This window comes from Zongyangia hominis (genome assembly GCF_014385095.1).
In the GTDB taxonomy this organism is placed as follows: Bacteria; Bacillota; Clostridia; order Oscillospirales; family Ruminococcaceae; genus Zongyangia; species Zongyangia hominis.
The window spans coordinates 1-56,063 of the sequence record NZ_JACRTC010000005.1 but is presented as its reverse complement, the minus strand read 5'-3'; the positions used below and the strand labels follow the sequence as shown (position 1 = coordinate 56,063).

The window sequence follows — 56,063 nt, the reverse complement described above, 5'->3', positions numbered from 1 at the left end:
CGTCCATGGCTGGGACTTCTGGGACACCTCCATCGACAAGGCGCTCCAGTACCTGTTCCCCAACGGCTAAATTAATGAAAACCAGAGAAACGGGAATCCGTGGGATTCCCGTTTCTTTCTATCCCCTGCGAGAGGAGAAACGACTATGAGCGCACCATTAGCGGACCGCATGCGTCCCCAGACCCTGGACGAGGTGGTGGGACAGCGCCATCTCATCGGCAAAGGCGCGGTGCTCCGGCGCATCGTGGAGTCGGGCCAGATTCCCAACATGATCTTCTACGGCCCCTCCGGCATCGGCAAGACCACGGTGGCCCGCATCATTGCCCAAAGCGCGGGAAAGCAGCTATTTAAGCTCAACGGCACCACCGCCTCCACCGCCGACATCAAGGATATTGTGGCCCAAACTAACACCTTGGGAGGACTGGGGGGCATCCTGCTCTACCTCGACGAGATCCAGTATCTCAATAAAAAACAGCAGCAGACCCTGCTGGAATTTATCGAAAACGGGTCCATCACCCTCATATCCTCCACCACCGAGAACCCCTATTTCTACGTCTACAACGCCATCCTCTCCCGTTCCACCGTCTTTGAATTTCAGCCCGTCACCCCCGAAGACGTGGCGGCGGCGGTCAAGCGCGCCTTCACGTTTTTGGAAGGGGAACGAGGGGTCAAGCTGGACATCGAGGAGGGGGTCATCGAGCACATCTGCCTCTCCTGCGGCGGCGACGTGAGAAAGTCCCTCAACGCGGTGGAGCTGTGCGTCCTCTCGGCCGGGGAGGGCCCGGAGGGGAGTGTCAGGGTGACGCTCGACGACGCCAAGGCCATCTCCCAGCGCAGCGCCATGCGCTACGACCGGGACGCGGACGAGCACTACGACATCCTCTCCGCCTTTCAAAAGTCCATCCGGGGCTCCGACCCCGACGCAGCGGTCCACTACCTGGCAAGGCTCCTCACCGCCGGGGACCTGCTCTCCCCCTGCCGCCGGATGCTGGTCACCGCGGCCGAGGACATCGGCCTTGCATACCCCCAGGCTATTGCTATCGTCAAGGCCTGCGTGGACGCGGCCCTTCAGCTCGGCCTGCCCGAGGCCCGCATCCCGCTGACCGAGGCAGTCATTTTACTGGCCACCGCGCCCAAATCGAACTCCGCCATCATGGCCATCGACGCGGCCATGTCCGACATAAAAAAGGGAGGCGTGGGGGAAATCCCCGCCTATCTCAAGGACGGCCACTACGCCGGCGCCCAGAAGATGGGCCGGGCGAAAGGCTACGTCTATCCCCATGTAAAAAAGAACCACTGGTATGACCAGCAGTACCTGCCCGATCCCATCAAGGACAAAAAATACTACGCCTTCGGCGACAACAAGACCGAGCAGGCCGCCTTCCAGTATTGGCAGGCGGTCAAGGGCGGGGAACGCAAGGAATGAGCCCTGGGCCGCGCCCTAAAAAATTCACCAATTTACCAAAAAAGGTTGATTTTCTTTTCACAAGTTTTGCCTAGGAACCAAACAAGTTTTGATGTATAATGGGTTTACGAACAAAGGTTGTCCCAACAAATGCAAAAGGAGTGTAGCATCATGGCCATTTACAGAATGATTCTCAACGAGACCTCTCATTTTGGACCCGGCGCCATCTCGGTTCTCCCGGGGGAGATCAAATCCCGGGGCTTCAAAAAGGCTTTCGTCTGCTCGGACAAGGACCTGCTCAAATTCGGTGTGACCCAGAAGGTCACCGCCCTGCTGGGCAAGGAAAACTTCCCCTACGAGATTTACAGCGAAATTAAGCAAAACCCCACCGTCGCCAACGTACAGGGCGGTGTGGAAGCGTTTAAAAAGAGCGGCGCCGACTTCATCATCGCCATCGGCGGCGGCTCCTCCATGGACACCGCCAAGGCGGTCGGCATCATCATCAATAACCCGGAATTCGCCGACGTCAAGAGCCTGGCGGGCGAATCCCCCACCAAAAATAAAGCGGTCCCCATCATCGCCATCCCGACCACGGCCGGAACCGCGGCGGAAGTGACCATGAACTACGTCATCACCGACGAAGAAAAACAGGTCAAATTCCCCTGTGTCGACCCCCACGATATCCCCGTCGTCGCCATTGTGGACGCCGAGATGATGTCCTCCATGCCCAAGAGCCTGACGGCCAACACCGGTATGGACGCCCTGACCCACGCCATTGAGGGCTACACCGCCAACGGCGCCTGGGAAATGACCGACATGCTCAACCTCAAAGCCATAGAGCTCATCGCCAGAAGCCTGCGTAAAGCGGTGGAAAACGAGACCGACGCCCGCTTTGACATGTCCATCGGCCAGTACCTGACCGGCATGGGCTTCTCCAACTGCGGACTGGGCATCGTCCATTCCATGGCCCATCAGCTCGGCGGCGTCTACGACACCCCCCACGGCATCGCCAACGCCGTCATCCTGCCCTATGTCATGAAGTATAACGCCCCCTACACCGGTGAAAAATTCCGGGAGATCGCCCGGGTCATGGGCGTCAAGGGCGTCGATGAGATGAGCGAAGACGAGTATCGTCAGGCCGCTGTGGACGCTGTCATCCAGCTGTCCAAGGATGTGGGCATCCCCCAGACCCTCAGCGAAATCGGCGTCAAAGAGGAGGACATCCCCCGTCTGTCCGAGGCCGCGTTTGTCGACGGCTGCACCGGCGGCAACCCCCGTCCCACCTCGGTGGCGGAAATCGCGGAAATCTACAAAACCGCCCTTTAATCTCTACAATGAGTATAAAAAGAGCCTTTAACAACAGTTAAAGGCTCTTTTTTCGCGGAATTCTCCCCTTGTCTGCCGGGGAGCGCCGTGTTAAAATTTAAAAAAAGGGGGTAGTATGATTATGCCAATGGTTCTCACTGCCCGGCAGCTCGCGGCGGGCGGTTTTTCCATGTCTGAGGGGGAAGGGGCCCCGGTGGTCTGCCGGCTGCGCCCGGAGGAACTTTTCCAGTTTGGGCCCATGCTGGGTATCCCTGACCGTGTCATCGAGGAGAGCGGCCGGGGCGGCCCCTCCAAGCTGGAAAGCCACGACGGCTTTGACTTTTTAATGCTCAACGTCCCCGACCATCAGGACCTGTCCGCCCCCTGCCGTCAAAGCAGTATCTATTTCCGCAAGGGGCTCTTGGTCTTTACCGGCGGCGAGGACCCCCTCCTCGACGGCATCCTCTCCGAGGAGGAGGGGCGGGAAAGACCTATCCCCACCCTGCTGCTGACCTATTTCGACCGGCTTACCGGCGGCGATTTTTCCGCGCTGGAGGGGTTGGAGGAGGAAATTGAAGACCTGGAAGACGCCCTCATCACGAAAAAGAAGGACAACTGCATCCGGGAGATCATCGAACTGAGGAAGAAGCTGCGGGTGCTCCATCGCTATTACGAGCAGCTCTCCAGCCTGTTGGAGGCCATGGAGGAAAACTCAAACGGCCTGCTCGACAAAAAGGCCCTCCGCTTTGTCCATCTCCTAGCCGGACGGGCGGACCGGCTGTGCGGCAATGTCCGCAGCCTGCGGGATTATGTGACCCAGGTCCGGGAGGCTTACCAGGCCCAGGTGGACATCAGCCTCAACAGCCTCATGAAGCTCTTCACCGTAGTCACCACCATCTTCCTCCCCTTGAGCCTCATCGCCGGGTGGTACGGCATGAACTTCCCCATGCCGGAGTACCGCTGGGCGCTGGGCTATCCCGTCGTCATATGTGTAAGCGTCGCGGTGGTTGTGGTGTGCATCCTGCTCTTTAAAAAGAAAAAATGGCTCTGAGCCAAAGGAGGCTTTCCCCAGTGGCAAACAACAAGACCAATGTCATGCGCATTCTCGATAAGGCCCATATTTCCCACAAGGAATACACCTACGACCACAGCGACGGAAAGATCGACGGCGTCGCCGTGGCGCAGAAAATGGGCCAGCCCCTGGAACAGGTTTTCAAAACACTGGTCACAAAAGGGACGGGCCGGGACTATTATGTATTTGTGATCCCCGTGGCCAAGGAGCTGGATCTCAAGGCCGCCGCCCGGGCGGTGGGCCAAAAAGCGGTGGAGATGATTCCGGTCAGCGACCTTCTCAAAGTCACCGGTTATATCCGGGGCGGCTGCTCTCCCATCGGGATGAAGCGGGCCTATCCCACCGTCCTCGACAGCGCCTGCGAGGCCCTCCCCACCCTCATTGTCAGCGGTGGGAAAATTGGGTATCAAATCGAGCTCTCCCCCCGCGATCTCATGGCCCTCACCGGCGCCAAAACGGCCCCGATCACGGCACCAGGGACAGATTGATGTTCCTAAGCTGATTGGAGGTGCGGAACTCCGTCAGGAGAATCCGGAGGATTTCCTGTTGCCTGTCGGTCAACCCATCGATGAGGAGCATATCCCGGTCCTCCAGCCCCAGAATATAGTCGGAAGATACGCCGTATAGGATGGAAAGCTGCATCAGAACATCCAGCGACGGGGTTTTCACGTTGTTTTCGTAGCCGCTGATGGTCGTTTTAGAGAGATTGAGACGTCTGGCGACTTGGGCTTGTGTCAGGTTTTTGCTTTCTCTCAGTGCGCGCAGACGATAGCCGAAGTCAAAAATCATGATACACATCCCCTTTAAGAAAGTGTATACGAAATCTGTCGACTCTCAGCGGATTTTTCAAAGTTTTTGTCGCTTAAAAGTTGACCGCATTTTTCCAATATGATAAGATATAGTTAGTCTGGTACATATCCACCCCCCGGGATGGATATGCTGTCTGTGCTATCCCGCGCAAAGGCGGCCGTCATGGGGCGGGTGCAAAGGGGACATGACAGAGGAATCCGTTTGAGAATGGGGGAAATTTTTCATGAAGGATATCTTAGATATTTTGGCGGACCAATGCGGCTGTTTTATCTCTGCGCTAAAATATTCCGAGAACCTGCCACGGACAATTGCAGAACTGCGCGCGCTGGATTTGTCCCGTTACTCCCTGACCCAGTGTAACGAAGCGCTGTCCTATCTGTTTAATGAAAACTTTTCGTTTTCCACCCACCAGGAGGTCAAGAATTACCTGGCCGGAAAATAATAGAAAACGCAAAGGGATCAGCGAATGCTGATCCCTTTTTTATTTCGTCGCATTATCGCCGTGTAAAGGCGCACAGATGCAGGTATCGCCCGGCTGCCCTATTCGTTGGGGTGGATGATGATCTTCATGCAGTTGGCCTTGTCGTCCCGGGCCATCTCGTGGGCCTTTTGGGCATCGGCCAGGGGGAAGGACTGGGTAAACATCAGATCAAAGGGCGCCACGTCGCTGGCGGCCAGATGGATGCCATAGGGGTAGGTGTTACGGTACCTAAACAGGCCGTTGACCATCAGCTCCTTGGTGACCAGCTTGCCGATGGGGATGGGGGCCGTGTCGGCGCTGGGACATCCCACCAGCACGATGCTGCCGCCCCGCTTGACGCAGTCGATGAGGGTGCCAAAACCGCTGACAATGCCGGCAGTCTCCATGCCTACGTCGATTTGATCCGCCGCGATCTCATCGGCCAGCTGTTCCTGGATGGGGACTTTTGAGACGTCAAAGACCCGGGCCCCGAACTGCCGCGCCATTTCCAGACGCTGAGGAATGGTGTCGCAGATCATGACCTCCCCAGCGCCGCAGTCCTTGACCGCCGCGATGCAGGAAAGCCCGATGGGCCCCGCGCCCACGATCAGCACCCGGTCGTTGGGTTTGACTCTGGCCTGGCGCACCGCGTGGATGGCCACCGACAGCGGCTCCACCAGGGAGCCCCGCTCAAAGGACATGTCCATGGGTATTTGGAAGCAGAAGTCTTCCCGGATGGTGAGATACTGCCGCAGGCAGCCCCAGACCGGCGGCCCGGACATGAACTGCATCTTTTCGCACAGGTTATATTTTCCCGCCTTGCACGCCGGGCAGAATCCGCAAGCGATGCCCGGTTCCACCGCCACATGGTCGCCCGGCTGAAACTTGGTCACGTTTTTGCCAACAGCTTCCACGATACCGGCGCCCTCGTGGCCCAGGATATGGGGATACTGCACATAGTCGTCGCCAATGTGTCCCTCGGAGAAGAAATGGACGTCCGAGCCGCAAACGCCGACCGCCATCACCTTGACGAGCACCTCGTCGTCGCCGCACTCGGGAATGGGAATTTCCTGAATTTCCATGGTGTTTTGTTTTGTCAATATGGCCGCTTTCATTGTTTTCATAGCGCCGTCCCCTCCCTTTTCTGGTGTGGTTCATTTCCCCTACCATAACATAAAAGCTAACTTTTTTCAACTTTTCCTTTGTTATTTTATAAAAAATCACAAACGCGCAAAAATTGGCCGTCCCTTTTTCCCGGTCTCCGTTTTTCCGACCGCACTAATACCTGCGCCGCTTATCCTAAAGTTACAGCTAATTTCACCCTCTGGCGCTCTCCGTCATTTGTTATTTTGTCCTCTTTTGGCGGACATGCACGAATATTTCTCTTTCGTCATATGCTACTTTATGGCGTTTGCCGCCCAAATTTCCAGCGCCCGGATATTTTGTACCGGCTTTTCGCAGAAAAAGATAGGAAAAGGGGTCTTCTGTTATGTATTCCTTGCTCATTTGTTTCGCTCTTTGTAATCTGCTCTACTTCGCGCTGCACATCACCGGCAACGGGACCTTCCCCAAGCCGCTCTCCGCCAAGGAGGAGCAAGAGTGCCTGGAACGGATGGCACAAGGCGATCCAGAGGCCCGGGACCAACTCATCGAACATAACCTCCGGCTAGTAGCCCACATCATCAAGAACGGTTAAAGCGGAAGGAGGCGTTTTCCCGGTTAAAAACGACCCCAAAGGGGCCGCCGAATTTCAGGTGGATCTCCAGACGCACTTCCTCTTTTGTGCTGCCTTTTTTGACCACAATGTGGTCCAAGATCGTGGTCACCAAAGCCGAGTTGATCCCGTTTTTAAAAGAAAGTTCCTCTTCCAGGGCGGTTTTGATGTTACGAAGCTGTTGAGCAGAGCGCCTCCCCTTTTGCTCCTCCGATCTTAGAAGTTCCAGTCGTTCCTCCAACCCTTTCACCTGTTCATTAAAGCTGTCGTTGCGGCGCTTAAACTCCTCGATGGTGAGCGCCTGCGCCATACTCATCTCCAGCAGGCGGTCCTTTTTTGCGCGGATGGCGGACAAGTCCTCCTCAATCCGCAAGGCATCCCGGCCATAGTCGTGCTCATCGGGAACCGACTGGATGACCTTTACCACCGCGTCCACAATGGCCTGTTGATCCTGGGCCAGCTGATCGAAAATTCGAGCCATGATCTGGTCCAGTTCCGTGGTTCGCAACTGGGGCGCAGGGCAGGCCGCCCGGCCCCGATTGCGGTACACCCGGCACTGCCAGACCTCCTTTTCCCCCTTGGTGCTTTTGAGTACCTGCCTGTGGAAGCTGGCGCCATGCTCCCCGCAGATAATCTTGCCGCTGTATGGGTAACGGTTGTGGAACTCAGCGGCGCTCTGGTGGGACATCATCTGCCGGCTGCGGCGCTTGTAAAGGGCGTGGGCCCGGTCCCAAAGGTCTTCCGACACAATGGCCGGGATGGAAGGATCGGGATACATAACCCACTCGCTCTCGTCCAGGAATATCTTGCGCTTGCTGCGGTAGTCCACCGTCTGGGACTTGTTGGCGCAATACCAGCCCTTGTATTTGGGATTGCAGAGAATGTGCCGGATGGTCAGCACGTTGAAGGCGTTGCCCTTTCGACTGGTAAAGCCCTCATCGTACAAGGTCTGGGAAATGCGGCGGATGCCCATCTGCTGGTTGGCGTAGAGATCGAAGATCCGACGGACCACCCGAGCCTCCTCCTCGTTGATGGTCAGCACACAGTCCTTTTTGTCGTAGCCCCACAGCTGATCGTTGCCCAGCACATGGCCATTTTTGATGGCCTGCCGGAAGCCGAACTTCAGCCGCTCGGAGAGCTTTCTCACCTCGTCTTGGGCCACGCCGGCCATGACCACCAATCGGAATTCGCTGTCGCTGTCCAGGGTGTTGATGTTGTCGTTCTGAAACAGCACCCCCACGTCATGCGCCAATAGCTCCTGGGTATACTGGATGCTGTCCAGGGTAGAACGGGAAAAGCGGGATATTTCTTTCGTGATGATGAAGTCAAAGCGTCCCGCTTTGGCGTCTGCGATCATCCGATTAAAACTATCCCGCTTTTTCGTACTTGTCCCGCTGATCCCCTCGTCGATATATCCCTCGACGTAGGTCCAGTTTAATTTGCTTTGAATCAGTTCGGTGTAATACTGTACTTGATTTTCCAAGCTGTTGCGCTGTTCGTCCTTGTCTGTCGATACTCTGGCGTAGAAGGTCACTCGCAGCGGCAGGTCGAAGATGGACTTCCCGTTTCTCATTTCCTTGCGTATTCTATGTACATTCATGCGTGCTTCCCTCCTTTGTCAAGCACACAGAAGAATCGAAAAATTCCGGTAAGTCTATCATAGAATGCACCACATCCTCCGCGTGAGAATAGGTAGATTTCGATATCAGTCCAAGCAAGTGGACATGGTTTAACAGGACGCTCATCAGCTCTCTCTGTGCGCTCTCCAAATAGCATCACCTCTTTTCCAAGATATGAGGGTATGAAAACAAAAATACCGGACGGCTTGGCCGTCTGGCATTATCTAAATAAACACATGGCGCTCATCTTTCTCATTCCAAATTTTAATTTCATCATCAGTAGGCCAGCTATTGGCTTGTGCTTGACTGTAATCCAAAGGCCACACGCGTCTGTTCGGGTAGGAGGGATGAAATCGCCGCTGATAATCTTTCTGGAAATGCAAAGACTATTTGTCAAGGCCTTTGTATTTCCAGAAAGGAGCGGGCGGTATGGGCGTCTTTGCAGAATATTTGGCGCAAATTGAAAATTCCAAGTGCCGTGACCGCACGGCGGAGGTGCTGGATTGGGTGGGGCTGACATTCCCTGATCTGGAACCGAGAATCGCGTGGAACCAGCCCATGTTTACCGACCATGGCACCTTCATCATCGGGTTTAGCGTTTCCGCCAAGCACCTGGCCGTTTCACCCGAGCGGGCTGGCATGGAGCATTTCAGACAGGAAATTACCCAGGCGGGCTACGGGCAGAGTAAGATGCTGTTTCGCATTCCGTGGGACAAAGAAGTGGACTACCCGCTGCTACATCGTATCATCGTCTGCAACCGTGTCGAAAAGGCCGATTGCAAAACTTTTTGGAGGAATTCCATATGACGTCCACGGAGATATTTCGGCAGATAGAACGCCATTTGATGGAGGATGTCCAGCCCAGCCAGGCGTTGGAAGAGCTCTTTGACCGCCCCCTCCCCCCGGAGTTTGCACCGCTTTGGCGCCTGAAAACCACAGAGCAGTCGCCGGTTCACCACCCGGAGGGGAATGTCTGGAATCACACGATGCTGGTGATAGACCAGGCGGCGAAACGGCGGGGAGAGAGTAAATATCCCGAGGCGCTGATGTGGGCCGCGCTGCTCCATGATATTGGGAAACCTGATACGACGCGCGTCAGACGGGGGAAAATCACCTCCTATAACCACGAAAAGGTGGGCGCGTCGCTGGCGCGGCGGTTTTTATCCGGTTTTTTGACAGACAAGATGCTAATCGAGCGGGTGTGTATGCTCATTCGGTACCATATGCAGATCCTATTTGTGGTAAGAGATTTGCCCTTCGCAGATGTGAAGGGTATGAAGAAGCGCACCGATGTGGAGGAGGTTGCCCTACTGGGTCTCTGTGATCTGATGGGGCGGCTCCACAGCAACCTGGCGACGGAAGAGGGAAAGGTCCAACGCTTTATAGAAAAATGCGGGCGGTGATGCGCTGCCCGGTCATAGGAGGAAACGTATATGCCCAACTGGCTGCAATTTGAAAAATCCCCTTATCTTCTCCAGCACCGGGAAAACCCCGTAGACTGGCGGCCTTGGGGAGAAGAAGCATTCCAAGCGGCTAGACAGGCGGATAAGCCGGTGTTTCTCAGCATCGGTTACTCCACCTGCCACTGGTGCCATGTCATGGCGCATGAATCCTTTGAGGATCAAACCGTGGCGGAGGCCATCAATCAGGATTTTATCCCCATCAAGGTGGACCGAGAGGAGCGCCCGGATGTGGACGCGGTCTATATGGCCGCCTGCACCGCCATGACAGGCTCGGGCGGCTGGCCGCTTACGGTGTTGCTCACTCCGGAACAAAATCCTTTCTGGGCGGGCACATATTTACCGAAGCGGCAGCTATTGTCGTTGCTGTCGCAGGCCGCGCAGTTGTGGCGGGAGGACAAGGAAAGTCTGGTTGCCGCCGGGGCGGAGCTGACCGCCCACCTCAAAAGAACGGAGGAAGCAAGCGGCGGCGTTCCCGACCGTGGACTGGTGCGCCAGGCGGTCAGTCTCTACGCCCAGAGCTTTGATGCACGCTGGGGCGGATTTGGGCGCGCTCCAAAATTCCCCACGCCCCACAATTTAATTTTCCTGCTTCGATATGCCCAACGCACGGGGGATCGCCACGCCCGTGAGATGGCGGAACAGACTTTGGAAGCGATGTACCGGGGCGGCCTGTTCGACCACGTGGGCGGCGGCTTTGCCCGGTACTCTACCGATAAAAAGTGGCTGGCGCCTCATTTTGAAAAGATGCTCTACGACAATGCGCTTCTGGCTCTGGCCTATACCGAAGTTTATCAAGAGACCCGCCGCCCCCTCTATGCGGAAATCGTGCGCCGCACTCTGGACTACGTCCTCCGGGAACTGACCGATCCACAGGGTGGTTTTTACTGCGGGCAGGACGCGGACAGTGAAGGTGTGGAGGGAAAATATTACGTGTTCACTCCCGATGAACTAAAAGATTTGCTCGAGCCACGGGACGCGGATATCTTTTGCCGCTGGTACGGCGTGACCCCGTCAGGAAATTTTGAGGGCAAAACTATCCTCAATCTCATCGCGCAAGAACAGATCGATCAGGAACCGGAACGCATGAAATGTTTGCGTGAGAAGGTGTATGCTTACCGTTTAGGCAGAACCCAACTCCATCGGGACGACAAGGTTCTTACCGCCTGGAACGGTCTGATGATCGCGGCGATGGCCCATGCGGGACTGGCGTTGGACGAACCTCGGTATCTGGACGCCGCCATGCGGGCGGTGGATTTTATAAAAAGGAAACTCACCGATAACAGTGGCCGCCTGCTGGCAAGATGGCGGGAGGAGCAGGCGGCCCACCCCGGAAAGCTGGACGACTATGCCTTCTACTCTTGGGGTCTGCTGAAACTCTATGATGCAACATTCCAAACCCAATATTTAGCGGAGGCCCGGCGTTTGACGGTACGGATGTATGAACAATTCTTCGACGAGAAAAACGGCGGATTTTATCCCTATGCCTCGGAGGGGGAACAGCTCATTACCCGGACGAAAGAAACTTACGACGGTGCTATGCCGTCGGGGAACTCGGTGGCGGCGCTGGTGCTCTCGCGCCTGGCCCGGCTCACCGGAGAAAGCCGCTGGCGTACCGCCGCCGACTTGCAGTTGGCCTATTTGGCGGGCGCTGTCCAAGAATACCCCGCCGGGTATGGCTTTGCCATGCTGGCGTTCTTAGAAGAGTTGTGGCCCTCGGCGGAACTGGTCTGCGCCTCGCAGGAAGTGCCCGCTGAACTGACCGCCTTTCTGCGGGAGGCTTCCCGCCCTGCAATGACGGTGCTGGTAAAAACGCCGGAGACTGCGAAAGCCTTGGGCCAGCTCGTCCCTTTTACGGAATCTTATCCCATTCCGGAAAAGGGCGTCCGATATTATCTCTGTCAAAACGGAGCATGCGCCCAGCCGGTGGACAGCATCGCGCAGGTGAAAGCAATGCTGGAGAAAATTTGACGATTCGCCTTAAAAAATCCGCCGGAGCAAGGAAAGGAAGCAATGAGCGATTGCAGCCCATTGCTTCCTTTCCTTTTATCACCTAAAATCATATGAGGAAGGAAGAAAAATCAGCGTAAGAGCGTGATTTCGCTTCAAATCCCGGAGCCAGGCTTGTCCCCCGGCTTTTCGGCCTTTTTCTCCTTTTGCTATCACCGTTAAAGAAGTATTACGCCAACTACAAGGACCAGGACGATCTGATCTCCATCGGCACCATCGGCCTCATCAAGGCCGTGTCCACCTTCGACTACACTAAGGGGACCCGGTTTGCCACCTATGCGGCGCGCTGTATTGAAAAAGCAATCCCCGCCAATGCGCCACATTTTGCCTTGTATACAAATATTGTGTATTTATTGTGAAAAAAGAGGCCTACACCTTCGTTTTTTGTATTTTCGTGGTATAATAAAAAGGCAAGATTTACAAAACTGACGTTCTGATCAGAAATGGGAGAAAAAAATATGCTGGAACTGAAACATATATCCGTGGACGTTGCGGGGGAAGACGGCGAAAAGGGGATTCTCAAAAACGTCAATCTCACGGTGGACGACGGCAAATTCGTGGTCATCACCGGACCCAACGGCGGCGGTAAGTCGACCCTTGCCAAGGTGGTGGCGGGCATCAACCCTCCCACCGAGGGACAGATTTTCTTTGACGGCCAGGACATCACGGGCCTTGGCATCACGGAGAGAGCCAAACTGGGGATCAGCTTTGCCTTCCAACAGCCGGTGCGTTTTAAGGGCATCACGGTACGGGATATGGTGGAGCTGGCCGCCGGTGAAAAAATAGAGGAAGAGCAGCTTTGCGGATATCTACGGGACGTGGGGCTGTGCGCCAAGGACTATATTGACCGGGAGATCAACGCGAGCCTCTCGGGGGGCGAGATCAAGCGCATTGAAATCGCCATGGTCATGGCCCGCAAAACCAGACTCACCATCTTCGACGAGCCGGAGGCGGGCATCGATTTGTGGAGCTTTAATAACCTCATCGACGTCTTCCAGCGCATGCGCCGGGAAATCCGCGGCTCCATCGTCATCATTTCCCACCAGGAGCGGATTCTGGGTATCGCCGACGAGATCGTGGTCCTCTCCGGCGGCGTCATCACCGCTCACGGCCCCCGGGACGAAATTCTCCCCACCCTGCTCGGGGACGACAAATGCCAATTCTGCCCGAAACTGGAGGAGGCGTAAGCTATGAAAAATATCACCCAACAGCTCCTTGGCCTCGTGTCCGATCTTTTCGGCGCCCCAGACGGCGCCTACAATATCCGGGAAGACGGCGCGTGCGCCGGGCGTCAGTCTACCGATCAAATCGAGATCACGCCCAAAATGGGTAAGCCCGGCATCGACATTCTCATTAAACCCGGCACCCAGGGGGAAAACGTCTACATTCCCGCCTGCGTCACCCACAGCGATGTGGACGATCTGGTGTACAACGACTTCTACGTGGGCGAAAACGCCGACGTCACCATCATCGCCGGCTGCGGCGTCCACACCGAGGGGGAGGAATCCTCCCAGCACAACGGCATCCACCGCTTCTTCCTCCAAAAAGGCGCCCATGTGCGGTATGTGGAAAAACACATCGGCATCGGCGAGGGCACCGGCAAACGGATTATCAACCCCCAAACCTACATCGAGATCGCCGAGGGCGGCTCCCTGGAGATGGACACGGTCCAGATGAAGGGGGTCGATTCCACCCGCCGGGTCACCCGGGGCAAGCTGGCCGCGGGGAGCCGGCTTCTCATCAAGGAAAAGATCATGACCCACGGCGATCAGACCGCCGAAACCGACTTTGAGGTGGAACTTGACGGCGACGGCTCGGGGGTGGATCTCATCTCCCGCTCGGTAGCCAAGGGCCGCTCCCATCAGGTCTTCCGCTCCAAAATTTACGGCAACTGCGCCTGCACCGGCCACTCGGAGTGCGACGCCATCATCATGGACCATGGCGTCGTCAGCGCCATCCCGGAATTGACCGCCAACCATGTGGACGCCGCCCTTATCCACGAGGCGGCCATCGGCAAAATCGCCGGTGAGCAAATTACCAAGCTCATGACTTTGGGGCTCACGGAAGAGGAAGCCGAAGCCAAAATCATCGAGGGTTTCCTCAAATAACGAGTAAAAAAACCGCCGTCCGCGCTATGCGGATGGCGGTTTTTCCGCGTCCAGGACCGCGAGCAGGGAGTCGATGAGGTGCATCCTCTCCTCCGGCTCCAGCTCTTCGAGCCTCTCGCACAGCCACTGTCCGTGGAGCCGCCCGGCCGCAAGGCTGAGTTTCTCGCGGATTTCCTCGTCCTCCCAGCCGGAAATGAGAATTTCCAAGACGCACCCCTCCCCTTCCCTTCATCCTATGCGTCCCAGGCGGCGGGCATGCCGTACAAGCCATATCGCATAGGTTTAAGACGAAGGGAGGCATGCCCCTTGCAGTGCCCCATCATCGCCGTCTATTCCCGGAAATCCCGTTTCACCGGCCAGGGAGAAAGCATCGAAAACCAGATTGAGCTGTGCCGCAAATACTGCCTCGGCCACTACGAGGGGCTGCGGGCGGAAGACCTGCTTCTCTATGAGGACGAGGGCTTTTCCGGCGGCAACACCCGCCGCCCCCAGTTCCTCGCCATGATGGAGGACGCCCGCCGCCGACGTTTCGACGTGATTGTCTGCTACCGTCTCGACCGGGTCAGCCGAAACATCGGCGACTTCGCCCGGCTCATCGAGGAGCTGGGGAGCCTCTCCATCGCCTTTGTCTCCATCAAGGAGCAGTTTGACACCTCCTCCCCCCTGGGCCGGGCCATGATGTACATCGCCTCGGTCTTCTCCCAATTGGAGCGGGAGACCATTGCCGAGCGCATCCGGGACAACATGCTGGAGCTCTCCCGGACCGGAAGGTGGCTGGGCGGAGTGACACCCACCGGCTTTGCCTCCCAGATGGTGGCATACCAGGGGGAGGACGGCAAGACCCGGCGGCTCTGCCGCCTGACCCCAGTGCCGGAGGAAATCGACCTGGTACGGCGGGTTTACCGTGGCTTTCTCGCGTGCGGCTCGATCACCCTGCTGGAAGAGCGCCTCCGGGGAGAGGGTATTCTCAGCCGCCGGGGACGGCCTCTCCGGCGGGACGCCCTGCGCCAAATGCTCGTAAATCCTGTCTACGCCGCGGCGGACGAGAACACCTACCGCTATTTTGAGACCCGGGGCGCGCAGTGCAGCGGCCAAAAGGAGGACTATGACGGCGCTCGGGGACTCATGGTCTACAACAAAACCCGCCAGGAAAAGGGACGACGCGTGCAGATCCGTCCCTGTGAGGAATGGATCGTTGCCCCCGGGGAGCATCCCGCCGTCCTGCCCGGGGAAATGTGGCTGCGCGTCCAACGCCTGCTCTCCGCCCCGCCCCGTGGCCGCCCCACTAGCCGTGAGAACGCCCCGCCCCTTCTCTCGGGGATCCTCTTCTGCGCCGGGTGCGGCAGTCCCCTGCGTGCCAAAAAAACGGGACGGCGGGATCAGGCGGGCCGGGACGTCTTCTACTACCTATGCCGGGAGAAGGAGCGTTCGGGTGGGTGCACCGTCAAAAACGCGCCGGGCCAGGCCCTGGACGAGGCGGTCTGGCACCGGGTTGTGCAAATCGCGGAGGACCCCGCCGCCCTCATTTCCTACTTGCTGGCCGCCCGGGCCAAGGCCCGGGCCCAGCTGGACCGCGCTTCTCATCCCGGCCCGCCGGGCCGTGGGGTGTCCGGCGCGCCGCTGGCCCCGCCGGGCGGGGTCTGCAACCTCAGCACGGCGCACAAAGCTGGCGGCGTCCTCCCGCTACGTGGGGAGAGTCCTTGCCCTTCCGGCGCAACAGGGAGAGAAAGGGAGTCCAAGACACCGGACGCTGCCCCTCCAGCCCTCGTAAGCCACTTCCCCCTTCTCTCCTTATCCGGGTGGGGCGCCCGCCTCTCCCCCCTCGAAAGACGGGAGGCGATGCAAACCCTCTTTTCCCGGGCCCAGTGGGACGGCGAGCGGCTCACCCTCTTTCCGGCGGGCATGTTGCCATCAAGGGGGGATAGCAAATGAAATCCTCATGCACTTTCGCAACCTAAAGAAGTCCGCCCAGGATGTCTATATTTCCGACCCTATCGACACCGACAAGGACGGAAACAGCCTGACGCTCATGGACATTGTGTCCGACGACATCAGCGTGTTTGACAGCATCGATTTAAAGCTCAAATCGGAGAAGCTCTATAAGTATATCGGCGAATCCCTGGATGATCGGGAGAAGCAGATCATCGTCATGCGCTACGGCCTGGGCAACCGGATTCCCCTCACCCAGCGGGAAGTGGCCAAGAAGCTGGGCATCTCCCGCTCTTATGTATCGCGCATCGAAAAGAAGGCGGTCACCGTCCTCAAAAAACGCTTTGGCAAAGAAATTATCGACAGCTTGGGCTAATCTGCATGGTACCGGCGCCCCGAAGTTCGGGGCGCCGCTTTTGTATTGTCTGGGACAAGCTAGCAAAAAAATTTGAAAAAAGGGATTGACAAATTTCAGAAAAGATGTATTATTGTATTAGTCACTTAGTACAATAATACAAACGATGGAAGGAGGTCACTTTTGTGGCAGAAGTATTTCATCCCAATATACCAATTTATTTACAGCTCATCGAAAGCGTTAAGCGCAAAATTGTCTCGGGGGAGCTTTCCCCAGGGCAAAGGTTGCCGTCCGTGCGGGATTTGGCGCAGACCTATGAAGTCAATCCCAACACCGCCCAGCGGGCGCTGGCCGAACTGGAACGCGAAGGACTGGTTTACAGTGAACGAACAGCGGGCCGTTTTATTACCAACGATGGAGGGCTGATTGAAATGACGAGAACAGAACTGGCAAAGGAACAAATTGAGAATTTTATCACAGAGATGCAGCGCCTCGGTTTTACTAACGAACAGCTGCTCCAAGAGCTGGAACAAAAACTGAAGAAGGAGGAACGCCAAGATGAAAGAAAATAACGTACCGTCCGCGGTCATCAAAAATCTGACCAAAAGCTACGGCGGGTTCACCGCCCTGAGAGATGTCAACCTCGTCCTGCCCAAGGGCAAAATTATCGGACTGCTGGGCCCCAACGGCAGCGGCAAAACAACGCTCATTAAAATCCTGACGGGACTTATCACCAACTACCAGGGGGAGGTCCTAGTGGAGGGGCGCCCGGTGGGCGCCGACACCAAGGCGCTCATCTCCTACCTGCCCGACCGCAACTACTTTGCCGACTGGATGCGCGCCAGGGACGCCATCTTCCTCTTCAGCGATATGTACGCCGACTTTAACGGAGCCAAGGCTTTCCAGATGATCGACCGCCTGGGGCTCAACGCCAACCAGAAGATCAAATCCATGTCCAAGGGTATGATCGACAAGTTCCAGCTGTGCCTGGTCATGTCGCGGGAGGCCCACCTCTACGTCCTCGACGAACCCCTGGGCGGCGTCGACCCGGCGGCAAGGGACTTCATCCTGGACACGGTGCTCAAAAATTACAGCGAGGATTCCTCGGTCATCATCTCCACCCACCTCATCAGCGACGTGGAGCGCATCTTTGACACCGTGATCTTCCTCAAACAGGGTGAGATCATGCTCTGCGACGAAATTGACACACTGCGGGAGAAGACCCAGAAATCCGTCGATCAGCTTTTCAGGGAGGTATTCAAATGCTAGGGAAACTACTCAAATACGAAATCAAATCCACCTACCGGGAGTTTTTGGGTATCTACTGCGCCCTGATCGCCAGCGTGCTGCTAACCTGGACCATGAAGCTGCCCCAGTTGGAAACGGTGGGCTATATCGCCTCCATCTGTGTCTTCGCCGTCATGGTGGCGGCTGTGGTGATTGTGTTCATCAGTATTCTCAATGCCTTTAATAAGCGCATCTTCGGCCGTCAGGGCTATCTCAACATGACATTGCCCGCCAGCACCCATCAGCAGGTCTGCTCCCGGCTGCTGGTCTCGGTTATGTGGTGCCTGATTACCGGCATCGTCATGACGATTTCCATCTTCCTGCTGTTACAAATTCACGGCGGCATTTTTAACCACATGAACTTCGGCGAGCTGGGTGACTTGTGGACTGCGCTGTGGGAAAACAACCTGGTGCTTACCATCGTTTTGATTCTCGTCTCTATTTTAGTCAGCATCTTTGCCATCGTCCTCTCCCTCTACTGCGCTTCCACCGTGGCCCACCTGCCCATCTTCCGCAAATTTAAAATTGTGGCGGGCATCTTGACCCTGGTCGCTTTCTCCTTTGTGGAAAGCCGCGTCGTCAGCCTCCTCACCTGGATGGGTTCCGGCTGGTTAAATGATCTGGGCGCGCGCTTTTCCCACGGCGTCCCCATGGCGCAGATACCCGAATTTGTGGGGTATCTCAATTTGATCATCGGCATTGCGCTGCTCATCACCGTGGTATTTTCGCTGGCCAAATATTTCCTTACCACCTACCTTCTCTCCAAGCACATGGAACTGGAATAACACTTCTTCTATAAAAGAGGGGCGGGCTTCAAGCCCGCCCCTCTTTTTCTTTTCCCCCCTGTTTCTCCTTCCAAAAATGTGCTAAAATAAAACAAAAACAGCGTGGGGTCAGATTTGCCCCACTCACAAATGGGAGGGAATCTGCATGGCAAACAGCGAGCAGGAGAAGTCTATCAGCACAAAGACGCTGGAAATCGTCTCCTCCATGCAAAAAAATGAAATTACGGAATGTCACATTTACCGGAAGATCGCCAAACGGGTGAAGGATGAGCACAACCGCACCATCCTTCTGCGCATCGCCGACGAGGAGGAACGTCACAGCAAAATCTGGCAGCGCTACACCGGGAAGGAGGAGAAGCCCAACGCCTTCAAGGTCTGGTGGTTTTCCCTCATCAGCCTGATTTGCGGCTTCACCTTCGCTCTCAAACTGATGGAAAACGGCGAAGGCAACGCCCAGGACATCTATACCGAAATCTGCGACGAAATTCCCGCAGCCAAACAGATCTGTGAAGATGAGCAGCGCCACGAAAACGAGCTCATCGAGCTGCTCGACGAGGAGCGGCTCAAATATGTGGGCTCCATGGTGCTGGGGCTCAACGACGCCCTGGTGGAGCTCACCGGCACCCTGGCGGGCCTGACGCTGGCGCTGCAAAACACCAGCCTCATCGCCCTGTCCGGTCTCATCACCGGCATCTCCGCCACCCTTTCCATGGCCTCCTCCGAGTTTCTCTCGGCCAAGAGCGACGGGCGCAGCGACGCGTTTAAGTCCTGCATCTACACCGGCATCGCCTATGTGATCACGGTGGCGCTGTTAGTACTGCCCTATCTCCTCTTCCCCTCCACCCACTACCTTTGGGCACTCGTCACCATGCTGGTAATCGTCGTTCTCATTATCTCCGGCTTCACCTTCTATATCTCAGTGGCCAAGGGCCTCTCCTTTAAAAAGAGGTTTTTAGAAATGGCAGGCATCAGCCTGAGCGTCGCCGTCCTCTCCTTCGTCATCGGTCTGCTGGTCAAGCAGTTCTTGGGCATCGACATCTAATGTTCCACGTATGATCAAAGGGCGGGGGTCTCAAGGACCGCCGCCCTTTTTGGACGCAAAAAAGCGCCCCGGAAAAATCCGGGGCGCTTTAGTCAACAAAACTAGCGCACGATCTCGCCGTAGACCTCGCCGGAGCAGCCGGCCGCATTGGACTCATCGGTGTCGATGTGCATGGCGGTAGCAAATTTGGGGCTGACTCTGACCACCACGTCGCCGAAGATGAGGCTTCTCTCGGGGGTGTCGATCTTGACGCTGACCACTTCCTTGTCCTTGACGCCCAGCTTAACCGCGTCCTCCGGGGTGGTGTGGATGTGGCGCTTGGCGGCGATAACGCCCTGAGACACCTCCACCTCGCCGCAGGGGCCGACGAGTTTACAGGGGGCGGAGCCCTCCACGTCGCCGGACTCCCGCACCGGAGCCACCAGGCCCAGGGAACGGGCGTCGGTCAGGGAAATCTCCACCTGGGTAGCCGGACGGACCGGGCCCAGAATGGACACGTTGGGCATGGACTTCTTCGGGCCTACCAGGGTGAGCCGTTCATTGGTGGCGAATTGTCCCGGCTGGGACAGTGCTTTTTTAAAGGAGAGCTCGGCGCCCGGGCCGAAAAGGGTTTCCAAATCCTGCTGGGTCACGTGGATGTGACGGGCAGAGGTTTCCACTAAAATTTTCATTGTTCATTCCTCCGTTGTTCGCGCCGGCCCCAAGAAACGGACCGCGCATGACCTTCCGGCTTTTTCATCCGGTGCAGTTGTTGACGGCCTTCCCCGGCCGCCTAAAAGCGTCCTCCGCCCGGTGGACCGGGCGCGCTTTGTTTCCCTATTTATTGTACTTTCTTTGTCCCCACAATGCAATAATTGTTATAGTTTTAACAATGTTTCTCTCCCTATCCTCCGCTCCCGATTTATGGTATACTGGAAAGACCCAGAGGAAAGGAGCACACAGGATGTTTGAAGATATGAATACGCTGCGGGAGCACTGTCTGAGCTGCCGCAAATGCGGCCTATGCGAGACACGGACCCAGGTGGTCTTCGGGGTGGGGAATCCCCAGGCGGAGATCCTCTTCATCGGCGAGGGGCCGGGGGAACAGGAGGACTTGACCGGCGAGCCGTTTGTGGGCCGGGGCGGACAGCTGCTCGACAAGATGCTCTTTGCCGTGGACCTGTCACGGAAGGAGAATATCTACATCGCCAACATCGTCAAATGCCGCCCGCCCAAAAACCGGGACCCGCTGCCCGAGGAGCAGGAGGCCTGCATCGATTACCTGCGCAATCAAGTGCTCCTCATCCGCCCCAAGATCATCGTATGCCTTGGGCGGATCGCCGCGCAAAAGCTTTTAAAGCCCGATTTCAAGGTGACCCGTGAGCATGGGGTCTGGTTTGAGAAAAACGGCGTGCAGATGATGGGCACCTTCCACCCGGCGGCCCTGTTGCGCAATCCCGCCAGCAAGCCCGCCGCCATGGAGGATTTTTTCGCCCTGCGGGACAAAATCCAGGAGATATGCTCCCACACCTACCCCGCCGAGGAGGCGTGAGCGGTTTCTCTTTACGGAGCCTGCCGTCCCAAAGGCGGCGGGCCGGCGATAACCGGCGCAGACGGGGCTGATGGACTGGGGAACCGTACCGCCAAAGCTGCGGGCCGGGAGTAACAACATTGGCTCGAAAAAAGCCCGCCTTTAATAACAGAAAAACAGCTGCCCCCCAAGGGGAGAACTCTGAAAACGCCCGCTTTTACCGCGGGCGTTTTTGCCTTTGTCCCTTTCGGGGAAAAATCACCGTTTCCTTCGCCATTCCAGTGTCAAAAACGCCGCAATTTGAATAGCATGATGTTGTATAGAATTCGACACGGAAAAATAGCGTGCGCATTTCGCATCCACCGGACCGTTTCCATCTTCCGTGCAGAATGGAAACGGCTGGCCCGGCGTTTCATGCGGCGGCACAATCTGTACGGAGAAAAGGTGGTTTTGACAATGAAAGACGGCGGCAACTTTGTCCATTTTTTTCTGGGGTCCAACACGCCCCAGGGTTTTGTTTCCCGTTTTGACCAGCTGGGCACCCCTCTGGAGGGTTGGCACAAATTTGTCATCAAGGGCGGACCGGGGACGGGGAAATCCAGCTTGATGAAAAAGGTGGCCCAGCGCCTGATGGACGCGGGGGACCCCTTCGTCGAACAGATTCACTGCTCCTCCGACCCCGATAGTTTGGACGCGGTGATCAGCAATAAATTCAAAATTTCCATCGCAGACGGCACTGCTCCCCATGTCATCGAACCCAAATACCCCGGCGCTTTTGAGACGGTGGTCAACCTGACCGACTGCTGGGACGACGAGAAGCTCCAGCGGGACCGCAAAGAAATTGTAGAGCTTTGCACCCGCAACTCCACCTGCCATGACCGGTGCTGCCGCTTCCTGACCGCCGCCTCTTCGCTGATCTATGACACTTACCGCATCGCTGTGGAGTGCACCGATCCGGAGAAGATTGCCCGGTATGCCCGGCGTCTGGCGGCCAAGGAGTTTCGCGCCACCGACGTGGATCACGGCGCCGAAGCGGTGCGTTTTTTGAGCACCGTGACCCCCCAAGGGCTTGTCACCTACACCGATTCGGTCAAAACCATGTGCGACCGGATCTATCTCATCGACGACGAGTGGGGCGCTTCCTCCCGCCTGCTTTTAAACGCTTTGCGCAGCGCGGCCCTGTCGGCGGGGCTGGATATCATCACCTGCTACTGTCCCCTCTCCCCCTATGAGAAATTGGAGCATCTGATCATCCCCTCCATCGGCATGGCGTTTGTCACCACCAACCGCTTCTCCAATATCTCCCTGGAGCCCTGCCGCCGCATTCACGCCAAGCGCTTCACCGACATGGTCAAACTCAAAACCCGCAAGCAGCGCATCAGCTTCAACCGCAAGGCGGCCCAGGAGATGCTAAACGAAGCCATCAAGCTGCTGGTGGAGTCCAAAAACATCCACGACCAGATCGAGCGCTACTATATTTCCAGCATGGACTACCAAAAGGTAGACGCCAAGGTGTCCGAGACCCTTTCCAAGATGGAAGCGATCATCCAAAAAGGCGGCTGATGCCGTCTTTTTCTCGCATCCGGCATAACCGGCGGCGCGTGCTCATACAATGAAATGACATCACTGCAAAGGAAGGTCGCAAACGATGAATGAACACGCAATGGAAGCTCTGGTGGCCCCCATGGTCGTCGCGATCAAGGAGACCATTCGCCACATGTCGGAACTCGCCGGGGAGATCGACAACTCCCAAAAACGGATGCAGATACAAAATAATCTCAACGGCCTTTTGGGCCACATCAACAGCCTGAATTTGGAGGATTTGAGCACGGTGAACCCCGGCGCCATCCTTCCCGTCTTCATGGAACTGATGGGCAATCTCAAGAGTTCCATCAACGCTGTCTCTCATCCGGGAAAGCGCCGGATTCTCTTGGATCAATTGGGCTTTCTCACCTCCCAGTTTTTAAACGCCGCCTCCGCCATCAACAAAGCGGTGCGCCCGTCCCCCGTGAGCCCACGCGAAAACTGGGGGCAGAACCGTCCCCTCCCCGGCGGCGGGCCCCTGAAAAACGCCGCACCTCCCCGGCGCACCGGCAACGCCTCCGGTATGCGCCACAAGCCTATGTAGCCATTTCTGCATAAAAAAGCGGACGCTTATCGCGTCCGTTTTTTTGCGCCCGGATGCTGCACCTAAACGGGCCGCGGAGCAAACTGTGCCGCCGCGGAACGGACGCGTTGATGTAAAGGGCGGCGCTGTGCGCAACGATGCGCGTCCGATTCTACATGGCGGGCGGCGCTGATAGGCATAGGAGCTTACAAAAGCGGGACGCGTTACCAAGCGGCCCGCCTTTGACGGCGCTTCCAAGGGCGGCGCAGGGGTGAAAACGCCCCAAGCCGCCTGGTGATGAAGATAATCAAATTTTTAGAAGCGTCCTATCGGAGAATGTTGGGGCTCAAACGGGAGAATACTAAACTACAAAGCAAAGTGGCCGGGCCTCAGTGCCTGTCCATCCTGCACCGTGCCCTGACAAAAGCCCAGGGCTCGCCGCGCCAATAAAGGTGTCAGGCTCCCTCCAACTTCCGCAGCGAGGGTCCCCTTGACGCCTTTTTAAAAGCCTGGGACATCCCCGAGCTGTACGGCGTCGAAACCAGATGGCTGATCATCCGGGAGCACGGGGTGATGACCGGCCGGTGCGAAAAAGTATTTGAAGGGGTTGTGGAAGTATGACGAAATATATCTTTGTAACCGGCGGCGTTGTGTCGGGACTTGGCAAGGGCATTACGGCGGCCTCGCTGGGGCGGCTCCTCAAATGCCGGGGGCTGACGGTGGCCGCCCAAAAGCTGGACCCCTATATCAACGTGGACCCGGGCACCATGAGCCCCTATCAGCATGGGGAGGTCTTTGTCACCGAGGACGGGGCGGAGACCGACCTGGACTTAGGGCATTACGAGCGCTTCATCGACGAGGACCTCAACCGCTACTCCAACCTGACCACCGGCAAAGTCTACTGGAACGTGCTGAGCAAGGAACGCAAGGGGCTCTATCTTGGCGAGACGGTCCAGGTCATCCCTCACATCACCGGGGAGATCAAAAACTTTATCTACTCCGTGGGCAAGAAGATAAACGCTGACGTGGTGCTCACCGAAATCGGCGGCACCACCGGCGACATCGAAAGCCAGCCCTTTTTGGAGGCCATCCGCCAGGTGTCCCACGAGGTGGGGCGGGAAAACTGCCTCTATCTCCACGTGACCCTCGTTCCCTATATCAAAAGCTCGGGCGAGCATAAGTCGAAGCCTACCCAGCACTCGGTTAAGGAGCTGCAGTCCTTCGGCATCATGCCCGATATCATTATCGCCCGTTGCGATGAGCCGCTGGAGGAGGGCATCAAGCAGAAGATCGCCCTGTTTTGCAACGTGGACCCCGACTGCGTGGTGGAAAACCTGACCCTGCCCGTCCTTTACGAAGCGCCCATCATGCTCGAAGAGAACCGCTTGGATCAGATTGTTTGCCGCAAACTCCATCTGCCCGAACAGAAATGCGATCTCAGCGAGTGGAAACAGATGCTCGCCCGGATTGGACGGGCCACCCGCCCGGTGGAGATCGCGCTGGTGGGCAAATATGTGAAGCTCCACGACGCCTACCTCTCGGTGGCGGAGGCCCTCTCCCACGCGGGCTACGAAACGGGCAATCGGGTGCGGGTGCGCTGGGTGGACTCGGAAGAGATCACGCCCGAGAACGTGGACAAACTTTTGGGCGGCGTAGGCGGCATTATCCTCCCCGGCGGCTTCGGCGGACGGGGCATCGAAGGGATGATCACTGCGGCCCAGTTTGCCAGGGAAAACGGCATCCCCTATTTCGGCATCTGTCTGGGCATGCAGATCGCCGTCATCGAGTACGCCCGCCACGTAGCGGGATTTCCCGACGCCCACTCCCGGGAGTTTTCCGAGCATACCGCCCACCCGGTCATCGATCTAATGCCCGACCAGCAGGGGAACCTGCCCAAGGGCGGTACCATGCGGCTGGGACGCTACCCCTGTGTTATTCGGGACGGCACCAAGCTGGCGCAGGCCTACGCTCAGAAAGAAATCGGGGAGCGCCACCGCCACCGGTATGAATTTAACAACGTCTACCGGGCGTCCTTGGAACAGGCGGGCCTCGTCATCAGCGGCACTTCCCCCGACGGGCGGCTGGTGGAGGCGGTGGAGCTCCAAAACCATTCCTTCTATGTGGGGGTGCAATACCACCCGGAATTTAAAAGCCGCCCCAACCGGGCCCATCCCCTTTTCCGTGCGTTTGTCGCGGCGGCGGACCGGCGGCAAAATCCAAGCGCGGACCAGCATCAGTATCCCGGCCAGGAGGAAACTCAAATTTGAAACGAACCGCCCCCACTTTGATTTGGAAGAAAGCTACTTTGTTTCCGCGCCGTTTCAGCATTGACAGGAGGCCAAAAGTGCCGTATCCTAGTATTTAACTGTGAATATGACGCGGAGGGAAGCGCCGCGCCGTTTTGCGGGGAGTGATGGAAGACGCCAGCCGGGAGAGAAACATCCGGCGGCGGTCTTTGAGCGCGGGTGGACGCGCGGAAAGGATGGGGAAGCAATATGCAGCGAGAAAAATTCGGGTCCCGTCTGGGCTTTGTGCTCATTTCGGCGGGGTGCGCCATCGGTCTGGGCAACGTCTGGCGCTTTCCCTTTATCACCGGCAAATACGGAGGCGCGGCCTTCGTGCTCATCTATCTCTTTTTCCTGCTCATCCTGGGTCTGCCGGTCATGATCATGGAGTTTTCCGTGGGCCGCGCCAGCCAGAAGAGCATCGCCCGCTCCTTCCATGAGCTGGAACCCAAGGGCTCCAAATGGCACCTCCACGGCTATGTGGGGATGGCGGGCAACTACCTGCTCATGATGTTTTATACCACCATCGCCGGGTGGATGCTCTACTACTTTTTCAAGATGGCGCTGGGCCACTTTGAAGGGCTGGGTCCCGCCGGGGTGGAACAGGAATTCGGACAGATGACCGCCCAGCCCTGGACCATGGCCTTTTGGATGGTGCTGGTGGTGGTCCTTTGTATGGGAGTCTGTGCCAAGGGGCTTAAAAACGGAGTGGAAAAGATCACCAAGGTCATGATGCTCTGCCTGCTGGCCGTCATGGTCATCCTGGTGGCGCGGGCGGTCACCCTGCCCGGCGCCGCCGAGGGGCTCCGGTTTTATCTGATGCCCGACTTTGGCAAAATGATGGAGGCCGGACTCCCGGAAACCATCTTCGCCGCCATGGGACAGGCCTTCTTCACCCTGAGCATCGGCGTGGGGTCCATGGCCATCTTCGGCAGCTACATCGGCAAGGACCGGACCCTGACCGGGGAGGCTGTCAACGTCACCCTTTTAGACACCTTTGTGGCGCTGACGGCGGGGCTCATCATCTTCCCCGCCTGCTTCTCCTTCGGCGTCAATCCGGGCAGCGGGCCGAGTCTCGTCTTCATCACCCTGCCTAACATCTTTAACGCTATGACCGGCGGACGCATTTGGGGTTCCCTCTTCTTTATCTTCATGTCCTTCGCCGCCTTCTCCACCGTCATCGGCGTCTTCGAGAACATCCTCTCCTGCTGCATCGACCTGTGGGGATGGAGCAGGAAAAAGGCGGTGATTGTCAACCTTTTCGCCATCATCCTTCTCTCCCTGCCCTGCGTCCTGGGCTTTAATCTGCTCAGTTCCTTTACTCCCCTGGGCGGAGGCACCAACCTGATGGACTTGGAGGACTTTATCGTCAGCAACAACCTTCTGCCCCTGGGTTCCATCGTCTACCTGCTCTTCTGCACCACCCGCTACGGCTGGGGCTGGAAGAATTTCGTCGGCGAGGCGGACACCGGCAAGGGCCCCAAGTTCCCCAAATGGACCCGGGTTTATGTCACCTATATCCTGCCCATCATCGTCCTCTTCGTCTTCTTCCAGGGCTATTACGACAAGTTTAAGCCGCTGATCCTCTCCTGGTTCCAGTAAAGGCGCGGCCCTTTCCGGCGGGTAGAATAAACATAGCCAGGTTAGTTTGCATCGGGGCGGATGCTCTACGAAGCCGCTTTTGGCGAAGCGAGAAAACCAGCTGCGGGGGCGGCTGGTTTTTGCGCATTGAGCGGCGCGCAAAGCGCGGATGCCCTGCGAAGCGATAAAAAAGGGATGGCCCGATGGGGCCATCCCTTTTTGTAAGTACGATTAGATAATGTCGATGCCGCCGAAGATGGTGACATAGTGGATGTAAACGGTGGGCCAGTTGGGGTTATAAGGCAAGGAGGCCCGGTTCTCAAATCCGCCTAAAAGGGCCACGCCGTTTGCCACGATGTTGACGCCCCGGGGCGCCACCAGGTCGATGCCGCCAAAGATGGCGGTCAGGCGCATTTCCACGTTTTTGTGGACGCCCACCTGGCTTAAGTCGGTGTCGATGCCACCGAAGATGGCTACGCCCGAGAGCCCCATTAGGTCGTCGGTCAAACAAATGGTGTCATGGCCGCTGAAGACAGCGGTGTAACTGGGATATTTGCTGAAGTCCTGCACCGCGTTGGGATGCTTGCCGCGGTAGGCCTGATACTGCGCCTGCTGGGCCTGTTGATATTGGGTATAGTCGGGCGGGGTCTTGCCGGTGCTTCCGGCATTTTCACCGCTTTCCGCCGCGCCTTCCGCGTCCGGGGCGGTGTGATAGGGCTCGCCCTGGTACTGGTAAGCGCCGTCGTAGTAGTCCTCCTGACCGTGCCGGGCCACCGCATGATAGATGATGGTGCCGCCGGCGTAGATCAGTCCGCAGGAAACCAGGGTCGGCCAGACGTAGCGTCCATAGATGACGCCCAATTCCGCCAGGAGGAACACGCCGCCCAGCACCACCAGCAGCGCGCCGGTGTGCCGCTGGCCCTTGCAAAAGAGCATGGCCGTTCCGGGCAGGATGAGCAAGAGCGTCCACCAGCCATCAAAGATGCTGAACCGCCACAGGTCGAAGGCGTTGCCCAGCCAGCCAAAGCCAAAGATAACGAGCAATATGCCCACAGTGATTGCGCCAAAGTTCCTTCTCATCAAATGTACTCCTTTTTCTAAGCCGGCCGCATGGCCGGCGTCTGCGGAGAAGGGGTAAAAAATCCCCGCTTTTCTTATTTAGTATAGGGGAAAGGGTTTCCTATTACAAGGTAAAACTCCTTAAATCTTTATGAAGTTTTCTTGTCATTTTTGCGTTAGATCCATCCTTGGGGAAATCCCAAACACAAGGAAAACAGAGGCGGTACGGCCGACAGCCAAAAAAACGCCCGAATTTTTCACTCATTTTTTAGTGGTTCTATGAAAATACAGCCGCTGGTATCTGTGTTATAATAGGGGTGTATATCATGGGCCAACCGGACGGACACGATTCAATGAGAAAGGTCGTAAAAAAGATGAGCACTGATAAAAAAATCAAATGGGGCATCATGGGCACCGGCTGGATCGCCGACAAGTTCTGCACGGCGCTGCACGCCTGTGAGGACGCTGAAGTCTATGCCGTCGGCTCCCGCACCCAGGAGTCCGCGGACAAATTCGCCAAGCAGTACGGCATTCCCAAGGCCTACCCCACCTATGAGGCGCTGGTGAGCGATCCCGAGGTGGATGTGGTCTATATCGCCACCCCCCACCGCCTCCACTATGAAAACGCCCTGCTTTGCCTAAACCACGGCAAGGCGGTCCTCAACGAGAAGGCTTTCACCGTCAACGCCAAGCAGGCTAGAGAAATCCAGGAACTCGCTAAGGAGAAGGACCTCTTTGTCATGGAGGCCTTCTGGCCCCGCTTCCAGCCGGTCAACCGGGAGCTTTACCGGCTCATCAAGGAGGAAAACCTCATCGGCGACATCAAGATGATGAAGGTGGACTTTGTCAAGGTGGAGGACTGGCCCGACGAGCACCGCATTTATAACATCAACCTGGCCGGCGGTACCATGCTGGACCTGGGCATCTATGTCCTGTCCTACACCGCCCGGTTCCTGGGCCCCGACCCCTGCGAGTTCCACTCGGTGGGCAGTATCGGTCACACCGGTGTGGACGATCAAACCGCTATCGTCATGAAATACCCGGACAACGCCATCGCCGTCCTGGCCGCCGCGCTGCGGACCAAAGGCTGTGACGACGCCTATATCTACGGTTCCAAGGGCTATGTCCACGTGCCCCACTTCTGGGGCGCCACTGAGGCCACCATCTACCCCGAAGGCGGAGAGCCCATCCATCTGGACATGCCCTTTATCGAAAACGGCTACGAGTACGAGGCTATGGAAGTCATGCAGTGCCTCAGAGACGGCAAAAAACAAAGCGAGATCATGCCGCTGGACGAGACCGTGAAGCTCATGGAAATTATGGACGCCTGCCGGGCCTCCTGGAACTTCAAATATCCCTTCGAGGACTGATACCCGCACTCAAACCCTGAGGAGTGATACCATGAAAAAAATGATCAAATGGGGCATCCTGGGCACCGGCACCATCGCCACCAAGTTTTGTACCGGCCTGTGCGCCCTCCAGGACGCTCAAATTTACGCCGTCGGCTCCCGCACCCAGGCGTCCGCCGACCGCTTTGCCCGCCGGTTTGCCATTTCCAAAGCCTATGGGAGCTACGAGGCGTTGGCGAGCGACCCGGAAGTGGACGTTATCTATATTGCCACCCCCCACACCTTCCACATGGAAAACGCCCTGCTGTGTCTGAGCCACAACAAGCCCGTGCTGTGCGAAAAGCCCTTTGCCCTAAACGCCGCCCAGGCGGAAAAGGTCTTCGACCTGGCCCGGCAGAAAAACCTCTTTGTTATGGAGGCCTTTTGGACCCGCTTCCAGCCCCTGGCCACGGAGCTGTTGAGCCGCCTTTCCAGCGGCGAGTTCGGCGCGGTCCGCTCGGTCAGTGCGGCCTTCGGCTTTGAGGAGGAATTGGGCCCCCAGGGGAGGCTCCTCAACAAAAACCTGGCCGGTGGGGCACTGCTGGACGTGGGCATCTACACCCTCTCCTATGCCGGCATGATCTTTGGGGAGGCGCCGTCCTCCCTGACCAGTGTCGCCCGCATCGGGGACACCGGCGTGGACGAACAAAACGCCATCCTCACCCAGTATCCCTCCGGCGGCATCGGCTGTCTGCAAAGCGCCGTCACCGCCGATATCCCCAACGACGCCCAGATCATCGCCACCAAAGCCCGGGTGGACATCCCGGAGTTTTGGCACGCGGAAACCGCTTATGTGTTCCCCAAGGAAGGACAGCCCTATGAAATTCATCTGCCCTTCATGAAAAACGGATACGAGTATGAGGCCATGGAGGTCATGGACTGTCTGCGCCAGGGAAAAGTGGAAAGCGACATCCTGCCCTGGAGCCACACCCTCCAGATAATGGAATTGCTCGACCGCTGCCGGGAGCAGTGGGGGCTTCAGTACCCCCAGGAATAAGCGGAGAAAGGAACAATGCATGGAAGAACCCATTCGTCAGCCGGAGGATCTCTCCGGAACCAATATAACAGGGGCGCATGAGAATACCGCCCAAAAGGAGCCGGACGCCACGGCGGATTCCGGCAACAGTGCGAAAGCAGAAGATAACGCGCCGGCATCCGACACGGCCGGTGAGGAAATGCAACAACCCACCGAGGAAGAGATGAAAGCGGTTTCCCCTCTGGGGGGCCTTTTCCCCAAATGGGACCGAAAGAACCAGTCCGTCCTCAAAATCATGCTCTATTGCCTCCTGTTTATCGTCATCCTCACCCTGCTCGGCTATTTCTTCAGCCACCGGTAAAGCAGTATCCGCCCATCGGGCGCAAAGAAGCAGCCGTTTAAAGCGGCTGCTTCTTTTTTATCGTTAGGTTCTGGCTTATGCGTTGTGTTCCGCCCTCCACGGGGCTATGGCCCCGCTGTGTGATTTATTCATGTGCAGGGCTTCCGCGTGTTGTGTTCCGCCCCTCACGTCCAAAAAGGTAGCCCGCCAATGCGGCCGGCTATTTTTTAAGCTCCTGGCAGTGAGGGCAAAAATAGACGTTGCCGCCCAGATAAGCCTGGCGGAGAATCTCGCCGCCGCACTGGGGGCAGGGGCGCTTCCAGGTCTTGCTGGAAAGCAGGGTTTGATACCCGCCTGTACAGCCGAACAGGTCCTTCTCCGTGTCCCTGCCCCCCTGGCCCGCCATGGCAAGGAGCGTCCCCTTGACGCTCTCAAAGAGGCGATGTTTCTCCTCCCCGGACAAAGCGCCCAGATGGCTCTTGGGATGGATGCCCGCCCGGAACAGGATGTCGTGTAGCACGCCGTTTCCAAGGCCCGGAATCCGCTGTTCTGTGGCTAGGAATGCTTTGGCGGTCAGGGTGGGTTTCTCCTTTTCCCACAGGGCGTTATAATAGCTTTCATCAAAGGCGTCGGAAAAGGGGGTGGGCTTTTCCTTGGTCACCAGGTAGTAGAAGTTGTCGTTCTCCCCCTCCCGGAAGGCCCAAAGCCCGCCGTACATCTGCACAGTGCAGACGACGGCGGAAAAATCGTCAAACTCTAAAAGGAGCTGGTGCCTCGGCGGCCGCTTCTCCCCCGGGCCAACAAAGCGGATGTTGACCCCATCCCCCAAAACGAGCCGGGCGTCCCCCAGGCGCATCTCGACGAGGCCAGCGCTGGGTTCTACCCCCTCCACCTGCCGTCCGGAGAGGAGGCCTTGATACTCCTGCGGGTCCCCGTAATAAAAGGCAAAACCATGGGGCGAATGGGCGGCGATGACGTTTTGTATCCGTTTTCCTCCCACCGTCTCCTGCAACTGACGGGCGATGGTATAGCTTTCTGGTAGTTCCAGCATGTCGCGTCTTCCTTTCTACTCTTCTTCCGCCGGCAGATGATAGCCGCACAGGGAACAGGTCCGGTCGTGCAGACAGATGACCCCGCCGCAGTCGGGGCATGTCCAGCGCCGCCGCTCCATTTCCAGGACGAAGCGGGCTCCCCGCTCTCCCGCCAGCACCCCGGTGTCAAGGGGGCTCAGGCCATAGCGCCTGCGGTAATTGCGATCAAGGGCCCGCAGGGGCGGACAGGGGAAAGCGCCGCACTCCCCGCAATAGATGACCTTCCGCTCCCTGGCACACTCGGCTATCCTACATTTTCGACAAGCGGCGGCCTTTTCCTCCGCCCGGCCCCGGCAGCCGCCGCAGGGCTTTCGCTTTCGCAGATGGGCATAACAGGCCCCGCAAAAGACGCCGCAAGGAGCCAAGTCCTTTTGATCGTCCAGCGTCATCTGTCCTCCCCCGCTTTCCTTTGGTATGTCCTGATTGTACCACAGGCTATATGACAACAGGAAGTCATATTTATACGGCGGAAAAACTTTCCTTGCTTCCCCCTCCCCATCGACGTATACTAAAGTGAGAGATTCCGGCCCATTGGGCCCAAAGGAGGTCCCCCATGAAATTGCAAGAAATTTCCCTCTGGGACATTGAGAACATTAAAATTGGACACGCCCAGGACATGGAGCACGCCACCGGATGCACCGTCCTCCTCTGCGAGCGGGGCGCGCCCGCCGGGGTGGATGTTCGAGGCGGCGGGCCCGCCTCCCGGGAGACGGAGTTACTGCGTCCCACAGCCAGCTGCCAGGGCATCCATGCCCTCCTGCTCAGCGGTGGCAGCGCCTACGGACTGGACGCGGCGGGCGGCGTCATGCAGTATTTGGAACAGCGGGGTGTGGGCTTCCCGGTGGGCAGTACAGTGGTGCCGCTCGTTTGCGCCTCCTGCCTGTTTGATCTCAATCTTGTCTCCTCCGCAGTGCGCCCCGACGCCGCCATGGCCCGCCTTGCCTGTGAGGACGCCCAAACTCGCCGGGAAGGCATGGGCAATGTGGGCGCTGGCACCGGCGCAACAGTGGGCAAGTATCTGGGTCCCGACACCATGATGAAGTCGGGCTTTGGATGCTACGCCGTCCAGGTGGGTGACCTCAAAGTGGGCGCCATGGTGGCGGTCAACGCCTTGGGGGACGTCTTTGACTGTGATACCGGGCGGCAGCTGGCCGGGCTTCTCACCCCCGACCACAAGGGCTTTGCCGGGACGGAAGACGCTTTTTTGAAAGCCTATGCGGGGCTTCGGAACGTCTTTACCGGCAACACCACCATTGGCGCAGTGATCACCAACGGCCGCTTTGATAAGGTGCAGATGCAAAAGATCGCCTCCATGGCCCACAACGGCTACGCCCGGGCCATCCGTCCGGTGCACACCACGGCGGACGGAGACAGCATTTACGGCCTGTCGGTGGGGGACGTCTCCGCCGATTTGGATGTGGTGGGGACGCTGAGCGCCACCGTCATGGCCCGCGCCATCAAAAACGCGGTGCTGGAAGCGACCTCCGCCTACGGCCTCCCCGCCGCCCGGGACATCTTGGACTGAATGCCCGCCTTGACTGTGCCGGCTTTCTAAGCGATCGATTTCAAACCGGCCTGAGCTGTTCCCACAGGCCCGTCTATTTTGTACCAGCGGCTTGAATAGGCGCTTCCCACCGGCTAAAGCTCTTTGCCCGTTTCTTGCGCTTGCGCGGCCGGGGAAAATGGGGTATGATAATGAAAATGGCACAAAGACGCCTGTCCCGGGACCGCTTTCTCCCCAGCGGACATCGGAAATGAGGCGCTTTGGGGGAGAATACAGGCGCGTGTGCGGAGGACGTTATGGCAAACAACAAAAAGCAGGAAATCATCGACACCTACATTCAGCTGATTGTGGAAAAGGGCATCGAAAAGGCGTCCCTTAACAGTGTGGCCGCCCGGATGGGCATCCCCCAGAGCCTGGTCTTCCACTATTTTAAAAATAAGGACGCGCTCATCGAGACGCTCACCGACTATATTGCGGACATCTGTAAAGAGTCCTACCGCCACGAGCCCAAACTTGAGGACAAGCGGCAGGAATTTCTCCTCTTTGTCCGCCACACCCTCAATGTCCATGAATACCGGCGGTCTTATTTTGACCCGGTCATCTATTCCGGGCTCATCTATCTCTCGGAGCGCAACGCCTATGTCAAGCAGAAGTTCATTGAGCTGACCGGCATCATCACCGAAACGGTCTGCCAAAAACTCCGGGAGTACGCGGCCCTCGGCATCATCTCCACCGACGACCTCCTCCTGTCCGCCCGGACGCTGCTGTGCATGGCCGACGGCATCCTCAGTTACCGGGGCCTCATCCCCGACGAGGGACAGCTCGCCGCCTTCCTCCAAAAGCAGGAGGACGTCTTTTTGACCAGCGTAAGTTTTGTACCGGCAAAATAATACGAACAAAATAAAAGATCGCACACTCTGTGGGGGAGTGTGCGATCTTCTCATTTGCGGCAGTGCAAAGGGCCGCCGCAATGGGGACTGGCAACAAATCGTAGAGGCTTTGGCTATAAGATCAGGGCCGCCAGCTGATAGAGGTAGTTGGCCGCGATGCCCGCGCACAGCCCGCCGATGGTGTGGGAGCCGATGGCCGCGGGGATAAATTTGCGGCAGTGGATGACGTCCATCATGGACACATGGGTGCTCAGGTACCCGCTCCAGCACATGCCGATGGCGGTGAAGACCGCGATCTGGTTGGGGCCCGCCGCGCCGTTTTTTAACATGTTGGGAATGAGCGCCATGGCCGCCCCCGTGGACCCTAAGGAGGTCAGCGGCACGGCGATGTTGCCCGGGTCCTGGAATCCGAAAAGGAACTTCGCCACTGGGGAGATGAGCTCCCCCAGCTTGGGCAACAGCGCCACGCCCTCGTAGGCGGCCCCCGTGTAGGCGGACGCACCGTCCGCGCCGACACCCGCCCCGTAGGAGAGGAGCATGACGAAGGTGCAGATAACTAACACCCCGGGGATAATCTCCATCCCCATCTGCACGCCGGTTTTTCCGCCGGAAAGGAGGCTGTTCATCACCCGGCGAAAGACGGAGTCTTCCACCTCCACGTCTTCCACCACCGCGGTTTTGGCCCCCCGAATGTCCTGCTTATACTGGGCCCGGGTGATGCCGTATTCCCGCTTGGTACAGCGCATCATCAGCTTGACGCTGACAATGCTGCCGATGGCCGCGCCCAGGATGCCGATGAGCACCGGGGCCACATATTCCGCGCCCTTCCCCAGCCCCAGCATATAGGTGGCCAGGATGAGCCCCATGCCGAAGGAGGTTCCCAGGTTGCACAGGGTGGGCAGCTGGTAGTTTTTAAAGTATTTGACGTAGTTTTTGTTCTCTGTCAGGGTGAGGATGGCGGGGTTGTCGGAGACAAAGGTGGTGACAATGCCCAAGGCCGCCGCTCCCGGCAGTCCGTAGAGAAAGCGCATGGCGGGGGAGATGAGCTTATTGATGAGCGCCACCACGCCAAACTCGGTGAAGAGCGAGGAGATGGCCCCCGCAATGACCGAGACGGCCATCAGATAAAACACCGTTTCCAGCAGCAGGTTGTAAGCGGTGTTCATGATGGTGCTGAACATGGCACCAAATCCCATGACCGTGGCCACATAGCCGAAGAATAGGAAGATGACCGCGAGGCAGATAAACGTCTCGGCGGTGACAGCCTTTTTTCGCTTCACCGAGCAGCCCTTCTCTCAGAGTTGATTGATCTATCAATAAACTTATTATAGCCGCGGCCCAGCCAAAAAGCAAGGATTTCCAGGCAAAAAGCTCCCGTGGTTTTTCACAAGAATACGGCATGTCCCTTGGTGCTTTTTTCGAGGGCGTTTTCACCCTGCATCGGGGCCAAACACAGGGCCTCCCCGCCTCTCCGGTCTACAGTTCGGGACGCGCCGGCGAACCATGCGCCCGACTTTCCATGTGCCTTCAGAGTCGCACCAAAGAAACCGATGTGCTGGGGGGCGCTCCCCCGCTCCCTTTGCTGAACCGGCCGCCAGAAAAGGCGGCCGGTTTCATCACCACACTATGAACCGACGCGTGGGAGTTTTACGCGCTCCTCCCCTTCCATAAAAAACAGCCGCCTAAAAGGCGGCATATCGCCTATCGGCGATATGATGCGCAGGGCATCCGCGCCTTGCGCTCCGCCCTTCTTGCGCAAAAACAGCCGCCTAAAAGGCGGCTGTTTTTCGTACATATTCGTCTATTGGGTGCTTACTGGTCCCAGCCGTAGACGGCGCGGGCCCGCTCCACCGAGATATAGCCGTTTTCGATGTCGCGCTTGACAGCGTCGCGGCATCTCTCCTTGGGATCGCCGTAACCGCCTCCGCCACCGGTGTAGAGCCGGACCACCGAGCCGCGTTTGAGCCGCAGGTCGGCGCCTTTGAGGAAGCGCTTCTCGTCGGGGGTATCAGGCTCGATGACCACGTAGGGAGGCGTGGCGTCCCCGCCGCCCAGGAGCCCCCAGGCCGGGGTGACCGAGCGCTCGAACCAGGTGCCGATGGCGCAGTCGTCGGTCTCCACCTTATACTGGCGGATGACGCCGCAGCCGCCGCGGTACTTGCCCGCGCCCTCGGAATCCTGACGGATTTTATAGCACTGCACTTCCACCGGATAGGTGTGTTCCACAAATTCCACCGGCAGATTCTTAAAGTCGCCGTTGACCATGTTGATGAGGGCCGACTCGCCGTCGCCGCCGTCAAAGCCGCCCCAGCCGCCGACCGTCGCTTCGCAGGAGGTGAAGAACTCATTCCCGCGGCGGGGGTTGGTGCCGTAGAAGAAGATGACCATGGAGTCGCCGTAGTGGGCGCCCGCCGCCTTGTCGGGAACCACTTCCGCCAGCGCCTTGACCACCAGGTCGATGAGAAGGCCCAGGGAGGAGAAGTACCACTGGCAGGGGGCCGGTTCCTCGGCCGCGAAGATGGAGCCGGGAGGCACGATGACGTCCAGGTTGCGGAAGTTGCCGCCGCAGATGGGGGCATCGGGATTCACGAGCTCCTTGAAGGCCACGCGGGCCGCCGCGATGGTCTGGGCGAAGCCGCAGTTGACGGCGCCCTTGGTGGCCGGGTTGGACCCGGTCAGGTCGATGACCATGTTGTCGCCGTCCACGACCACCTTGCAGCACACTTTGACATGGTGCTCCAGGTCGTAGTTATCGTTGTCCAGGCACCCTTCCGCATAGTAGGTGCCGTCGGGCAGGGTTTTGACAAATTCCCGGTCCAGCTGCTCGGCCTGCCGGAAGATCTCTTTAGTGGCCTCGCGGACCACGTCCAGGCCGAAGCGGTCAAGAATCTCCACAAAGCGTTTCTCACCGGTGCGGCTGGCGGCGATCTGAGCGCCGATGTCGCCCTTCATGGCCGCGTGGAAACGGCTGTTGAGGGAGATCAGATTGAGCACATCCTCCCGCAGAACCCCCTGGTCGATGAGCTTGACCGGCGGCATACGGATGCCCTCCTGGTAGATATCGGTGGAGTCGATGCAGGCCCCGGGCACCTTGGCGCCCACGTCCAGCATGGCGGCACGGGTGGCGGTGAAGCCCACCAGCTCCCCTTTGTAGAAGATGGGAGAAACGGTGGTGAAGTCGCCCACGTGGGTGCCCTGCATGTAGGAGTCGTTCATGATATACAGGTCGCCCTCTTTGTGGGACTCGATCCCCACGGTATCGTTGAGGATTTTGATGCAGATGTCCAGGTTGCCCAGGAAGATGGGCAGGCCCGCCGACTGGCCCAGCATCTGGCCGTCGATGTCGAAGATGCCCACAGAGCAGTCCTTCATCTCATAGATGAGGGGGCTGAAGGCGCTGCGTGCCAGACTGTTGTTCATCTCGTGCGCCGCCGAGTTGAGTGCATTGCGCACAATCTCGACAACAATCGGACTGACTTTATTGCTCATTTTCTTTTCGCTCCTTCTCTCATATCATTGACCGGACTCCCCGCGCAGGCGGGCGAGCTTCTCCGGTTCCAGAAGGGATACGGCGTAGTCGATTTCCTCTTCCGTGTTCCAACAGTGGACACAGTATCTGGCGACGCCCTGGATGCCAAAGAGTTTGAGCACTCCGGGGCTGTAAAAGCTGTGCGCCATGATGCCCACGTTGTTCGCGTTGATATAGCGTCCCAGCGCGTCAAAGGGGATGCCCTTTACATTGAACCCGATCATGCCGCCGTGCTGGGAGGCGTCGGGGGAACCGTAGACTTCCACATCGGGGAGCTTTCGCATCCCGGCGATCATGCGGTCTAACAGCAGATCCACCCGTTCCTTGATGGCGGGCACGCCGCCGATTTCTTCGATGTACTCCACCGCCCGGCCCAATCCAAAGGCCGCCGGGAAATTGACTTCTCCAAAGTTGAGCCGGTCGATACCCTTGTGGGGGGTGAAGCGGTTTTTACTCCAGTCCCAGTCGTTTTCCCGCCAGTCCCAGAGACCGTTATTCCAGGTGGCAAAGACCGGCTCGATCTCGTCGACCCTGGACGATCTGGCATAGAGAAACGCCGAGCCCGCCGGGCCTCTGAGGTACTTGCGCCCCGATACGGCCAGGAAATCGCAGCCGATTTCGTCCACGTCGATGGGGACGATGCCTGCTGTGTTGGCCGCGTCGAGCAGGTAGAGGGTCCCCGCCGCCCGGGCGAGCTTTCCCACGGCCGCCGCCGGCTGGACCATGCCAAGGTTATTGGCCATGTGGCACAGCGCCACCATCTTGGTGCGGCCGTCGATGAGGTTTTCCATGGCGTCCAGGTCCACAAGACCCGGCAGTTTGGCCGGGGCAAAGCGGACTTCCAACCCGTAAAGCTCTTTGAGGCGCAGGAAGGGGGCCACATTGCTGATGAAGCTCATCTCATCCACCACCACGTTGTCGCCGGGGGCGACCCGCAGTCCCGCAACCACCATGCCGATGGCCTGGCTACCGTTGGGAACAAAGAGGATTTCGTCGTCATGGGCGCCGATGAGGGAAGCTATACTGTGGCTCGCCCGGTTAAAGCGCTCGGCGGTCATCTCCTGGGCCTTGGCGCTGGTGGAGCCGTACTGAACGGCGATGGAAAAGTATTCGTTCATCGCCTCAAGCACCTGCTTGGGAGGCACGGAGGTGGAAACATGGTTGAGATAGACGTTTTCGCAGGGGGTGTCGCTTCTAAGCTTTTGTAGATTCATAGCATGCCTCTGTTGTCCCCGCCCTGCCGACAGAGGGGGGATTTCTATCCTGTTCCGGCGGGCGGGAGGGCGCTTACCGGCCCTCCCCTTCCCTGCCGGGAGATGATGCGGGTAGCCTCGGGACGAACAAGACGCCCTCCGCGCCTTTGTCTGCCGCGGCCATTGTCCTTTGTGGGCACTCCCATCAAAACGGGAGGCCCCGCGTCCACGAGGATTTCTTAAAGCTGACCCGACAGTTATTTATGCCGCGGGTTCCGCGTCCTTTCTGCCGCCCAGGATGGCGTGGCTCTTCACCGCCAGGATGAAGCCGACGAGGGTGATAACGCCGCCGATGACAGCGACCACGTCACAGGCCGGGGACGGGAGGATGAACGGGGAAATAAAGCTGACGAATACGCCGCCGAGCACGCCGATGAGGAAAATCTTCTGCTCTTTGTCGAGAATGATTTTGCCGTCTTTCCACTCTTCCGGCGTATATTTGCCCGGTTTGACCTTCGCCTGGATGACCATGCCCACATAGTAGAGCAGTCCCGCGATAAACATGGAGGTAAACGCGGAATAGCCGATGGGAATGAAGGCGGCCGCCACACAGGCGATGACCATAGCCGCCAGCGCAATCCAGTTGACGCCGGTGTGGTCCTCCCACTTTCTGCTGCGGATGAGGTAGTGGTCGAGGGCCAGGATGATGCCGATGGGGGCAAACAGGATGGCGATGGACTGCAGGAAGGTGTCCAGCCAGGTCAGGATGCCGGTAAGCGCCAGGATGGTGCCGATGGCGGCCGCCGCGATGGTGGCCCACATCTTGCCCTTGGCGGATTTGATGTTAAACATATTGGCAACAGCCAGGCCGCAGGAGTAAGCCGCGACCACCATGGTGGTCATCTGGGCGATGAGCACGCACAGCAGGGAAAGGGTGCCCATATGGAGCTCATTGGACATAATGGAGACGATGTCCCAGGTGCCGGAGGTGGCGGACAGGATGATGCCGATACCGTAGATGCAAAAGCACACCGGGATGTTGCCGATGAAGGGGGACAGAACGCTGTCGGGCATAATCCGGGGATTGCTTCTGGAGTAATCGGAGAACATTAGCCACTGACAGGCCGAGCATCCTAAGAGCAAAACGATGGCCGAGGTAATCGACATGGGACTGGTGGGTTCGCTTTCGACCAGGGCTTTGAGGCCGGGGCCGAAGCCGCCCAGGTTCTGGAAGACGCGGAAGATCGCGTAAGCAAAGACGATGAGCACAAGCGGCACCAGGACTTTGCTGATCTTGGCGATGAGCCGCTGGCCTTTGAGGGCCGGAATGACGAAGATCAGGCCGATAAAGACCATGACGATGGCATAAATCCAGAAATTCTGCGGGTCGGTGTGGTCGACCTTAAACGCCTGCAATCCGGCGCTGGCCGCGACAGCCACGTGGGAGCCGTACCAACCCATGTTCATATAGAGCAGCAGGAAGGAAATGAGCGTCCGGGAGGTCACCGAGCCAAAGGCGCAGCGGGTGAGCTGGGCGCTGGGGCGTCCGGTGTCCGCGCCGACCGCGGCGTTGATGGCGGAGTAGATCTGCGCTAAGGTCAGGCCCACCAGCATGACCACAAAGGCGGTGACAAATTTAAGCCCCTGGGCCAGGGTGGCGCCGACGAAGATAATCGGGATATTGAGGTCACAGCCGGCGAAGACTGCAGCCGCGTTGGTCCATTTTGTTCGCTTGTTCGCGGGGATAACGTCCAATGTCATGTCTTCTGATGCCGTTACGCTGGAAGACGCTTTTTTCGCGGTTTCTACCATGGATGTTCCTCCTTTATCTTTCGGTCGCAGACGTGTCTTCTTTCTATTCCTTTACCATGACCATACTGCCCATTTCGTTGACAGTAAGCGTCCATGCGGGAGGCACCACCGTGGTCGCCGTCAATTCGACGATGACAGCCGGGCCCTTGACCTTGCTGTCCATGCCGATATCGGAGCGGTTGTACACCTTGACAGGCTGCTCCTTAAAGTCAAAGACGCCGGGGAACTCACGGATGGCCTTGGGCTCGCCGGAAACTCCCTCCACGGGAGAGGCGGGCACCTTGTTGGAGGCGGCCATAACGCTCAGTCGTACGTTGACCATCTCCACCGGATCGCCGGGTGCGGAATGTCCATACAGCCGCTCGTGGAGGCTGTGGAAATTCTTCTTGGCGACCTCTTTGTCAAACGCGCCTGCGGAGGCGTCGTCCACCGGCAGGTTGATGGTGAACTCCTGGCCCACATAGCGCAGGTCCATGGCCTTGTGGAAGACCGCGTTGTCCGGAGAGATGCCTTCCTTGGCGAGCACGCCGCACAGCTCCTCATAGAGCACATCGAAGATGCCGTCGATGGTGGCGCTATCCACCTCGTCGATGGGGGCCATCTGGGTGCGGACCGCGTCGTGGCGGATGTCGGCCTGCAGCATGCCCCAGGCGGAGAAGCCGCCGGGCACCGCGGGGATCATGACTTCCTCGATGCCGAGCTCTTCAGCGATGTGGGCCGCGTGCATGGGTCCGGCGCCGCCGAAGGCAAGGAGAGTAAACTCTCTCGGGTCGATGCCCCGGCGGACGGTGATCTCACGGATGGCGTCGGCCATCTTGTGGTTGGCAATGGCCAAAATGCCCTCGGCCGCCGTGGGGATATCCATGCCGAATTTATCGGCGAAGTTGCTGACGGCCTTCTTGGCCGCGTCGATGTCCAGCTTCATCCGCCCGTCCAGGAAGTGGTCGGGGTCGATGCGACCGAGGACCAGGTTCGCGTCGGTGATGGTGGGCTGGGTGCCGCCCTGGCCGTAGCAGGCCGGGCCGGGCTTCGCGCCCGCGCTCTGGGGACCGACGCGCATGCCGCCGCCCTCTTCCCAGGCGATGGAGCCGCCGCCGGCGCCGATGCTGAAGATATTGACTGTGGGAACCAGCGCCGGGAAGCCCTCAACGTTGGACTCGACGGTGATCTCGGTCTGGCCGTCGACGATGAGGCTCACGTCGAAGCTGGTGCCGCCCATGTCCACGCCGATGACGTTTTTCCGGCCGCAGACCGTGCCGCCGATGGCGCCGCCCACCGGGCCGGACATGAGGATCTGCACAGCTTTATCCACCGCAATTTCATCCTTCATGACGCCGCCGTTGGACTGCATGATATAGAGGTTGCCCTCGAAGTCTCTGGTTTTCAGCTCCGTGTTGAGGGCCACCAGGTGGCTCTTGGTGATGGGGGAAACATAGGCGTTGAGCACCGTGGTGCTGGTGCGCTCATACTCCCGCCACTCCCTCGCCGTCTCGGAGGAAGTGATGACCATGACGCCCTCGCCCAGGTAATCTTTGAGCCAGGCCGCCGCCTTCTCTTCATTTTCCGGGTTTAAGTAGCTGTTGATCAGACAGATGGCGATGGATTCATAGCCGCCGTCCTTGAGCTTGCCCGCAATCGCTTCCAAGGAAGCCGTCTGCAGCGGCAGCTTGACGGAACCGTCGGCGGAGGTTCTCTCATCCACTTCGTAGATGTCTTTGCGGGGCACCAGGGGCCGGGGACGCTGGTAGCGGTTATTGTACATGTCGGGGCGGTTGCCGCGTCCGATTTCCAGCACGTCGCCGAATCCGCGGGTGGTGATGACCGCGCATTTGGCGCCTTTTCTCTCGATGACCGCGTTGAGTCCGGATGTGGTGCCGTGTACAATGTTCTGTACTTGCTTATACCTGTCCTCGATCACCTCGTCAAAACCCTTCATGATACCGTTGGTGAGTTTTTCCGGAGTGGTGAGGACCTTGGTGGTGGTATATTCACCGGTAGCGTCGTTAATACAAACCACGTCGGTAAAGGTACCGCCAATGTCGGCAGACAGACGATAGGACATAACACTTTCCTCCTTTGGATGAATTTTCGTTTATACTGAGTTGTTCGGTCTATCATCGCGGCCTTTTCTCACCTGCTCGCCTGTTGTCAGCCACTGAATTGATAGATCAATCAATCAATACTTCTTTTGCTATCATTATATCTTTTTAACAGGATAAAGTCAATCTTTTTAAAATTTTTAGGGAATTTGTCGAAGTTTCTCCCCGCGCCTCTGTGAAAATTTCATTGCATTTTTTGAAATTGCCGCTATAATAAAGGCATAGATTGACAAATCAATCAAAATATGATGGATTTTCCGCTATGACTTTAACGACTGGAGGCCGTCCTATGAACACCCAACGACTCGCAAGACTCTGCGCCAAAATGGAAGGAAAGGGGTTGGATCAGCTGATCCTTTCCCATCCCACCCACATCAAATACCTGACCGGGCTGTCGCTCTCCGGCGGGGAGCGGCTGCTGACCCTGAACATTAGGCGAAGCGGCGAGGCCCGCTTCGTGGCCAACCGCCTCTTCCCGCTTTCCGAAGATTGCGGCGTGGAAATCGTCTGGTATTCCGACTGGGACGACTGCGTCGGCGTCCTCGCCTCCACCCTTTCAGACGGGGAGACGGTGGGGCTCGATCACAATTTTGCCTCCGGTTTTGCCCTTGCTCTTGCGGGGAAAAAACCGCAGGTGCGCTTAGTCCCCGGCTCGGGCGCCATCGATGAGGTCCGCATGATCAAGGAGCCGGAGGAGATCGCGCTCATGCGCCTGTCCTCTCGGGCCAACGACCAGTGCATGGACGGGCTTATCCGCTCCATCCGCGGGGACCTCAGTGAGCGGGAGCTGGCCGACCATCTCTATGACCTCAGCCGTCAGGCCGGCACCGACGGGTACGCGGGCGGCGCCATCATCTCCTATGGGGAGAACGCCGTCGACGCCCATCACGCGGCCGATGCCACAGCCCTTCATCCCGGCGACAACATCGTCATGGACTTCGGGTTCGGCTATCACGGCTACCGCTCGGACATGACCCGGACGGTCTTCTACCGGCAGGTGTCGCCGGAGCTTGGGAAGATCTACGAGATCGTTTTGGAGGCCCAGCTGGCCGCCGTGGACGCGGTGCGTCCGGGGGTGCGCTTTAGCGAAATCGACCGGGCGGCCCGGGAGATCATCGAGCGGGCGGGCTATGGCGAATACCTGCCCCACCGGGTGGGACACGGCATCGGCCTGGATGTCCATGAACCGCCCTATGTGGTGGGCGGCAATGCCATGAAGCTGCTTCCCGGCATGATTTTTTCCATCGAGCCCGGCATCTACAAGCCCGGCGTGGGCGGCGTGAGAATTGAAGACCTGATGCTGGTCACACCGGAGGGAAGCGAGAACCTCAACCACTACACCAAGCAAATGCAGATCATCCCCTAAAGCATCCTGTGTTTGATAAAAGCGGACAAAACGGATCGTTTTGTCCGCTTTCTTTTTATGCCTTATTGGCCCAGCATGATCTTGAGGATTTCGATGTCCGTCTCCTTCATGCCGTCCTTCCCCACCCGGCCCAAATTCTGGATGGTCTTTTCGATGTCGTCCTCCGCCAGGCCCTCGCCGTCGGAGAAGCTCAACCCCTCCTTGGCCATGAGGTAGGCGTTGATCCCGGCGTCCACCGCCGAGGCGATCTTGGCCGCGCAGGAGGGCTTGGCCCCGTCGCAGACCATGCCGCCGATGTTGCAGATGGTGTTGACGATGGTGCGGCAGATTTCTTCATAGCTGGCCCCCATCAGATAGGCGATGCCGCAGGCCGCGCCGCATCCGGCGCTGGTGGCGCCGCAGTAGGCCGAAAGGCTGCCGATGTACCGCTTCTGGTGCAGGGAGACCAGGTTGGCCACCAACAGCGCCCGGTAGAGCTTTTCTTTGGGCATGCCGTACTCCCTGGCGTACTCGATGACCGGCATGGAGACGGTAATGCCCTGGTTGCCGCTGCCGGAGTTGATGACCACCGGCATGGCGCAGCCGCTCATCCTGGCGTCGGAACCGGCGGCGGCCCGGGCTCTGGCGCGGGTCTTGATATCGGCGCCGTAGTTGCGCAAAATGGTTTTGCCCACGTCCGCGCCGTAGTGGTGGCGCAGCCCCTCGTCGGAGATGGCGGAGTTCATCTCGATCTGGTTATCCAGCACCTCTTTGACGCGCGCGATGTCCACATGGTCGGCAAAGTCCAGGATGTCTTTGACATTCAAGCAGGACATGTCGACCGGCGGGTCGAGCTCCTCCTCTTCCTCCTGGGTGAGCAGCACCTGGCCGTTTTTCTCAATCAGGGTGATAAAGGTGTGCTTATTCTTGATTTCGACCTTAGCGTAATCTTCCCCTTCCCCCCATACGGTGGCGAGGATGTAGAGGTTTTCCACCCCCTCTTTGAGGGTGCAGTGGCAAAAGCCCGCAGAGACAAGGCGCTTGGTCTTCTCCCTGTCCTCTTCGGTGACAGATTGGAGCACATTGAGCTGGGCGTCGGCGTCGCCGCCCACGGCCCCCAGGGTGGCGGCCACCTCAATGCCCTTAAGGCCGCCGGAATTGGGAACGGTGACGCCCTTGACATTTTTGATGATGTTGCCGCTGCACTCCACCTCCATCCGCCGGGGCAGATACCCCAGCGTCTGGCGGGCCTTGGCGGCGGCGTAGGCGATGGCGATGGGTTCCGTACAGCCCAGCGCCGGCACCAGCTCTTTTTTCAGTATTTTTATGTATGCTTCGTAAAACGGAACGTCCATATCCAACCTTCCTAGTTACAATATGACGGTGTTGTTTCGTGTCCCGTCCGGCCCATGGGCGAATCGGCTATCTGCTCAGATGGAGCTTGCAGGTCGGGCAGCCGGCCGCGATGGTGTCGCTCAGATCGAAATGCAGGCCGTTGGCCTCGGCAATGCCCCGGTCGCCGTCCATGGCGATGTCGCACAGAATCTGGCAGGTCTCGTCGTCAAATCCCAGCTTCTGCCAGGCGCTGACCAGCGGGCAGTAATGGAAGGTGACAAAGACGTTATTTTCGTCCTGCTCGGTCTCCATCTCGAAGGTCTTGGTGGCAAGCTCGGGCAGGAAGATGCCTTTAAAGACCCGGCAGTCCAAGGAGCCTTCGCATCTTTCCTTATAACCGGCCCCGTGGAAGAGCCCGCAGCGTTTGACAGCCGCCCGGCAGATGGCCTCGGCATCGGCGCCCGCTTTTTTCGCCTCGTCATAGATCAGCCCCATCCAAGTGGCGCGGTGCTCAATGGCGCTGCGGTTGATGTCTACCTTCTCTTCGTGCAGTGAGACTTCGTTTTTGATTTTCGACATAATTCATCCCTCCATCAATTGGTATTAACATCTTTATAAGATTACATTGATCATATCACAGCACCCTAATTTCTTCAATATTTTTTTCAAAGTTTATTATAATTTTCAAATTTAATTTATTTTTTTGTGCAATATTTTAAAACTTCTTCTAAATCCAGCTTGACCCTTCCCCACATATCTGGTATATTTAAAAAAAGAAATGTACGCCCTTCGGGCAAGGGAGAATGGAAATGCAAGACAAAAAAAGTCTAAAAGATCAAATCTACACTTCACTGTTCCAAGATATTATTGGCGGCGTCTACAAGCCCGGCGACATCCTGCGGGAGAAAACGCTGGTAGAAAAATATAACGTGAGTAAATCCCCGGTACGGGAGGCCCTCATCGAGCTGTGTAACGAACATGTTTTGCGGAGCATTCCCCGCTACGGCTATGAGGTGGTCAGCCTCACCGACCAGGATGTGCGCAACATTCTGGAGTTTCGCCAGATGCTGGAATGCGCCTGCCTGGACCGCTATTGGGGCACCTTTACCCCCGAACAGATTAAAAAGCTGGAGGTGGTGGCCCACTCCTTCCCGGAAAATTGCGAACTGAGCGCCCTGCTTCAATGGGAGAATAACTCCGCCTTCCATCTGGCGCTGGTCTCCTGCTGCAACAACCGCTATATCTACGACATGCTCAAAACCGCCATCACTACCCTCACCCGTGCCTTCGCCCAGTTTTATTGGGACCGGTGGCGCAAAACCAACTTCGTGTTGGAAAACACCCAACACAAAATGATTGTGGAATACATCAAAAATGGAGACAAGGAAAAGGCCATAGCCTGTCTCTATAACGATATGAATGAATTTGGTCTCAAATGACCTAAAATTGTTTGACTTCTTCTAAAAGGACCCCGGGAGCCGTTTCTACGGCTCCCGGGGTCCTTTTCGTTGGGGAAAACAGGCTGGAAATAGGCGGGTGCTTTAGCTAATTGCACAAACACAACGACAAAATAACAGCAGATGTACAAAAATGTGATTCTTCTATTGACAGCGTTTATTGGCGCAAATATAATGATGACGTAAAGAAAAAGAAAGTAATTTAATTTCAAACGAAAGTATAATTTGTTTCGAAGATTTTTTACAAGAAAACAAATACGGAGGAGATTCTATGACGGACCGGCAGACACAGATTCTCAACATCATATCGGAGGAGCGGAAGGTGGAGGTCATGCGGCTTGCGGAGCTGATGAACGTGACCCAGGTCACCATCCGCAAGGACTTGGATTACCTGGAAAGCAAGGGCCTCATCCGCCGCCAGCACGGCACGGCGGAGATCGACGCGGAGGACGACATCACCAACCGCTTGGCCTACCACTATTACGAAAAATCCCTCATCGCGGCCCAGGCGGTGGAGATGATCCACAACGGCGAAGTCATCATGATCGAGTCCGGCTCCTGCTGTACCCTGCTGGCCGAGCAGATTGCCAAAAAGCGCAAGGACGTCACCATCATCACCAATTCCGTCTATATCGCCAACTATATCCGGCCCGCCACTTCCAACCAGGTGGTGCTGCTGGGCGGTTCCCTCTTGATGGAACCCATGGTCACCGTGGGGCCGATTATGTGCCAGGCGGCCGTCAACTTCTATGTGGACAAGTTCTACACCGGCACCGACGGCTTTACCCCCAACGGACACTTCACCGGCAAGGACATCATGCGGGTGGAGACCATCCGGGTGATGTCCCAGCAGGCCAAGAAGACCATCATCCTCACCGAGTCCAACAAGTTTTCCCGCCAGGGCACCCTGGCCCAGTTCCCGGCGGACGACGTCTACGCCGTCTACACCGACACCAAGATTCCCGAGGATGTGGAGAGCTATCTGAAAGAGCACAAAGTGATTGTGAATAAAGTCGATACTACGGGCAGAGGGGAGGTAAAGTAGGAACACAGCAAAGAAAAAAGCACCGTCTACACAAACGTCGTCAGAAGCATCAAAAGAGTGAGAAAGGGAAAGGGAGCATCATGAAAAAGGCACTGTCAGTTTTACTCGTCATCGCGTTACTCATCGGCTGTCTCGCCGGATGCGGCGGCAGCCCGGGATCGGATCCGTCTCAGTCCACGGATGGGAACTCTTCGTCCTCCTCTTCCCCGGCGGGTTCCGGAGAAGAGCGGTTAAAAATCGGCATCGTCCTCAAGACATTAGCCAGTGAATACTGGGTGGCCATGGCCGACGGCATCAAGGCCAAGGCGGAGGAACTGGGCGTCGACGTGGAAATCATGGCGGCCGCCTCCGAAAGCGACACCGGCAACCAGCTCCAGATGCTGGAAGACATGGTTTCCGGCGATTACGACGGCATCGGCGTGGCGCCGATCACCGACACCAACCTCATCAACGGCGTTGCCAAGGCCTGTTCCAAGGGCATCCCGGTGGTGGACTTGGACCAGGGCTTCAATGAGGATGAGCTCAAAGCCGCCGGCGGCTGGTTGGTGGGCTACTGCACCACCGACTATGTGGTGACCGGCCGGCAGGCGGGCGAATACCTGGCCGGCAAAATGGGCAACAAGGGCAAGGCCATCATCATCGAAGGCATGGCCGGCAACCTCTCCAGCGAATCCCGGAAAACCGGCTGCAACGAGGTGCTGACCAAGGCGGGCATCGAGGTCGTCGCCTCCCAGCCCTGCGACTGGGACCGTCAGAAGGCCATGGACGCCACCACCAACCTCTTAAGCGTCCATCCCGACGTCACCGGCATCTACTGCTGCAACGACACCATGGCCCTGGGCGCGCAGCAGGCGGTGGACAACCTGAACCTGGGCGACAAGGTCTTCGTCGTGGGCACCGACGGCAACTCCGAGGCCATCGAATCCATCGCCAACGGCCATATGGCGGGCACCGCGGCCCAGAAGCCGGACGTCATCGGCGAAACCTGCCTGGAAATGCTGGTAGAATTTATCCGCAGCGGCAAAGAGGGCGGCATGGACTACGAGATGGAAAACGTCCTCCTCGACTCCTACATCATCTCCCCGGACAACGTGGCGGAACATCAGAAAAAGTAACGGAAGCTAAGGATATCATCGAGGGTGCCTCCTTTTGGACTGCCAACCAGAAGGAGGCACTTCCTAGAAAGGGAGAAGACGTATGGAAAATCTCGTGGAAATGAAGGGAATCACCAAGCTGTTTCCAGGCGTCAAGGCACTGAGCAATATCAACTTAGACCTGCGCCCCGGGGAAGTCCATCTGCTCTTGGGCGAAAACGGCGCGGGGAAATCCACGCTGATGAAGATTCTCAGCGGCGTCTATACCCCCACCGAGGGCATCATCAAGGTGGGAGAAAAGGAGTACACCAGCCTGACGCCCCATCTGTCCCAGGAAAATAAGATCGCCATCATCTACCAGGAGCTGAGCGTGATCAACGAGCTGACCATCGCGGAAAACCTGTTTATCGGCAAGCTGCCGGTCAAAAAGGCGGCGGGCATCTTCCGGGTGGTCGACCGCAAAGAGATGGCCGCGCGGGCCAAGGAGCTGCTGGCCATGGTGGGCTTTCACCGCGATCCGCTGACCTCGGTCAGCGAGCTGTCCATCAGCGAAAAGCAGCAGGTGGAAATCGCCAAGGCCCTGGCCAGCGACGCCCGGGTCCTCGTCATGGACGAGCCCACCTCCTCCCTCAGCGGGGAGGAGACCGAACAGCTTTTCACCATCATCCGAAAACTCAAGGCCAAGGGGGTGGGCATCTTCTACATCTCCCATAAAATGAGCGAGATGAAGGAGATCGGCGACCGGGTCACCGTCCTCAAGGACGGGATGCAGGTGGCCACCCTGGACATGAAGGACGTTAAAGACGAAAAGCAGATCATCTCCCTGATGGTGGGCCGGGAGCTCTCCCAGCAGTCCCTGCGCCGCCCCAAGGAAGAGGGCGCGGCGCCCAAAAAGGTGGCGCTCAAGGTGGAAAACGTCACCCGGGTGGACGAAAAGGTCAAAAATGTCAGCTTTGAACTCCACCACGGCGAAATCCTGGGCTTTGCGGGTCTGGTCGGCTCAGGGCGGACGGAGCTGATGAACACCATCTTCGGCGCCGAGCGGATGAAGACGGGCAAGGTTTGGCTCGACGGTAAGGAAATCCACGTCCACTCCCCCTACGAGGCGGTGAAAAAGGGCATGGCCTTCATCACCGAGAGCCGGAGGGAGACGGGATTCTTCGATAACTTCAATATCTGCAAAAACATCGCGGCGGTCTATAACATCAAACGCACCTCCTGTAAAGGCCTCTCCGGGCTCATCCATCCCAAAAAGGAGCGGGAAATCGCCGCGAAGCAGAAGGAGGACCTGTCCATCCGCTGCACCGGCATCGACCAGATGGTGGCGTCCCTCTCGGGCGGCAACCAGCAAAAGGTCATCGTGGGCAAGTGGCTGGCGTCTAAGGCCAACCTGATGATCTTCGACGAGCCCACCCGCGGCATCGATATCGGCGCCAAGAGCGAGATCTATCACATCATGCGGGGCCTGGCCGACGAGGGCAAGGGCATCATCATGGTGTCCTCCGAGCTGCCCGAGCTCATCACGCTCTGCGACCGGATTGTGGTATTTAACAAGGGGGAAATCGCCGCGATTTTCGACGGCGAAGAAGCGACGGAGGAAGCAATTATGGCCGTCGCCGCCTCCTAGAAGGAAAAGAAAACAGGTGAACGATTATGAATCATAATTTGCAGAAAAGGCTTTCGCTTTACTGGGATAAATTCGGCACCCTGGTCATCTTGATTTTACTCGTCTGCTTCATGGCCATCTTCGGCCCGCCCCAGTTCATCGCGCCGGGAAACCTGTTGCAGATCGCCATTCAAAGCTCCATCACCATCATCATTGCCTGCGGCGAATTCTTCGCCATCCTCATCGCCGGCATCGACCTGTCGGTGGGCTCGGTGATGGGACTGGTGGGCATGGTCACCGCCAAGCTCATCGTGTTGGACATCATGCCCTGGTATGTGGCGGTGCTGCTGGGCATCCTGTCCGGCGCGCTGTGCGGCCTCTTTAACGGGCTGCTCATCAACGTCACGGGACTGCATCCCTTCGTCATTACCCTGGGCACCCAGTCCATCTTCCGCGGCGTCACCCTGATTATTTCGGACGCCACCTCGGTCTACGGCTTCCCCCAGACGTTCAAGGACGCCATGGGCGGATGGCTGGGCGGGGTCATCCCCAGCGCCGTGGTCATCGCGCTGTTATTGGCGGCGATTTTGTGGTTTTTCTCGTCTAAGACCGTCATGGGCCGCAACATCTTCGCCCTGGGCGGCAACAAAGAGGCCGCCTGGTTCTCCGGCATCCACACCAAGCTCTATACCCTGTTAGTCCACACCCTGTGCGGCGTCTGCTTCGGCCTGGCGGGCATCGTCTACACCGCTCGCATCGGCTCGGCCGAACCCCTGGCCGGCCAGGGCTATGAGACCTTCGCCATCGCCTCCGCCATCATCGGCGGCACCAGCTTCTTCGGCGGCCGGGGCAAGATTCCCACCGTGGTCGTCGGCGGCCTCATCATCGGCACCATCAGCAACGGGCTCAACATGCTGGGGGTCAGCTCCTATTATCAGCAGATCGTCACCGGCGCGCTCATCATTGTCGCCGTCACCGTGGACCGTCTGTTCAAAGGCAAATCCGCCAAATAGCCCCGAGAAGAAGAAAGAAGGAATGAGATGAAAGCGCTCAATTACGGCCTGCCCGTCCAGATGGAGGAAGAGACGGGGGAACTTAAGTTCGGCGAAGGGGTCCTCTGCGCCGGGGTCAAGGCAAAATGCTTTGGAGAAATTAAAAATCTGGCCTACGACCCGGAGGAGGCACAGGACGGCGAACACTGCTACACCTTCTACCAGGATATCTGGAAGGAGCAGGACGCCCCCCTCTTTGCAAAGCACCGGATCACCAACGGCATCACGGTGCTGATGCCCGGGCTCATGGGATATGAATGTCACAAAAATTCCGGCCATTACCACGGCATGGCGGAAGGCCGCGCCTCCACCCTGCCCGAGGTCTACGAGGTGCTCAGCGGCCGGGCGGTCTTCTTCCTGCAGCAGTCCCACAGCTTCCTTGAGGAAAGCGGCCCCCTGCAGGTGGAGCGGCTGCGGGCCTTCTTCCTCACCGAGGGCGAAAAGCTGGTCATCCCCCCTTTTACCGCCCACTGTGTGGTCAATGTGGGGAAGGGCCCCATGGCCTTCGGCAACCTGGCCGTCCCCTGTCCCCTCCACTACGAGCCCATCGCCCGGATGCACGGCTTCGGCATGTACCTGCTGAGAATACAGGGACAGCTGGCCTTTGTCCCAAACCCCCGTTACCGGGATCTGCCCCTTTTGGAGGTGGCCCGTCCCAAGGAGTGCCCGGAGCTTGGCATCTCCTTTGACACGCCCCTTTATGCGGCGTTTGTCCGGCGGCCGGATACCTTTGCGTACTTAGGACATCCCGGACAGTGCGACCAAATCTTGGCGGCACTCTATGAATAAGAAAGGGAGGAAATTTCTGTGAAATTACAGATTGCACTCGACTTGGTGGATGTGGATACCGCCCTTGCCATGGTGGAGAAGATCGCGGACATCATCGACATTGTAGAGGTGGGCACCCCCATGATCGTCAAGGACGGCGTGGCGGCGGTGCGCGCCATGAAGGAGCGCTTCCCCCAGGTGACGGTGCTGGCCGACGTGAAGATCGCCGACGGCGGCTTCATCGAGTCGGGCTACGCCGTGGACGCGGGGGCGGACATCGTCACCGTCCTGGCCATCGCTTCCGATCCGACCATCCAGGGCGCTCGGGACGCGGCCCATCAGGCGGGTAAGGAAATCTATGTGGACATGCTCAGCGTGCCCGACGTGGTCGCCCGCGCCAAGGAGCTCGACGCCATGGGGGTGGACTACATCGGCGTCCACACGGCGTCGGACGTCCAGTCCCTGGGCCGGACCCCCTATGAAGAGCTCGAGCAGATCGCCAAGGTCGTCAAAAACGCCAAGGTGGCCGCCGCCGGCGGCATCAACCTGGACACCATCGGCAAGGTCAAGGCCCTGGGCGCCGACGTGGGCATCGTGGGGAGCGCTTTGACCAAGGCCCCCGATCTGCGCCGGGCGGTGGAAAGTTACCAGGCCGTTATCAAGGGGGAGACAAAATGAAAGATGTCATCCAAACAAGCGTCGCCATCGCCAACGAACTGGCAGAGAACCTGGCCCGGATTGATACCGGCGCCGCCGATGCGCTGATCGACGCCATTTTATCCGCCAAACGGGTCTTTTCCGCCGGGTGCGGCCGCTCCCTGCTCATGATCCGGGGCCTCGCCATGCGGCTGATGCACTTGGGCCTCACTTCCTATGTGGTGGGTGAGACCGTCACCCCCGCCGTCGCGCCGGGGGATCTGCTGATCATCGGGTCCGGCTCGGGGGAGACAGGCTCCCTTGTCACTATGGCCCAAAAGGCCAAAAAGCTGGGGGTCAAAATTGCCCTCATTACGATCTACCCCGACTCCACCCTGGGAAATCTGGCGGACATCGTCCTGCGGATTCCGGGCACCACGGGGAAAAGCGAAAAAGACAGCGGCATCGTATCCGTCCAGCCGGGCGGGAACATGTTTGAGCAGAGCATGCTCCTCTTCGGGGACGCCCTGGTCATCTGCCTGGCCGATCGGGCGGGCATGCAGTTAAACGACGCCTCCATCATGAGCCGTCACGCCAATCTGGAATAAGCATGGGAGGAGGCTATCCTATGAAACCCCTGACCATCGGCATCGACATCGGCGGCACCCATCTGCGCATGGGCGCGGTGACGCCAGAAGGCGAGGTGCTCCACTTTGAGCGGACATCCAGCCAACGTCTGCGGGAGGGCGACGGCCCTTCCCACCTCGTGGAAGCGGTGCGGGCTTATCTCGACCGCCACGCCCTGACTGAACAGGTGGAGGCCGTAGCCGTCGGCATCCCCGGCACGGTGAGCAAGGAGAAGCGCCAGGTCTTCAGCGCCCCCTATCTCTCCGGTTTTGCGGGCTTCGATCTGAAAGCGAAGCTGGAGGAGGGCCTTGGCCTGCCGGTCTTTCTGGACCGGGACGCCAATTTCCTCCTTTACAGCGATATGCACCGCTATCAAAGCGAAATTGATATGTCCCACATGGAGATGATGGTGGGCCTCTATTTCGGTTCCGCTGTGGCCAACGCCTTCTTTATCCACGGCAATTTCTACGACGGGGCCAGCGGTGTCGCCGGGGAGATCGGCCACAATCCCCTCTACGGACTCACGGAGCGGGACGTCTGCGGCAACACTGGCTGCGCGGGACTGCGCTGCGGGGGGAAATATCTGGAACGGGTGATCGCGGAAGACTTTCCCGGCATCCCCCTCCATGAAATTTTCCTTAAAAAAATAGACGAGCCCCGCATCCGACAGTTTGTCAAGGATATGGCCATTCCCATCACCCAGGTGGCCAATATCCTGGACCCGGATCTGATCTTCATCGCCGGCGGGGTCACCGATATGCCGGGCTTTCCCTGGGAGCTGCTGGACAAAGCGGCCAGGGAGCACATGCGCCATCCCCTGCCCGCCGAAACCGCGCGCCTCATCTTCACCCGGCACAGCAGGGAGAGCGGCGTGCTGGGGGCGGGGCTCTATGCCTTTTTAAGACGCGGGGCATAGAGAAAATATTTGTCAACATAGGAGGACATGATGAAAGATTTATTAGCGCCATCCATTATGTGCGGCAACCTGCTCAATTTGGAGCGGGAAATTGCGATCTATGAGGAGGGCAAGGCGGACCTCATCCACTTTGATATCATGGACACCACCTTTACTAAGACCACCATGCTGCCCCCCAGCCTGATTCCCGCCATCCAGAAAGCCACCCGTATTCCAGTGGATGTGCATGTGATGGTGGACCGGCCGGAGCGGTTTATCGATACCCTGCTGCCGCTGTGCAAAGACGCCTATGTAAGCTTTCATGTGGAGGTGACCAAGGAGATTCAAAACCTATTGAAAGCCGTCAAAACTGCCGGCGGGCACCCCTCCGTGGCGCTCAATCCCGGGACGCCGCTATGTATGATTGAGGAGGTGGCGCCGCTCTTGGACATGCTGCTTCTCCTCACCTGCAACGCTGGACATGGCCCAAAGCAGGACATTGACGCCCAGATGGCGGACAAAATCCGCCGGGGCCGCGCCCTCCTCGACAGGGCCGGACGGACGGACGCCATGCTTGAGGTCGACGGCAATATCTCCTTTCAAAACGCCAAGACCGCTCAGCGATGCGGGGCCAACGTCTATGTGCTGGGCACGGCCAGCATCTACCGCCCGGACAGCGGCGTGGTGGAAAATATGGAAAAACTGCGGGCCCACCTGGCCACACCCCACTGAGAATCCTCCTTCTTTTTATTATTTTCCTCTTCCATTTTCTTTCCCCACGCAAAAATAGAGAGGGTGGCAAGTGTTTCTACTTGCCGCCCTCTCTGCTTGTCCACAAAAAAGAGAAAAGCCGTTCAACTTGCGTTGAACGGCTTTTTCTGGAGCTGCTAACCAGAATCGAACTGGTGACCTCGTCCTTACCAAGGACGCGCTCTACCGACTGAGCCATAGCAGCATATGGCGACCCGGATGGGGATCGAACCCACGACCTCTAGCGTGACAGGCTAGCGTTCTAACCAGCTGAACTACCGGGCCAATATGGCAGGGGCAGAAGGGCTCGAACCCTCGGCACGCGGTTTTGGAGACCGCTGCTCTACCAACTGAGCTATGCCCCTAAGATACGCAAAACAATCGACACAATAATAATGGTGGGCCTTCAGGGATTCGAACCCGGGACCGACCGGTTATGAGCCGGTTGCTCTGACCAACTGAGCTAAAGGCCCACATCCAACATCATGCGACTGCCATCAGCCACGTGGCTGATGGCAACCACATTTCTGGCTCCCCCTGTCTGGCTCGAACAGACGACCCTGCGGTTAACAGCCGCATGCTCTACCGACTGAGCTAAGGAGGAATATGAGAAGCCGGCACCGACCTATCTTCCCAGGCAGTCACCCACCAAGTATTTTCGGCACAGATGAGCTTAACTACTGTGTTCGGTATGGGAACAGGTGGGACCTCATCGCAATAGGCACCGG

The 56,063-nt window shown here is 58.0% G+C and carries 56 protein-coding genes, 5 tRNA genes, 1 rRNA gene and 1 pseudogene (1 of these 63 running past the window's edge); 42 read left to right on the top strand and 21 right to left on the bottom strand.

Annotated elements, in window-relative coordinates:
* The 5 genes from H8709_RS08010 to ybaK form a co-directional block, all read left to right on the top strand.
* On the top strand, positions 1–70 hold the 3' end of the coding sequence (locus H8709_RS08010) for an alpha/beta hydrolase (RefSeq protein ID WP_262397856.1). 704 nt of this gene lie to the left of the window's left edge; only the last 70 of its 774 coding nucleotides appear in the window; its start codon lies off the left edge, out of view; its stop codon occupies positions 68–70.
* A 75-nt stretch (positions 71–145) separates the two neighbouring features.
* Positions 146–1,426 carry a replication-associated recombination protein A gene (locus H8709_RS08005; RefSeq protein WP_262397855.1) on the top strand — a complete coding sequence of 427 codons (1,281 nt, stop codon included), beginning with the start codon at positions 146–148 and terminating at the stop codon, positions 1,424–1,426.
* Positions 1,427–1,576: 150 nt separating this feature from the next.
* The gene (fucO, locus tag H8709_RS08000; RefSeq protein WP_262397854.1) at positions 1,577–2,731 is read left to right on the top strand and encodes a lactaldehyde reductase; all 1,155 of its coding nucleotides are present in this window, start codon (positions 1,577–1,579) and stop codon (positions 2,729–2,731) included.
* A 121-nt stretch (positions 2,732–2,852) separates the two neighbouring features.
* A complete protein-coding gene (locus H8709_RS07995) occupies positions 2,853–3,761 on the top strand; it encodes a magnesium transporter CorA family protein (RefSeq protein ID WP_262397853.1) in 909 nt (302 codons plus the stop codon).
* 20 nt (positions 3,762–3,781) lie between these two features.
* Positions 3,782–4,270 (top strand): Cys-tRNA(Pro) deacylase, encoded by a 489-nt coding sequence (gene ybaK / locus H8709_RS07990; RefSeq protein WP_262397852.1) that lies wholly within the window; start codon positions 3,782–3,784, stop codon positions 4,268–4,270.
* Here the strand turns inward: ybaK and H8709_RS07985 are convergent.
* Complete coding sequence (locus H8709_RS07985; protein ID WP_262397851.1) at positions 4,248–4,571, bottom strand: helix-turn-helix domain-containing protein; 324 nt, start codon at positions 4,569–4,571, stop codon at positions 4,248–4,250. The two genes, ybaK and H8709_RS07985, sit on opposite strands and share 23 nt — an antisense overlap.
* Before the next feature lie 244 nt (positions 4,572–4,815).
* On the opposite strand from H8709_RS07985, the gene H8709_RS07980 reads away from it, so the two are divergent.
* Positions 4,816–5,034 (top strand): hypothetical protein, encoded by a 219-nt coding sequence (locus H8709_RS07980; RefSeq protein WP_262397850.1) that lies wholly within the window; start codon positions 4,816–4,818, stop codon positions 5,032–5,034.
* A 98-nt stretch (positions 5,035–5,132) separates the two neighbouring features.
* On the opposite strand, the gene H8709_RS07975 is transcribed toward H8709_RS07980, so the two are convergent.
* Entirely contained in the window at positions 5,133–6,176 is a 1,044-nt protein-coding gene (locus tag H8709_RS07975; RefSeq protein WP_262397849.1) for an NAD(P)-dependent alcohol dehydrogenase, read from the bottom strand.
* 365 nt (positions 6,177–6,541) lie between these two features.
* Here H8709_RS07975 and H8709_RS07970 point away from each other — a divergent pair, with 365 nt between their 5' ends.
* Positions 6,542–6,748 carry a sporulation sigma factor SigK gene (locus H8709_RS07970; RefSeq protein WP_262397848.1) on the top strand — a complete coding sequence of 69 codons (207 nt, stop codon included), beginning with the start codon at positions 6,542–6,544 and terminating at the stop codon, positions 6,746–6,748.
* Here the strand turns inward: H8709_RS07970 and H8709_RS07965 are convergent.
* Positions 6,735–8,366 (bottom strand): recombinase family protein, encoded by a 1,632-nt coding sequence (locus tag H8709_RS07965; protein ID WP_262397847.1) that lies wholly within the window; start codon positions 8,364–8,366, stop codon positions 6,735–6,737. The two genes, H8709_RS07970 and H8709_RS07965, sit on opposite strands and share 14 nt — an antisense overlap.
* A gap of 448 nt (positions 8,367–8,814) precedes the next feature.
* On the opposite strand from H8709_RS07965, the gene H8709_RS07960 reads away from it, so the two are divergent.
* From H8709_RS07960 to H8709_RS07935, 6 genes are all read left to right on the top strand, one after another.
* The gene (locus tag H8709_RS07960; protein ID WP_262397846.1) at positions 8,815–9,192 is read left to right on the top strand and encodes an iron chaperone; all 378 of its coding nucleotides are present in this window, start codon (positions 8,815–8,817) and stop codon (positions 9,190–9,192) included.
* Positions 9,189–9,788, top strand: a complete 600-nt coding sequence (locus tag H8709_RS07955) for an HDIG domain-containing metalloprotein (RefSeq protein ID WP_262397845.1) — start codon at positions 9,189–9,191, stop codon at positions 9,786–9,788. The genes H8709_RS07960 and H8709_RS07955 overlap by 4 nt, the downstream gene beginning before the upstream one ends.
* A 30-nt stretch (positions 9,789–9,818) precedes the next feature.
* Positions 9,819–11,816, top strand: a complete 1,998-nt coding sequence (locus tag H8709_RS07950; protein ID WP_262397844.1) for a thioredoxin domain-containing protein — start codon at positions 9,819–9,821, stop codon at positions 11,814–11,816.
* Positions 11,817–12,001: 185 nt separating this feature from the next.
* Entirely contained in the window at positions 12,002–12,214 is a 213-nt protein-coding gene (locus H8709_RS07945; protein ID WP_262397843.1) for a sigma factor, read from the top strand.
* 99 nt (positions 12,215–12,313) lie between these two features.
* Positions 12,314–13,042 carry an ABC transporter ATP-binding protein gene (locus tag H8709_RS07940; RefSeq protein ID WP_262397998.1) on the top strand — a complete coding sequence of 243 codons (729 nt, stop codon included), beginning with the start codon at positions 12,314–12,316 and terminating at the stop codon, positions 13,040–13,042.
* Positions 13,043–13,045: 3 nt separating this feature from the next.
* Complete coding sequence (locus H8709_RS07935) at positions 13,046–13,963, top strand: SufB/SufD family protein (protein ID WP_262397842.1); 918 nt, start codon at positions 13,046–13,048, stop codon at positions 13,961–13,963.
* 24 nt (positions 13,964–13,987) lie between these two features.
* On the opposite strand, the gene H8709_RS07930 is transcribed toward H8709_RS07935, so the two are convergent.
* Positions 13,988–14,170 (bottom strand): hypothetical protein, encoded by a 183-nt coding sequence (locus H8709_RS07930; protein WP_262397841.1) that lies wholly within the window; start codon positions 14,168–14,170, stop codon positions 13,988–13,990.
* 99 nt (positions 14,171–14,269) lie between these two features.
* Here H8709_RS07930 and H8709_RS07925 point away from each other — a divergent pair, with 99 nt between their 5' ends.
* The 6 genes from H8709_RS07925 (at position 14,270) to H8709_RS07900 (ending at position 19,361) form a co-directional block, all read left to right on the top strand.
* Entirely contained in the window at positions 14,270–15,895 is a 1,626-nt protein-coding gene (locus tag H8709_RS07925; RefSeq protein ID WP_262397840.1) for a recombinase family protein, read from the top strand.
* A 7-nt stretch (positions 15,896–15,902) separates the two neighbouring features.
* On the top strand, positions 15,903–16,268 hold the full coding sequence (locus H8709_RS07920) for a sigma-70 family RNA polymerase sigma factor (RefSeq protein WP_262397839.1): 366 nt from the start codon (positions 15,903–15,905) through the stop codon (positions 16,266–16,268).
* Positions 16,269–16,432: 164 nt separating this feature from the next.
* The gene (locus H8709_RS07915) at positions 16,433–16,819 is read left to right on the top strand and encodes a GntR family transcriptional regulator (protein ID WP_262397838.1); all 387 of its coding nucleotides are present in this window, start codon (positions 16,433–16,435) and stop codon (positions 16,817–16,819) included.
* On the top strand, positions 16,806–17,516 hold the full coding sequence (locus tag H8709_RS07910; protein ID WP_262397837.1) for an ABC transporter ATP-binding protein: 711 nt from the start codon (positions 16,806–16,808) through the stop codon (positions 17,514–17,516). Before H8709_RS07915 ends, H8709_RS07910 begins: the two co-directional genes overlap by 14 nt.
* Positions 17,510–18,319 (top strand): hypothetical protein, encoded by an 810-nt coding sequence (locus H8709_RS07905; RefSeq protein ID WP_262397836.1) that lies wholly within the window; start codon positions 17,510–17,512, stop codon positions 18,317–18,319. The genes H8709_RS07910 and H8709_RS07905 overlap by 7 nt, the downstream gene beginning before the upstream one ends.
* Before the next feature lie 145 nt (positions 18,320–18,464).
* Complete coding sequence (locus H8709_RS07900) at positions 18,465–19,361, top strand: VIT1/CCC1 transporter family protein (protein ID WP_262397835.1); 897 nt, start codon at positions 18,465–18,467, stop codon at positions 19,359–19,361.
* 101 nt (positions 19,362–19,462) lie between these two features.
* Here H8709_RS07900 and H8709_RS07895 read toward each other — a convergent pair whose 3' ends face one another.
* Positions 19,463–20,032 carry a phosphate propanoyltransferase gene (locus H8709_RS07895; RefSeq protein WP_262397834.1) on the bottom strand — a complete coding sequence of 190 codons (570 nt, stop codon included), beginning with the start codon at positions 20,030–20,032 and terminating at the stop codon, positions 19,463–19,465.
* A 272-nt stretch (positions 20,033–20,304) separates the two neighbouring features.
* Between H8709_RS07895 and H8709_RS07890 the strand changes: the two genes are divergently transcribed.
* The 7 genes and pseudogenes from H8709_RS07890 to H8709_RS07860 all read left to right on the top strand — a co-directional run bounded on the left by H8709_RS07890 (position 20,305) and on the right by H8709_RS07860 (position 26,865).
* Positions 20,305–20,892, top strand: a complete 588-nt coding sequence (locus H8709_RS07890; RefSeq protein ID WP_262397833.1) for a uracil-DNA glycosylase — start codon at positions 20,305–20,307, stop codon at positions 20,890–20,892.
* A gap of 429 nt (positions 20,893–21,321) precedes the next feature.
* The gene (locus H8709_RS07885; protein ID WP_262397832.1) at positions 21,322–22,434 is read left to right on the top strand and encodes a hypothetical protein; all 1,113 of its coding nucleotides are present in this window, start codon (positions 21,322–21,324) and stop codon (positions 22,432–22,434) included.
* 85 nt (positions 22,435–22,519) lie between these two features.
* Entirely contained in the window at positions 22,520–22,999 is a 480-nt protein-coding gene (locus H8709_RS07880) for a hypothetical protein (RefSeq protein ID WP_262397831.1), read from the top strand.
* A gap of 276 nt (positions 23,000–23,275) precedes the next feature.
* Positions 23,276–23,428 (top strand): hypothetical protein, encoded by a 153-nt coding sequence (locus tag H8709_RS07875; RefSeq protein ID WP_262397830.1) that lies wholly within the window; start codon positions 23,276–23,278, stop codon positions 23,426–23,428.
* A 15-nt stretch (positions 23,429–23,443) separates the two neighbouring features.
* A pseudogene (locus H8709_RS11880) lies at positions 23,444–23,599 on the top strand (carbamoyl phosphate synthase small subunit); the annotation flags it as partial.
* The gene (locus tag H8709_RS07865) at positions 23,596–25,245 is read left to right on the top strand and encodes a CTP synthase (protein ID WP_262397829.1); all 1,650 of its coding nucleotides are present in this window, start codon (positions 23,596–23,598) and stop codon (positions 25,243–25,245) included. The pseudogene H8709_RS11880 and the gene H8709_RS07865, both read left to right, overlap by 4 nt.
* 228 nt (positions 25,246–25,473) lie before the next feature.
* Complete coding sequence (locus tag H8709_RS07860) at positions 25,474–26,865, top strand: sodium-dependent transporter (RefSeq protein ID WP_262397828.1); 1,392 nt, start codon at positions 25,474–25,476, stop codon at positions 26,863–26,865.
* Between the two features lie 210 nt (positions 26,866–27,075).
* On the opposite strand, the gene H8709_RS07855 is transcribed toward H8709_RS07860, so the two are convergent.
* Positions 27,076–27,924, bottom strand: coding sequence for a LiaF transmembrane domain-containing protein (locus H8709_RS07855; protein ID WP_262397827.1), 849 nt, complete (start codon positions 27,922–27,924; stop codon positions 27,076–27,078).
* Between the two features lie 353 nt (positions 27,925–28,277).
* On the opposite strand from H8709_RS07855, the gene H8709_RS07850 reads away from it, so the two are divergent.
* Genes H8709_RS07850 through H8709_RS07840 form a run of 3 tightly spaced genes read left to right on the top strand, consistent with a single transcriptional unit; the run spans position 28,278 to position 30,628 of the window.
* On the top strand, positions 28,278–29,273 hold the full coding sequence (locus tag H8709_RS07850) for a Gfo/Idh/MocA family protein (RefSeq protein WP_262397826.1): 996 nt from the start codon (positions 28,278–28,280) through the stop codon (positions 29,271–29,273).
* A gap of 31 nt (positions 29,274–29,304) precedes the next feature.
* Positions 29,305–30,288 carry a Gfo/Idh/MocA family protein gene (locus H8709_RS07845; protein ID WP_262397825.1) on the top strand — a complete coding sequence of 328 codons (984 nt, stop codon included), beginning with the start codon at positions 29,305–29,307 and terminating at the stop codon, positions 30,286–30,288.
* A gap of 19 nt (positions 30,289–30,307) precedes the next feature.
* Complete coding sequence (locus H8709_RS07840; protein WP_262397824.1) at positions 30,308–30,628, top strand: hypothetical protein; 321 nt, start codon at positions 30,308–30,310, stop codon at positions 30,626–30,628.
* A gap of 199 nt (positions 30,629–30,827) precedes the next feature.
* On the opposite strand, the gene H8709_RS07835 is transcribed toward H8709_RS07840, so the two are convergent.
* Together H8709_RS07835 and H8709_RS07830 are read right to left on the bottom strand one after the other, a co-directional pair.
* Positions 30,828–31,658 (bottom strand): endonuclease VIII, encoded by an 831-nt coding sequence (locus H8709_RS07835; RefSeq protein ID WP_262397823.1) that lies wholly within the window; start codon positions 31,656–31,658, stop codon positions 30,828–30,830.
* Between the two features lie 15 nt (positions 31,659–31,673).
* Positions 31,674–32,087, bottom strand: coding sequence for a DUF3795 domain-containing protein (locus H8709_RS07830; RefSeq protein WP_262397822.1), 414 nt, complete (start codon positions 32,085–32,087; stop codon positions 31,674–31,676).
* A gap of 170 nt (positions 32,088–32,257) precedes the next feature.
* Between H8709_RS07830 and H8709_RS07825 the strand changes: the two genes are divergently transcribed.
* Both H8709_RS07825 and H8709_RS07820 read left to right on the top strand, forming a co-directional pair.
* Positions 32,258–33,223, top strand: a complete 966-nt coding sequence (locus H8709_RS07825) for a P1 family peptidase (protein WP_262397997.1) — start codon at positions 32,258–32,260, stop codon at positions 33,221–33,223.
* Between the two features lie 275 nt (positions 33,224–33,498).
* On the top strand, positions 33,499–34,092 hold the full coding sequence (locus H8709_RS07820) for a TetR/AcrR family transcriptional regulator (RefSeq protein ID WP_262397821.1): 594 nt from the start codon (positions 33,499–33,501) through the stop codon (positions 34,090–34,092).
* 113 nt (positions 34,093–34,205) lie between these two features.
* Here the strand turns inward: H8709_RS07820 and H8709_RS07815 are convergent, their stop codons facing one another.
* The 5 genes from H8709_RS07815 to H8709_RS07795 all read right to left on the bottom strand — a co-directional run bounded on the left by H8709_RS07815 (position 34,206) and on the right by H8709_RS07795 (position 42,688).
* Positions 34,206–35,372: a CD0519/CD1768 family membrane protein gene (locus H8709_RS07815; RefSeq protein ID WP_262397820.1), complete on the bottom strand. Its 1,167-nt coding sequence runs from the start codon at positions 35,370–35,372 to the stop codon at positions 34,206–34,208.
* Between the two features lie 532 nt (positions 35,373–35,904).
* Positions 35,905–37,581, bottom strand: a complete 1,677-nt coding sequence (locus tag H8709_RS07810) for a hydantoinase B/oxoprolinase family protein (RefSeq protein ID WP_262397819.1) — start codon at positions 37,579–37,581, stop codon at positions 35,905–35,907.
* A 24-nt stretch (positions 37,582–37,605) separates the two neighbouring features.
* Positions 37,606–38,835 (bottom strand): aminotransferase class V-fold PLP-dependent enzyme, encoded by a 1,230-nt coding sequence (locus tag H8709_RS07805; RefSeq protein WP_262397818.1) that lies wholly within the window; start codon positions 38,833–38,835, stop codon positions 37,606–37,608.
* Between the two features lie 240 nt (positions 38,836–39,075).
* Complete coding sequence (locus tag H8709_RS07800) at positions 39,076–40,626, bottom strand: purine-cytosine permease family protein (protein WP_262397817.1); 1,551 nt, start codon at positions 40,624–40,626, stop codon at positions 39,076–39,078.
* 43 nt (positions 40,627–40,669) lie between these two features.
* Positions 40,670–42,688: a hydantoinase/oxoprolinase family protein gene (locus H8709_RS07795; protein ID WP_262397816.1), complete on the bottom strand. Its 2,019-nt coding sequence runs from the start codon at positions 42,686–42,688 to the stop codon at positions 40,670–40,672.
* A 326-nt stretch (positions 42,689–43,014) separates the two neighbouring features.
* On the opposite strand from H8709_RS07795, the gene H8709_RS07790 reads away from it, so the two are divergent.
* Positions 43,015–44,091 carry a M24 family metallopeptidase gene (locus tag H8709_RS07790; protein ID WP_262397815.1) on the top strand — a complete coding sequence of 359 codons (1,077 nt, stop codon included), beginning with the start codon at positions 43,015–43,017 and terminating at the stop codon, positions 44,089–44,091.
* A 62-nt stretch (positions 44,092–44,153) separates the two neighbouring features.
* Here H8709_RS07790 and H8709_RS07785 read toward each other — a convergent pair whose 3' ends face one another.
* Both H8709_RS07785 and H8709_RS07780 read right to left on the bottom strand, forming a co-directional pair.
* Entirely contained in the window at positions 44,154–45,425 is a 1,272-nt protein-coding gene (locus tag H8709_RS07785; protein ID WP_262397814.1) for an L-cysteine desulfidase family protein, read from the bottom strand.
* Positions 45,426–45,492: 67 nt separating this feature from the next.
* Positions 45,493–45,984, bottom strand: a complete 492-nt coding sequence (locus tag H8709_RS07780; RefSeq protein WP_262397813.1) for an L-2-amino-thiazoline-4-carboxylic acid hydrolase — start codon at positions 45,982–45,984, stop codon at positions 45,493–45,495.
* A 230-nt stretch (positions 45,985–46,214) separates the two neighbouring features.
* Between H8709_RS07780 and H8709_RS07775 the strand changes: the two genes are divergently transcribed.
* From H8709_RS07775 to H8709_RS07730, 10 genes are all read left to right on the top strand, one after another.
* Entirely contained in the window at positions 46,215–46,844 is a 630-nt protein-coding gene (locus tag H8709_RS07775) for a GntR family transcriptional regulator (RefSeq protein ID WP_262397812.1), read from the top strand.
* 289 nt (positions 46,845–47,133) lie between these two features.
* Positions 47,134–47,907, top strand: a complete 774-nt coding sequence (locus H8709_RS07770; protein ID WP_262397811.1) for a DeoR/GlpR family DNA-binding transcription regulator — start codon at positions 47,134–47,136, stop codon at positions 47,905–47,907.
* Positions 47,908–47,987: 80 nt separating this feature from the next.
* Positions 47,988–49,022: a sugar ABC transporter substrate-binding protein gene (locus H8709_RS07765; RefSeq protein WP_262397810.1), complete on the top strand. Its 1,035-nt coding sequence runs from the start codon at positions 47,988–47,990 to the stop codon at positions 49,020–49,022.
* 82 nt (positions 49,023–49,104) lie between these two features.
* The gene (locus tag H8709_RS07760; protein ID WP_262397809.1) at positions 49,105–50,628 is read left to right on the top strand and encodes a sugar ABC transporter ATP-binding protein; all 1,524 of its coding nucleotides are present in this window, start codon (positions 49,105–49,107) and stop codon (positions 50,626–50,628) included.
* A gap of 26 nt (positions 50,629–50,654) precedes the next feature.
* Positions 50,655–51,620 carry a D-allose ABC transporter permease gene (gene alsC / locus H8709_RS07755; protein WP_262397808.1) on the top strand — a complete coding sequence of 322 codons (966 nt, stop codon included), beginning with the start codon at positions 50,655–50,657 and terminating at the stop codon, positions 51,618–51,620.
* A gap of 27 nt (positions 51,621–51,647) precedes the next feature.
* The gene (locus tag H8709_RS07750; protein ID WP_262397807.1) at positions 51,648–52,448 is read left to right on the top strand and encodes a glucose-6-phosphate isomerase family protein; all 801 of its coding nucleotides are present in this window, start codon (positions 51,648–51,650) and stop codon (positions 52,446–52,448) included.
* A gap of 18 nt (positions 52,449–52,466) precedes the next feature.
* Complete coding sequence (gene hxlA / locus H8709_RS07745) at positions 52,467–53,105, top strand: 3-hexulose-6-phosphate synthase (RefSeq protein ID WP_262397806.1); 639 nt, start codon at positions 52,467–52,469, stop codon at positions 53,103–53,105.
* A complete protein-coding gene (gene hxlB, locus H8709_RS07740) occupies positions 53,102–53,671 on the top strand; it encodes a 6-phospho-3-hexuloisomerase (protein ID WP_262397805.1) in 570 nt (189 codons plus the stop codon). Before hxlA ends, hxlB begins: the two co-directional genes overlap by 4 nt.
* Positions 53,672–53,691: 20 nt before the next feature.
* Entirely contained in the window at positions 53,692–54,606 is a 915-nt protein-coding gene (gene alsK / locus H8709_RS07735; protein WP_262397804.1) for an allose kinase, read from the top strand.
* A 30-nt stretch (positions 54,607–54,636) separates the two neighbouring features.
* Positions 54,637–55,317: a ribulose-phosphate 3-epimerase gene (locus H8709_RS07730; protein WP_262397803.1), complete on the top strand. Its 681-nt coding sequence runs from the start codon at positions 54,637–54,639 to the stop codon at positions 55,315–55,317.
* A gap of 147 nt (positions 55,318–55,464) precedes the next feature.
* Here the strand turns inward: H8709_RS07730 and H8709_RS07725 are convergent.
* From H8709_RS07725 to rrf, 6 genes are all read right to left on the bottom strand, one after another.
* A tRNA-Thr gene (locus H8709_RS07725) sits at positions 55,465–55,540 on the bottom strand.
* A 3-nt stretch (positions 55,541–55,543) separates the two neighbouring features.
* Positions 55,544–55,620 (bottom strand) — tRNA-Asp (locus H8709_RS07720).
* A 4-nt stretch (positions 55,621–55,624) separates the two neighbouring features.
* Positions 55,625–55,700, bottom strand: a tRNA-Trp gene (locus H8709_RS07715).
* 31 nt (positions 55,701–55,731) lie between these two features.
* A tRNA-Ile gene (locus tag H8709_RS07710) sits at positions 55,732–55,808 on the bottom strand.
* Positions 55,809–55,863: 55 nt separating this feature from the next.
* Positions 55,864–55,939 (bottom strand) — tRNA-Asn (locus H8709_RS07705).
* A gap of 8 nt (positions 55,940–55,947) precedes the next feature.
* Positions 55,948–56,063: ribosomal RNA gene (gene rrf / locus H8709_RS07700) — 5S ribosomal RNA — on the bottom strand.

Bases quoted from the DNA above. Each gene is read 5' to 3' on its own strand.
- H8709_RS07890 (WP_262397833.1), top strand. From the start codon at position 20,305: ATGTTTGAAGATATGAATACGCTGCGGGAGCACTGTCTGAGCTGCCGC.
- H8709_RS07775 (WP_262397812.1), top strand. From the start codon at position 46,215: ATGCAAGACAAAAAAAGTCTAAAAGATCAAATCTACACTTCACTGTTC.
- H8709_RS07750 (WP_262397807.1), top strand. From the start codon at position 51,648: ATGAAAGCGCTCAATTACGGCCTGCCCGTCCAGATGGAGGAAGAGACG.
- H8709_RS07850 (WP_262397826.1), top strand. From the start codon at position 28,278: ATGAGCACTGATAAAAAAATCAAATGGGGCATCATGGGCACCGGCTGG.
- H8709_RS07895 (WP_262397834.1), bottom strand. From the start codon at position 20,032: ATGAAAATTTTAGTGGAAACCTCTGCCCGTCACATCCACGTGACCCAG.
- H8709_RS07910 (WP_262397837.1), top strand. From the start codon at position 16,806: ATGAAAGAAAATAACGTACCGTCCGCGGTCATCAAAAATCTGACCAAA.
- H8709_RS07875 (WP_262397830.1), top strand. From the start codon at position 23,276: ATGAAGATAATCAAATTTTTAGAAGCGTCCTATCGGAGAATGTTGGGG.
- hxlB (WP_262397805.1), top strand. From the start codon at position 53,102: ATGAAAGATGTCATCCAAACAAGCGTCGCCATCGCCAACGAACTGGCA.
- H8709_RS07810 (WP_262397819.1), bottom strand. From the start codon at position 37,581: ATGAGCAATAAAGTCAGTCCGATTGTTGTCGAGATTGTGCGCAATGCA.
- H8709_RS07935 (WP_262397842.1), top strand. From the start codon at position 13,046: ATGAAAAATATCACCCAACAGCTCCTTGGCCTCGTGTCCGATCTTTTC.
- H8709_RS07995 (WP_262397853.1), top strand. From the start codon at position 2,853: ATGCCAATGGTTCTCACTGCCCGGCAGCTCGCGGCGGGCGGTTTTTCC.
- H8709_RS07835 (WP_262397823.1), bottom strand. From the start codon at position 31,658: ATGCTGGAACTACCAGAAAGCTATACCATCGCCCGTCAGTTGCAGGAG.
- alsC (WP_262397808.1), top strand. From the start codon at position 50,655: ATGAATCATAATTTGCAGAAAAGGCTTTCGCTTTACTGGGATAAATTC.
- H8709_RS07865 (WP_262397829.1), top strand. From the start codon at position 23,596: ATGACGAAATATATCTTTGTAACCGGCGGCGTTGTGTCGGGACTTGGC.
- H8709_RS07780 (WP_262397813.1), bottom strand. From the start codon at position 45,984: ATGTCGAAAATCAAAAACGAAGTCTCACTGCACGAAGAGAAGGTAGAC.
- H8709_RS07970 (WP_262397848.1), top strand. From the start codon at position 6,542: ATGTATTCCTTGCTCATTTGTTTCGCTCTTTGTAATCTGCTCTACTTC.
- H8709_RS07770 (WP_262397811.1), top strand. From the start codon at position 47,134: ATGACGGACCGGCAGACACAGATTCTCAACATCATATCGGAGGAGCGG.
- H8709_RS07805 (WP_262397818.1), bottom strand. From the start codon at position 38,835: ATGAATCTACAAAAGCTTAGAAGCGACACCCCCTGCGAAAACGTCTAT.
- H8709_RS07920 (WP_262397839.1), top strand. From the start codon at position 15,903: ATGCACTTTCGCAACCTAAAGAAGTCCGCCCAGGATGTCTATATTTCC.
- H8709_RS07940 (WP_262397998.1), top strand. From the start codon at position 12,314: ATGCTGGAACTGAAACATATATCCGTGGACGTTGCGGGGGAAGACGGC.
- H8709_RS07760 (WP_262397809.1), top strand. From the start codon at position 49,105: ATGGAAAATCTCGTGGAAATGAAGGGAATCACCAAGCTGTTTCCAGGC.
- H8709_RS07765 (WP_262397810.1), top strand. From the start codon at position 47,988: ATGAAAAAGGCACTGTCAGTTTTACTCGTCATCGCGTTACTCATCGGC.
- H8709_RS07985 (WP_262397851.1), bottom strand. From the start codon at position 4,571: ATGATTTTTGACTTCGGCTATCGTCTGCGCGCACTGAGAGAAAGCAAA.
- H8709_RS07955 (WP_262397845.1), top strand. From the start codon at position 9,189: ATGACGTCCACGGAGATATTTCGGCAGATAGAACGCCATTTGATGGAG.
- H8709_RS07855 (WP_262397827.1), bottom strand. From the start codon at position 27,924: ATGAGAAGGAACTTTGGCGCAATCACTGTGGGCATATTGCTCGTTATC.
- H8709_RS07960 (WP_262397846.1), top strand. From the start codon at position 8,815: ATGGGCGTCTTTGCAGAATATTTGGCGCAAATTGAAAATTCCAAGTGC.
- H8709_RS07965 (WP_262397847.1), bottom strand. From the start codon at position 8,366: ATGAATGTACATAGAATACGCAAGGAAATGAGAAACGGGAAGTCCATC.
- H8709_RS07860 (WP_262397828.1), top strand. From the start codon at position 25,474: ATGCAGCGAGAAAAATTCGGGTCCCGTCTGGGCTTTGTGCTCATTTCG.
- H8709_RS07790 (WP_262397815.1), top strand. From the start codon at position 43,015: ATGAACACCCAACGACTCGCAAGACTCTGCGCCAAAATGGAAGGAAAG.
- H8709_RS07830 (WP_262397822.1), bottom strand. From the start codon at position 32,087: ATGACGCTGGACGATCAAAAGGACTTGGCTCCTTGCGGCGTCTTTTGC.
- H8709_RS07795 (WP_262397816.1), bottom strand. From the start codon at position 42,688: ATGTCCTATCGTCTGTCTGCCGACATTGGCGGTACCTTTACCGACGTG.
- H8709_RS07975 (WP_262397849.1), bottom strand. From the start codon at position 6,176: ATGAAAACAATGAAAGCGGCCATATTGACAAAACAAAACACCATGGAA.
- H8709_RS07950 (WP_262397844.1), top strand. From the start codon at position 9,819: ATGCCCAACTGGCTGCAATTTGAAAAATCCCCTTATCTTCTCCAGCAC.
- fucO (WP_262397854.1), top strand. From the start codon at position 1,577: ATGGCCATTTACAGAATGATTCTCAACGAGACCTCTCATTTTGGACCC.
- H8709_RS07730 (WP_262397803.1), top strand. From the start codon at position 54,637: ATGAAAGATTTATTAGCGCCATCCATTATGTGCGGCAACCTGCTCAAT.
- H8709_RS07800 (WP_262397817.1), bottom strand. From the start codon at position 40,626: ATGGTAGAAACCGCGAAAAAAGCGTCTTCCAGCGTAACGGCATCAGAA.
- H8709_RS07905 (WP_262397836.1), top strand. From the start codon at position 17,510: ATGCTAGGGAAACTACTCAAATACGAAATCAAATCCACCTACCGGGAG.
- H8709_RS07900 (WP_262397835.1), top strand. From the start codon at position 18,465: ATGGCAAACAGCGAGCAGGAGAAGTCTATCAGCACAAAGACGCTGGAA.
- H8709_RS07785 (WP_262397814.1), bottom strand. From the start codon at position 45,425: ATGGACGTTCCGTTTTACGAAGCATACATAAAAATACTGAAAAAAGAG.
- H8709_RS07980 (WP_262397850.1), top strand. From the start codon at position 4,816: ATGAAGGATATCTTAGATATTTTGGCGGACCAATGCGGCTGTTTTATC.
- H8709_RS07880 (WP_262397831.1), top strand. From the start codon at position 22,520: ATGAATGAACACGCAATGGAAGCTCTGGTGGCCCCCATGGTCGTCGCG.
- H8709_RS08005 (WP_262397855.1), top strand. From the start codon at position 146: ATGAGCGCACCATTAGCGGACCGCATGCGTCCCCAGACCCTGGACGAG.
- H8709_RS07840 (WP_262397824.1), top strand. From the start codon at position 30,308: ATGGAAGAACCCATTCGTCAGCCGGAGGATCTCTCCGGAACCAATATA.
- H8709_RS07820 (WP_262397821.1), top strand. From the start codon at position 33,499: ATGGCAAACAACAAAAAGCAGGAAATCATCGACACCTACATTCAGCTG.
- alsK (WP_262397804.1), top strand. From the start codon at position 53,692: ATGAAACCCCTGACCATCGGCATCGACATCGGCGGCACCCATCTGCGC.
- H8709_RS07845 (WP_262397825.1), top strand. From the start codon at position 29,305: ATGAAAAAAATGATCAAATGGGGCATCCTGGGCACCGGCACCATCGCC.